The organism is Blastococcus tunisiensis, assembly GCF_900112815.1.
Lineage (GTDB): Bacteria > Actinomycetota > Actinomycetes > Mycobacteriales > Geodermatophilaceae > Blastococcus_B > Blastococcus_B tunisiensis.
Window position 1 is genome coordinate 1 of record NZ_FOND01000004.1, and the last position, 55774, is coordinate 55774.

Annotated in this window: 53 protein-coding genes and 1 riboswitch (1 of these 54 cut by a window edge); of the genes, 21 read left to right on the forward strand and 32 right to left on the reverse strand. The window is 74.6% G+C overall.

What is annotated here, in order from left to right:
* Positions 1-311, forward strand: a 311-nt coding sequence (locus BM142_RS06215) for an IS30 family transposase (protein WP_139228785.1), incomplete at its 5' end; no start/stop codon positions are given.
* A 52-nt stretch (positions 312-363) separates the two neighbouring features.
* Here the strand turns inward: BM142_RS06215 and BM142_RS06220 are convergent.
* Genes BM142_RS06220 through BM142_RS06235 form a run of 4 tightly spaced genes read right to left on the reverse strand, consistent with a single transcriptional unit; the run spans position 364 to position 5620 of the window.
* Entirely contained in the window at positions 364-987 is a 624-nt protein-coding gene (locus BM142_RS06220; protein WP_092195923.1) for an isochorismatase family protein, read from the reverse strand.
* Between the two features lie 10 nt (positions 988-997).
* Positions 998-2869 carry a hydantoinase B/oxoprolinase family protein gene (locus BM142_RS06225; protein WP_092195924.1) on the reverse strand — a complete coding sequence of 624 codons (1872 nt, stop codon included), beginning with the start codon at positions 2867-2869 and terminating at the stop codon, positions 998-1000.
* 4 nt (positions 2870-2873) lie between these two features.
* Positions 2874-4934 (reverse strand): hydantoinase/oxoprolinase family protein, encoded by a 2061-nt coding sequence (locus BM142_RS06230; protein WP_092195925.1) that lies wholly within the window; start codon positions 4932-4934, stop codon positions 2874-2876.
* On the reverse strand, positions 4931-5620 hold the full coding sequence (locus BM142_RS06235; RefSeq protein WP_092195926.1) for a GntR family transcriptional regulator: 690 nt from the start codon (positions 5618-5620) through the stop codon (positions 4931-4933). The genes BM142_RS06230 and BM142_RS06235 overlap by 4 nt, the downstream gene beginning before the upstream one ends.
* Before the next feature lie 105 nt (positions 5621-5725).
* Between BM142_RS06235 and BM142_RS06240 the strand changes: the two genes are divergently transcribed.
* On the forward strand, positions 5726-6622 hold the full coding sequence (locus tag BM142_RS06240) for an isocitrate lyase/PEP mutase family protein (RefSeq protein WP_092195927.1): 897 nt from the start codon (positions 5726-5728) through the stop codon (positions 6620-6622).
* A gap of 44 nt (positions 6623-6666) precedes the next feature.
* Entirely contained in the window at positions 6667-8085 is a 1419-nt protein-coding gene (locus BM142_RS06245; protein ID WP_217640606.1) for an APC family permease, read from the forward strand.
* Here the strand turns inward: BM142_RS06245 and BM142_RS06250 are convergent.
* Positions 8036-8584, reverse strand: coding sequence for a DUF4234 domain-containing protein (locus tag BM142_RS06250; RefSeq protein WP_092195928.1), 549 nt, complete (start codon positions 8582-8584; stop codon positions 8036-8038). The genes BM142_RS06245 and BM142_RS06250 overlap by 50 nt on opposite strands.
* Before the next feature lie 78 nt (positions 8585-8662).
* Entirely contained in the window at positions 8663-9451 is a 789-nt protein-coding gene (locus BM142_RS06255) for an enoyl-CoA hydratase/isomerase family protein (RefSeq protein WP_092195929.1), read from the reverse strand.
* A 101-nt stretch (positions 9452-9552) separates the two neighbouring features.
* Between BM142_RS06255 and BM142_RS06260 the strand changes: the two genes are divergently transcribed.
* Positions 9553-9822: a nickel-binding protein gene (locus tag BM142_RS06260; RefSeq protein WP_092195930.1), complete on the forward strand. Its 270-nt coding sequence runs from the start codon at positions 9553-9555 to the stop codon at positions 9820-9822.
* A 7-nt stretch (positions 9823-9829) separates the two neighbouring features.
* On the opposite strand, the gene BM142_RS06265 is transcribed toward BM142_RS06260, so the two are convergent.
* On the reverse strand, positions 9830-12709 hold the full coding sequence (locus tag BM142_RS06265) for an ATP-binding protein (RefSeq protein WP_175527131.1): 2880 nt from the start codon (positions 12707-12709) through the stop codon (positions 9830-9832).
* A gap of 170 nt (positions 12710-12879) precedes the next feature.
* Here BM142_RS06265 and BM142_RS06270 point away from each other — a divergent pair, with 170 nt between their 5' ends.
* A complete protein-coding gene (locus BM142_RS06270; RefSeq protein WP_254790599.1) occupies positions 12880-14244 on the forward strand; it encodes an FAD-binding oxidoreductase in 1365 nt (454 codons plus the stop codon).
* A gap of 26 nt (positions 14245-14270) precedes the next feature.
* Positions 14271-14633 carry a cupin domain-containing protein gene (locus BM142_RS06275; RefSeq protein WP_092195933.1) on the forward strand — a complete coding sequence of 121 codons (363 nt, stop codon included), beginning with the start codon at positions 14271-14273 and terminating at the stop codon, positions 14631-14633.
* Positions 14634-14637: 4 nt separating this feature from the next.
* On the opposite strand, the gene BM142_RS06280 is transcribed toward BM142_RS06275, so the two are convergent.
* Positions 14638-15258, reverse strand: coding sequence for a DUF1707 domain-containing protein (locus BM142_RS06280; protein WP_092195934.1), 621 nt, complete (start codon positions 15256-15258; stop codon positions 14638-14640).
* A 51-nt stretch (positions 15259-15309) separates the two neighbouring features.
* Positions 15310-16539: a 3'-5' exonuclease gene (locus BM142_RS06285; protein WP_092195935.1), complete on the reverse strand. Its 1230-nt coding sequence runs from the start codon at positions 16537-16539 to the stop codon at positions 15310-15312.
* A gap of 294 nt (positions 16540-16833) precedes the next feature.
* Here BM142_RS06285 and BM142_RS06290 point away from each other — a divergent pair, with 294 nt between their 5' ends.
* The gene (locus BM142_RS06290; RefSeq protein WP_092195936.1) at positions 16834-22737 is read left to right on the forward strand and encodes a DUF4011 domain-containing protein; all 5904 of its coding nucleotides are present in this window, start codon (positions 16834-16836) and stop codon (positions 22735-22737) included.
* Positions 22738-22749: 12 nt separating this feature from the next.
* Here BM142_RS06290 and BM142_RS06295 read toward each other — a convergent pair whose 3' ends face one another.
* On the reverse strand, positions 22750-23157 hold the full coding sequence (locus tag BM142_RS06295) for a type II toxin-antitoxin system VapC family toxin (protein WP_092195937.1): 408 nt from the start codon (positions 23155-23157) through the stop codon (positions 22750-22752).
* Positions 23154-23390, reverse strand: a complete 237-nt coding sequence (locus BM142_RS06300) for a FitA-like ribbon-helix-helix domain-containing protein (RefSeq protein WP_092195938.1) — start codon at positions 23388-23390, stop codon at positions 23154-23156. Before BM142_RS06300 ends, BM142_RS06295 begins: the two co-directional genes overlap by 4 nt.
* 147 nt (positions 23391-23537) lie before the next feature.
* Between BM142_RS06300 and BM142_RS06305 the strand changes: the two genes are divergently transcribed.
* The gene (locus BM142_RS06305) at positions 23538-24716 is read left to right on the forward strand and encodes an RtcB family protein (RefSeq protein ID WP_092195939.1); all 1179 of its coding nucleotides are present in this window, start codon (positions 23538-23540) and stop codon (positions 24714-24716) included.
* 34 nt (positions 24717-24750) lie between these two features.
* Here BM142_RS06305 and BM142_RS06310 read toward each other — a convergent pair whose 3' ends face one another.
* The 3 genes from BM142_RS06310 to BM142_RS24110 form a co-directional block, all read right to left on the reverse strand.
* Positions 24751-25833, reverse strand: coding sequence for a DUF3048 domain-containing protein (locus BM142_RS06310; protein ID WP_092195940.1), 1083 nt, complete (start codon positions 25831-25833; stop codon positions 24751-24753).
* Between the two features lie 118 nt (positions 25834-25951).
* Complete coding sequence (locus BM142_RS06315) at positions 25952-28156, reverse strand: SpoIIE family protein phosphatase (protein WP_092195941.1); 2205 nt, start codon at positions 28154-28156, stop codon at positions 25952-25954.
* A gap of 25 nt (positions 28157-28181) precedes the next feature.
* Positions 28182-28559 carry an STAS domain-containing protein gene (locus BM142_RS24110; RefSeq protein ID WP_175527132.1) on the reverse strand — a complete coding sequence of 126 codons (378 nt, stop codon included), beginning with the start codon at positions 28557-28559 and terminating at the stop codon, positions 28182-28184.
* Between the two features lie 54 nt (positions 28560-28613).
* On the opposite strand from BM142_RS24110, the gene BM142_RS06320 reads away from it, so the two are divergent.
* The gene (locus tag BM142_RS06320) at positions 28614-29039 is read left to right on the forward strand and encodes an ATP-binding protein (RefSeq protein ID WP_175527133.1); all 426 of its coding nucleotides are present in this window, start codon (positions 28614-28616) and stop codon (positions 29037-29039) included.
* A 1-nt stretch (position 29040) separates the two neighbouring features.
* Here BM142_RS06320 and BM142_RS06325 read toward each other — a convergent pair whose 3' ends face one another.
* Positions 29041-29580: a flavodoxin family protein gene (locus BM142_RS06325; RefSeq protein ID WP_092195943.1), complete on the reverse strand. Its 540-nt coding sequence runs from the start codon at positions 29578-29580 to the stop codon at positions 29041-29043.
* Between the two features lie 103 nt (positions 29581-29683).
* Between BM142_RS06325 and ilvA the strand changes: the two genes are divergently transcribed.
* From ilvA to BM142_RS06340, 3 genes are all read left to right on the forward strand, one after another.
* On the forward strand, positions 29684-30946 hold the full coding sequence (ilvA, locus tag BM142_RS06330) for a threonine ammonia-lyase IlvA (RefSeq protein ID WP_254790600.1): 1263 nt from the start codon (positions 29684-29686) through the stop codon (positions 30944-30946).
* A gap of 123 nt (positions 30947-31069) precedes the next feature.
* Positions 31070-32347 (forward strand): GmrSD restriction endonuclease domain-containing protein, encoded by a 1278-nt coding sequence (locus tag BM142_RS06335; RefSeq protein ID WP_254790602.1) that lies wholly within the window; start codon positions 31070-31072, stop codon positions 32345-32347.
* A gap of 74 nt (positions 32348-32421) precedes the next feature.
* Positions 32422-32805, forward strand: coding sequence for a VOC family protein (locus BM142_RS06340; protein ID WP_092196180.1), 384 nt, complete (start codon positions 32422-32424; stop codon positions 32803-32805).
* Positions 32806-32838: 33 nt separating this feature from the next.
* Here BM142_RS06340 and BM142_RS06345 read toward each other — a convergent pair whose 3' ends face one another.
* Positions 32839-33546 carry a maleylpyruvate isomerase family mycothiol-dependent enzyme gene (locus BM142_RS06345; protein ID WP_217640607.1) on the reverse strand — a complete coding sequence of 236 codons (708 nt, stop codon included), beginning with the start codon at positions 33544-33546 and terminating at the stop codon, positions 32839-32841.
* 11 nt (positions 33547-33557) lie between these two features.
* The gene (locus tag BM142_RS06350) at positions 33558-34307 is read right to left on the reverse strand and encodes an SDR family oxidoreductase (protein ID WP_092195945.1); all 750 of its coding nucleotides are present in this window, start codon (positions 34305-34307) and stop codon (positions 33558-33560) included.
* Between the two features lie 138 nt (positions 34308-34445).
* Here BM142_RS06350 and BM142_RS06355 point away from each other — a divergent pair, with 138 nt between their 5' ends.
* Complete coding sequence (locus BM142_RS06355; RefSeq protein WP_092195946.1) at positions 34446-35291, forward strand: helix-turn-helix transcriptional regulator; 846 nt, start codon at positions 34446-34448, stop codon at positions 35289-35291.
* Here the strand turns inward: BM142_RS06355 and BM142_RS06360 are convergent.
* From BM142_RS06360 to BM142_RS06375, 5 genes are all read right to left on the reverse strand, one after another.
* Entirely contained in the window at positions 35275-36231 is a 957-nt protein-coding gene (locus tag BM142_RS06360) for a D-2-hydroxyacid dehydrogenase family protein (protein ID WP_092195947.1), read from the reverse strand. The genes BM142_RS06355 and BM142_RS06360 overlap by 17 nt on opposite strands.
* Positions 36232-36333: 102 nt before the next feature.
* Entirely contained in the window at positions 36334-36498 is a 165-nt protein-coding gene (locus tag BM142_RS24405) for a hypothetical protein (RefSeq protein ID WP_175527134.1), read from the reverse strand.
* 96 nt (positions 36499-36594) lie between these two features.
* On the reverse strand, positions 36595-37224 hold the full coding sequence (locus BM142_RS06365) for a hypothetical protein (protein ID WP_092195948.1): 630 nt from the start codon (positions 37222-37224) through the stop codon (positions 36595-36597).
* Positions 37225-37270: 46 nt separating this feature from the next.
* Positions 37271-37918 carry a response regulator gene (locus tag BM142_RS06370; protein ID WP_092195949.1) on the reverse strand — a complete coding sequence of 216 codons (648 nt, stop codon included), beginning with the start codon at positions 37916-37918 and terminating at the stop codon, positions 37271-37273.
* Between the two features lie 73 nt (positions 37919-37991).
* On the reverse strand, positions 37992-39278 hold the full coding sequence (locus tag BM142_RS06375) for a sensor domain-containing protein (protein ID WP_175527135.1): 1287 nt from the start codon (positions 39276-39278) through the stop codon (positions 37992-37994).
* A 162-nt stretch (positions 39279-39440) separates the two neighbouring features.
* Between BM142_RS06375 and BM142_RS06380 the strand changes: the two genes are divergently transcribed.
* From BM142_RS06380 to BM142_RS06390, 3 genes are read left to right on the forward strand one after another with little or no spacing between them, the layout of a single operon-like run.
* Entirely contained in the window at positions 39441-40370 is a 930-nt protein-coding gene (locus tag BM142_RS06380) for an ABC transporter ATP-binding protein (RefSeq protein WP_092195951.1), read from the forward strand.
* Complete coding sequence (locus tag BM142_RS06385; RefSeq protein ID WP_092195952.1) at positions 40367-41146, forward strand: hypothetical protein; 780 nt, start codon at positions 40367-40369, stop codon at positions 41144-41146. The genes BM142_RS06380 and BM142_RS06385 overlap by 4 nt, the downstream gene beginning before the upstream one ends.
* A 31-nt stretch (positions 41147-41177) precedes the next feature.
* On the forward strand, positions 41178-41474 hold the full coding sequence (locus BM142_RS06390; RefSeq protein WP_092195953.1) for a hypothetical protein: 297 nt from the start codon (positions 41178-41180) through the stop codon (positions 41472-41474).
* Positions 41475-41529: 55 nt separating this feature from the next.
* Here BM142_RS06390 and BM142_RS24410 read toward each other — a convergent pair whose 3' ends face one another.
* The 5 genes from BM142_RS24410 to BM142_RS06410 all read right to left on the reverse strand — a co-directional run bounded on the left by BM142_RS24410 (position 41530) and on the right by BM142_RS06410 (position 45637).
* The gene (locus BM142_RS24410; protein ID WP_175527136.1) at positions 41530-41688 is read right to left on the reverse strand and encodes a hypothetical protein; all 159 of its coding nucleotides are present in this window, start codon (positions 41686-41688) and stop codon (positions 41530-41532) included.
* 93 nt (positions 41689-41781) lie between these two features.
* Complete coding sequence (locus BM142_RS06395) at positions 41782-42414, reverse strand: response regulator transcription factor (protein WP_217640608.1); 633 nt, start codon at positions 42412-42414, stop codon at positions 41782-41784.
* Positions 42411-44435 carry a sensor histidine kinase gene (locus tag BM142_RS25500; RefSeq protein ID WP_139228789.1) on the reverse strand — a complete coding sequence of 675 codons (2025 nt, stop codon included), beginning with the start codon at positions 44433-44435 and terminating at the stop codon, positions 42411-42413. Before BM142_RS25500 ends, BM142_RS06395 begins: the two co-directional genes overlap by 4 nt.
* 35 nt (positions 44436-44470) lie before the next feature.
* Positions 44471-45196, reverse strand: a complete 726-nt coding sequence (locus tag BM142_RS06405) for a hypothetical protein (RefSeq protein ID WP_092195955.1) — start codon at positions 45194-45196, stop codon at positions 44471-44473.
* 114 nt (positions 45197-45310) lie between these two features.
* Positions 45311-45637 (reverse strand): PH domain-containing protein, encoded by a 327-nt coding sequence (locus tag BM142_RS06410; RefSeq protein ID WP_092196183.1) that lies wholly within the window; start codon positions 45635-45637, stop codon positions 45311-45313.
* 342 nt (positions 45638-45979) lie between these two features.
* Positions 45980-46135: riboswitch (cyclic di-AMP (ydaO/yuaA leader) on the forward strand.
* Between the two features lie 15 nt (positions 46136-46150).
* Here BM142_RS06410 and BM142_RS06415 point away from each other — a divergent pair.
* On the forward strand, positions 46151-46672 hold the full coding sequence (locus BM142_RS06415; protein ID WP_092195956.1) for a C40 family peptidase: 522 nt from the start codon (positions 46151-46153) through the stop codon (positions 46670-46672).
* 58 nt (positions 46673-46730) lie between these two features.
* Here BM142_RS06415 and BM142_RS06420 read toward each other — a convergent pair whose 3' ends face one another.
* From BM142_RS06420 to BM142_RS06430, 3 genes are all read right to left on the reverse strand, one after another.
* The gene (locus BM142_RS06420) at positions 46731-47219 is read right to left on the reverse strand and encodes a hemerythrin domain-containing protein (protein WP_092195957.1); all 489 of its coding nucleotides are present in this window, start codon (positions 47217-47219) and stop codon (positions 46731-46733) included.
* A complete protein-coding gene (locus tag BM142_RS06425) occupies positions 47216-48154 on the reverse strand; it encodes a Rieske (2Fe-2S) protein (RefSeq protein WP_092195958.1) in 939 nt (312 codons plus the stop codon). The genes BM142_RS06420 and BM142_RS06425 overlap by 4 nt, the downstream gene beginning before the upstream one ends.
* A gap of 73 nt (positions 48155-48227) precedes the next feature.
* Entirely contained in the window at positions 48228-49433 is a 1206-nt protein-coding gene (locus BM142_RS06430) for an HNH endonuclease signature motif containing protein (RefSeq protein WP_092195959.1), read from the reverse strand.
* Between the two features lie 138 nt (positions 49434-49571).
* Between BM142_RS06430 and BM142_RS06435 the strand changes: the two genes are divergently transcribed.
* Positions 49572-50468 (forward strand): SMP-30/gluconolactonase/LRE family protein, encoded by an 897-nt coding sequence (locus tag BM142_RS06435; protein ID WP_092195960.1) that lies wholly within the window; start codon positions 49572-49574, stop codon positions 50466-50468.
* Positions 50469-50507: 39 nt separating this feature from the next.
* Here BM142_RS06435 and BM142_RS24835 read toward each other — a convergent pair whose 3' ends face one another.
* Positions 50508-51758 (reverse strand): plasmid pRiA4b ORF-3 family protein, encoded by a 1251-nt coding sequence (locus BM142_RS24835; protein WP_217640609.1) that lies wholly within the window; start codon positions 51756-51758, stop codon positions 50508-50510.
* Positions 51759-52135: 377 nt separating this feature from the next.
* Between BM142_RS24835 and BM142_RS06445 the strand changes: the two genes are divergently transcribed.
* Positions 52136-52345: a hypothetical protein gene (locus BM142_RS06445; RefSeq protein ID WP_092195961.1), complete on the forward strand. Its 210-nt coding sequence runs from the start codon at positions 52136-52138 to the stop codon at positions 52343-52345.
* An 8-nt stretch (positions 52346-52353) separates the two neighbouring features.
* Here BM142_RS06445 and BM142_RS06450 read toward each other — a convergent pair whose 3' ends face one another.
* Positions 52354-54009, reverse strand: a complete 1656-nt coding sequence (locus tag BM142_RS06450) for an NAD(P)/FAD-dependent oxidoreductase (RefSeq protein ID WP_092195962.1) — start codon at positions 54007-54009, stop codon at positions 52354-52356.
* A 101-nt stretch (positions 54010-54110) separates the two neighbouring features.
* Here BM142_RS06450 and BM142_RS06455 point away from each other — a divergent pair, with 101 nt between their 5' ends.
* The gene (locus tag BM142_RS06455) at positions 54111-54635 is read left to right on the forward strand and encodes an HAD domain-containing protein (protein ID WP_092195963.1); all 525 of its coding nucleotides are present in this window, start codon (positions 54111-54113) and stop codon (positions 54633-54635) included.
* Positions 54636-54713: 78 nt separating this feature from the next.
* Positions 54714-55774, forward strand: the 5' portion of a protein-coding gene (locus BM142_RS06460) for a transglycosylase domain-containing protein (protein ID WP_092195964.1). The gene runs 109 nt beyond the window's last position; the window shows 1061 of its 1170 coding nt (coding positions 1-1061); its start codon is at positions 54714-54716; its stop codon lies off the right edge, out of view.

Here is a 55774-nt window from a genome sequence, read left to right on the forward strand (position 1 = left end):
CGCTGACCTGGGACCAGGGCATCGAGCTGGCACAGCACACCGAGATCACGATCGCCGCCGACCTGCCGATCTACTTCTGCGACCCGCACTCCCCCTGGCAGCGCGGCACGAATGAGAACACCAACGGCCTGCTCCGCCAGTACTTCCCCAAGGGCACCGACCTCTCCGTCCACGACATCGACCACCTCGCCGACATCGCCGACCGACTCAACGGCCGACCCCGCAAGACCCTCGGCTTCAAGACCCCGGCCGAGACCCTCGCCCGGCTACTCTCCCAAGATCAAATGACCGGTGTTGCGTCGACCAGTTGAATCCGCCACGCCGGAACTGCCGACCGGCGCACACTCTCCCGCAGGAGTCGGCTCAGAGATGGGCCAGCGCCTCCTCGAGGCCGACCACGTCCGCGTACTTCGCGTCGAGGTCGGCGAGGTTGCCCTCGTGCACCGCCGGCGTCCGGTCGGCACAGGCCTCGCGCACCACCTGCGGGCGGAACCCGGAGTTCAGCGCGTCCATCGCGGTGGCCCGGACGCACCCGGAGGTGGAGACCCCGGCGAGCACGACCGTGTCCACCCCGGCCGCGTGCAGCGTCGGGGCCAGCGAGGTGCCGAAGAAGGCGGAGGCGTACTGCTTGACCACCACCGGCTCCCCCGGGCCCGGCTGCAGGACGAGCTCGCCCCAGCCGCCCGGGGCGCCCTCGGCGAAGGCCGCGAGCGCGGGCACCTTGCGGACGAACAGGCCGCCGTCGGCGAGGTCCGGGGCGTACCGGACGACGGTCCACACCACCGGGTGCCCGGCGGCGCGGGCGGCCGCGACCAGGGCCTCGGTGGCCTCGACCGCCCGTCCCGGCGCGGGCAGCCCGAACGGCCCGTCCGGGTCGGTGTAGGCCCGCACCAGGTCGATGACGACGACGGCGGGGCGCGACCCCCAGCCCACCCGACCCGAGAACGACGGGCCGTGCGGGCCGGGGACCGGCTCCGGGACGCTCACCGGGGCCTCCTCACACCCACACGGGCCGCTTCGGCGCCGGCAGGCCGGTCTCCTCCTCGCAGCGGGCGAGGAGTTCCTCGATCGGCGGCCCCATGTCGAAGACCGGCAGCTCGGCGGGCCGGTCGGCGCGCATCTGGTCGCGCAGGGTCTCGGTCGCCTCCGCATCCACCGTGCCGTCCTCGGCCACGCAGACGCCGTACCGCTCCGCGCCCTTGGTCGTCACCAGACCGCGGCGGACCTCCAGGGCGACCAGTTCCGGGTCGCGCTCCAGCGGGTCGCCCCACCCGCCGCCGCCCCAGGTGACGAAGTGCAGCACGTCGCCGGGCCGGACCGGGACGTCGTGGCACTTGCTGGGCAGCACCGACCGGGTGCCGTCCGCGCGCTCGATCCACTTGGTGCCCCGCGCGCCGGGGTGCCCGCCGTTGACCCCCCACGGGTAGGTCAGCCAGCGGTCGTCGTGGATCGCGATCGTGCCCGGCTCCTCGAAGATGTAGGCGACGTCGACGCCGTTGCCGCCCCGGTGCAGGCCGGGGCCGCCGGTGTCGGCGATCGTCTCCCACTTCTCGATCCGCAGCGGGTAGTAGGACTCCAGGTACTCGCACGGGATGTTGGTGAAGCTCGGCCACAGCGAGTGCCCGTCCGGGCCGTCACCCATCGGCCGGCCGGGGATGCCGCCGAAGCCGATCGAGTACAGCTGGAACCACTCCCCCTTCCGCTCCCCGCTGGAGTAGTGGCCGGAGTACATGAAGTGCGGCGAGGAGGAGAAGCCGGCCGCGTTGAGCAGCGCCGGGTTGGTCTGCCCGAGCAGCCCGCCGAAGAGGTCGAACACCCGGCCGATGCCGTGGTTGCGGCCGTTGAGCGACGCCGGGTGCTCGGGTTTCCAGTAGGACCCGTCGGGGATCGTGACGTCGACCAGCGGGTAGAAGCCGTCGTTCCAGAGGATCTGCGGATCGGCCACGGTGATCATGTAGATCCCGAAGAACATCCGGGTCAGGTTCTCGTTGATGTAGTAGTTGATCGGCCCGGCCGCCTGCGGCGAGGAGCCGGTGAAGTCCAGGTGCACCTTGTCGCCGGTGCGGGTCAGCGACAGCTTGAGCTCGTAGGGCCCGTTGCCGACGCCGTCGTCGCAGATGTAGTCGGTGAAGCTGAGCGTGCGGCCCTCCTCGAACACCATGGACAGCAGCACTTTCATGGCGTCGTAGTTGCGCTGCAGCAGCGCGTCCAGCGCCGACAGGTACGTGCCAGTGCCGAACCGGTCGCACATCTCGGCGACCCGGCGGGCGGCGGTGCGGCAGGCGGCCACCAGCCCGTTGAGGTCGGCGCGGTTCCAGTCGGGCTTGCGGACCTGGTTGAGGATGATCCGCAGCGCATCCTCGTTGAGCTCGCCCTTCTTGTAGAGCGTGAAGGGCGGGATGACCACGCCCTCCTCGTAGATGGTGAGCGCGTCGGTCGGCATCGACGACGGCGTCTTGCCCCCGACGTCGGACATGTGGCCGAACATCGCCGACCACCCGACGACCCGGCCCTCGTGGAAGATCGGGACGACGACCAGCCAGTCGTTGGCGTGGCTGATCGCGGCGCCGCAGGCGTAGGGGTCCGACGTGAGCAGGACGTCGCCCTCCTCGATCGTGCCGTCGAAGCCGTCGAGGAAGTCGGGGATGGACAGGCCGAACTGGCCGACGACCATCTTCCCGTCGGGGTCGGCGATCAGCGGGAACTCGTCGTGCTGCTCGCGGATGCCCGGCGACAGCGCCGTCCGGAACAGCACCTCGTCCATCTCGTAGCGGGCGTTGCGCAGCCCGTTCTCGATCAGGTCGAGGGTCACCGGGTCGACCTCGCCCTTCTCGATGGTGCCGGTCGCCGTCTCGATGATCCGTGCCATGGGGTCACGCCTCCGGGGTGATCAGCAGGGAGCCCGCGGCGTGCACGGTGGCGGCGTGCCCGGGCAGGACGAGGGTGGTGGAGTCCATCTCGGTGACGATCGCGGGGCCGCGGACGACGTCGCCGGCGCGCAGCTTCGCGCGGTCGTAGACGCCGGCCGGCACGTACTCCCCGCCGACGTAGATGCGGTGGTCCTGCACCAGCGCGCCGGCCGGGTCGCCGTCGCCCTCCGGCAGGGTCACCGGGGCGACGTCGGGCTTCGGCCCGGTGACGGTGGCGCGGGCGTTGACGATCTCGTGGTCGACGGTGAGCAGGAAGCTGAACAGCCGGTCGTGCTCGGCGTCGAACCGTTTTCCCAGGGTCGCCAGCACCGAGTCCGGCGCGTCGAGCCAGGACGGGTCGACGTCGACCGGGATCTCGAAGCCCTGGCCGTGGTAGCGGACGTCGACCTGGTAGCCGACCGTCTGGTCGGCGGCGGCCAGCCCCTGCTCCGCCAGCCGGCGGCCGGCGTCGGCGGCCAGGTCGCGCAGGATCGCGGCCAGGTCCTCGCCGGTCAGCTCGCCGAACCGGCGCAGCACCGTGCGGGCGGACTCGTCCCGGCGGCTGGTGGTCGCGTCGCCGAGCGCGCAGAGCAGCCCCGGGCCGGGCGGCACGATCACCGGCCAGGCGCCGGTGAGCTTCCCCAGCGCGTTGGCGTGCAGGGGGCCGGCGCCGCCGAACGCGACGAGCGCGAAGTCGCGGGGGTCGAAGCCCTGCTGCACCGAGACCAGGCGGAGCCCGCCGAGCATGTTCTCGTTGACGATGTCGACGATCCCGGCGGCCGCGGCCTCCGGGGAGTCCAGCCCCATCGCCTCGGCCACCTTGCCGACGGCGGCCCGCGCGGCCTCGACGTCGAGGGTGATCTCGCCGCCGGCCAGCGTCGTGGGCAGGTGGCCCAGCACGACGTTGGCGTCGGTGACGGTGGGCTCGGTGCCGCCCTTGCCGTAGGCGGCCGGGCCGGGGTCGGCGCCGGCCGACTGCGGGCCGACGCGCAGCGCCCGCGTCAGCTCCGGGACGTGCGCGATGGACCCACCCCCGGCGCCGACCGTGCGGACGTCGACGCTGGAGGACCGGACGACGAGGTCGCCGACCTTGGTCTCCCGGCCGATCTTCGGGGTGAGGCCCTGCACGAGCCCGACGTCGGTGGAGGTGCCGCCCATGTCGAAGGTGATCAGGTCGCGGTAGCCGGCCTGCTCGGCCACCCAGACCGCGCCGGTGACGCCGCCGGCGGGGCCGGAGAGCAGCAGGGTGACCGGGGAGTCGATGGCGTTCCCGGCCGAGGAGAGCCCGCCGTCGCTGCGCAGGATGGCCAGCTCACCGGCGACGCCGCCGTCGGCCAGGTTGCCGGCGAGGCTCTGGACGTAGCGCTTCACCTGCGGCTGGACGTAGCCGTTGGCGACCGTGGTCAGGGTGCGCTCGTACTCGCGCAGCTCCGGCAGCACGTCCGAGGACAGCGAGATGGGGACGCCGGGCAGCACCTCGGCGGCGATCTCGGCGATCCGCCGCTCGTGCGCGGGATCGGCGAAGGAGTTGATCAGCGAGACCGCGAGGGCCTCGATGCCGTTGCCGCGCAGCTTCTCCAGCTGGGCGCGCACGTCGGCCTCGTCGAGCTCGCGGACGACGGCGCCGTCGCTGGCGATCCGCTCGTCCACCTCGACGGTGTTCTCCAGGGCCGCCAGCGGCTCGGGCTTGGGCCAGATGATCCAGCCGGCCAGCCCACCGGGGACGAACGAGCGGGCGATCTGCAGGACCTGCCGGAACCCCTTGGTGGTGACCAGGCCGACCGTGGCGCCCTTGCCCTCGAGGATCGCGTTGGTCGCCACCGTCGTCCCGTGCAGGACCTGGGCGACCTCGGCGAGCTCGATACCGGCCTCGGCGCACACCTTGCCGATCCCGTTCAGCACGCCGACGGCCTGGTCGGCGGGGGTGGAGGCGGTCTTCGCGCGCCAGGTGCTGCCGCTGCCCTCCTCCACCAGCAGGACGTCGGTGAACGTGCCTCCGACGTCGACTCCGAGCCGGTAACTCATGAGGCCTCCTCATCGCTGGGGTCCTGCGTGGTCACTGCTGTGGCGGCCCGGACCATCACGGCCCGGGCGTTGCAGATGTGCGCGGTCATCACCGCGCGGGCCCACCCGGAGTCGCCGGCGCGGAGGGCGGCGACGATCTCCAGGTGGTGGGCGAGGCTGCGGCGCAGCGACTCCGCGTCGTAGGTGTGGAAGTTGCGCCGCACGATCGGCGGGTGGATCGCCGCGGCGAGCGCGGCGGCGAGGGTCGGGTGCCCGGCGAGGGTCACCAGCCGGTCGTGGAAGGCCCGGTTGAGCGGGACGAGGGCGTCGAGGTCCTGCCCCGGCCCGGGACTGCCGACCTCGACCATGCGGTGCGCGAGCTCCTCGAGCTCGGCCAGGTCGACGTCGGTGGCGTTCGGGACGGCGAAGGCGGTGAGCTGCGGCTCCAGCGAGACGCGCAGGTCGAAGACGCCCTCCAGCTCGGCCACGGTCCAGGTGGCGACGCGGGCCCCGCGGTTCGGGACGAGCTCGACCAGCCCCTCGGCGGCGAGCCGGCTGAGCGCCTCGCGCACCGGCGTGCGGCTGACGCCGAGGCGCTCGGCGAGCTCCACCTCGCCGAGCCGGGTCCCGGGGAGGAGGGCGCCGCCGAGGATGAGCTCGCGCAACTCGCCCAGTGCCCGCTCGGCGGACGTCAGCGGTCGTGTCACGGGTCACACCCCCTCGAAGATTGTGTGCAAACCTAGGGGCGTTGGGTTCCGGGAAGCAACGGTTGGTCGTAAATTCCGTGTGACTGCATACAAGAGGGGGCCCACGTGGCGGAGCTGCTGAGCAATGGACGGACGTCGAGGGCTCGCCTGCGCGAGCTCGTGGAGGGCCCCGAGCCGCTGCTCGCGCCCGGCGCCTACGACGCGCTGAGCGCCCGGCTGATCGAGCAGGCGGGGTTCGACGCGGTCTACATGACCGGCTTCGGGACGACGGCCTCGCTGATCGGCCGGCCCGACGTCGGCCTGCTCAGCGGCACCGAGATGGTCGACAACGCCCGGCGGATCGTGGCCGCCGTCGACGTCCCGGTCATCGCCGACGCCGACACCGGGTACGGCAACGCGATCAACGTCGTCCGCACCGTGCAGCTCTACGAGCAGGCCGGGGTCGCCGGGATCCAGCTCGAGGACCAGGTGATGCCCAAGAAGTGCGGGCACATGAGCGGCAAGCTGCTGATCGGCGCCGACGAGATGGTGGGCAAGATCCGGGCCGCCGTCGAGGCGCGCCGGGACCCCGACCTGCTCGTCATCGCCCGCACCGACGCCGTCGCAGTCACCGGCACCGACGACGCCATCGCCCGGGCGCGGGCGTTCGCCGACGCCGGGGCGGACGTGCTGTTCGTCGAGGCGCCGACGTCGGACGCCGACATCGAGCGGGTGGCGACCGAGCTGCGCGACGTCGCCCCGCTGGTCTTCAACTGGGCCGAGGGCGGCAAGACCCCGCCGATGTCGCTGGAGCGGATCACCGAGCTCGGCTTCTCGCTGGTGATCTACCCGATCGGCACGCTGCTGGCGGCCACCGCCGGCATCCGCTCGCTGCTGGCCACGCTGCGGCGCGACGGGGTGCCGACGGCGGCGCTGGACGCGGTGCCGACGTTCGGCGAGTTCACCGATCTCATCGGGCTCCCCGAGGTGCAGGATCTGGAGCGGCGCTTCTCCGGCTCCTGACCCGGAAGTCCTGCGCGCCGACCGACGAGCCGGAGGGCGGGCCCATGGCGTTCCGGCGGGCGCGCACCGGCACGTCCCGGCCCGTGCTGCTGCTCGCCTTCGCCTTCTCGGTGATGGCCGACCCGGTCTCCTCGGTGGCCTACGCCATCGAGGCCGCGCTCCGGGCACTGGACGGCGACCTCACCCTGCTGCTGCCGACCATGGGGCTGGTGGTCGCCATCATCGCGCTGGTCATCACGAACTACTCCCAGCTCGTCGGCCGCTTCCCCGAGGGCGGCGGCGCGGCGGCGGCCAGCGGGACGGCGTTCGGCGAGGCCTGGGCATTCGTCCCCATCGGCGCCCTGGTCGTCGACTTCGTGCTGACGATCGCCATCAGCGTGTCGGCAGCCGCGTCGGCCGCGATCGCCTTCGTGCCGGACCTGGCGCCGTGGCGGGCCGGGATCGCCCTGCTCCTCCTGCTCGTCGTCGCCGGGCTCACCTGGTTCGGCCACCTGGGGCGCGCGGTGTTCGCCGTCATGACGCTGCTCTTCGTCGGGCTCGGCGCCGCGATCGTCACCGGGGGCCTGCGGGCCGCGCCGGTCGCGGAGCTCCCCGGGACGGGCGGCACGGGATCGATGGCCTTCGTCGCGGTCCTGCTCGCCTTCCCGGTGGCGATGGCGCTGGCCACCGGCGTGGAGGCCCCGTCCTCCGCGATCGCCGAGCTCGAGGAGCTCGACGACGACGGCCGGCGCCGGTTCGGCCGGATCACCCTCTGGCTGACCCTCGGCATCGTCGGCTGCCTGACCCTCGGCCTGACGGCGGTGGCGGTGCGCCTGGGCATCGGCGTCCCGGACGCGGGGTCGACGCAGATCGCCGACATCGCGCGCGCCAGCGTCGGGACCGGCGGCTACGGCCTCTTCCAGCTGTTCACCGCCCTGCTGCTGCTCGCGGCGACCAGCTCGTCGCTCCAGGCCGGGCCGGGCCTGCTCAAGGCGCTCGCCCGGCATCCGGAGCCCGACGGGACCCAGGCCGGGATCCTGACCTCGTGGCTGTGGCCGACGAACGCCCGTCACGTGCCCTTCCGCGCGGTCCTCGTCTTCGTCGTGCTGGCCGGGGTCGTGGTCCTGGCCACCGGGGGACGCGACCAGGTGCTCGTCCTCTTCTACGCGGTCGCGGTGTTCCTCAGCTTCCTGATGGGGCTCGCGGCCATGACGAAGTTCTCCCGCGACGAGGGACGCACCCTCTCCACGGTGATCAACGGGGTCGGCGCGGGGATCGTCGCCTTCACCCTCGCGGTCAACCTCCTCCGGGGGCTGCCGCTGGTGTCCCTGGTGGCGGCCGGCTCGATCGCACTGACCCTGTACGCCAGCTGGGTGCGCGCCGGCCGCCCGCGCGGGGTGGCCCACGCGGCCGTCCTCCGTCGGGGCCGGGACGTCAGACCAGCGTCGTACGGGTCTGCCCGAGGCTCTGCCAGTACTCGTTGAGCGCGTTGTTGGTCCGGACGAACCAGATGAACGGGCCGACCAGGATGAAGATCCCGGGGAAGAACCACAGGGCCGTCAGCGCCGTCACCGGCTTCTCCTGGCCGCGGCGCTCGTAGAGCTGGCCGACCTCGTTGCTGAGCAGGAAGGGCGAGACGAGCCCGAAGATGATCGCGATGACCAGCGCCAGGACCCCGCCGAGGCCCTCGCCGCTGTGCCGCTTCATCTCCTCGTGGGTCTGGAAGTAGTAGACGAAGCCCCAGATCCCGAAGGTCACGAGGAACAGCAGGATGATCATCCCCGTCGGGCGGATCTGCCCGACCGGCCCCTGCGGCTGCCCGTACTGCGCGTACCCGGGGACGGAGGGCATCGGCTCGGTGTAGCCGCCGTACCCCGGCGGCGGGAAGCCGGGCGGTGGCGCGTACCCGTACGGCGCGCCCTCCCCGGGCGGCCCGGCACCCGGCGACGGCGGTGGGGGCGGCGGACCCTGCGGCGTGGACATGACGGCTCCTCCCGGTCGGGTACGACAGCCGGTCATCGTCCTCCGCTGCACGCCGCAGGTAACCCCTTCGTGCGCGGTTCAGCGCCCGGACCAGTTCGGCGGCCGCTTCTCCAGGTAGGCGGCGATCCCCTCCCTGCGGTCCTCGCTGAGGTAGGGATTCGGGCCGACGTCGAGCCGCAGCGCCTGCCACAGCGGGAGCTCGAGGCCCTTGACGGCGGTCTCCTTCATCCGGCGGACGCTGATCGGCGCGTTGGCGGCGATCCGGTCGGCCAGCCGCAGCGCCGCCGGGAGGACGTCGTCGGTGAGCCGGTTGACCAGCCCCCATCGCTCGGCGTCCTCGCTGGTGACGTACTCACCGGTCAGCAGCATCTCCATCGCGATGCCGACGGGGATCCGCTTGGGCAGGACGACGGAGCCGAAGTTCGCCCCCATCCCGATCGTCGCCTCCGGCAGGCCGAGCCGGATGCCCGGCGCCGCCACGCGGAGGTCGCAGGCCAGTGCGAGCTCGAACCCGCCGGCGACCGCCGCGCCCTGCAGCGCCGCGATGGTCGGCACCGGCGTCTCGGTGACCACCTCGAACAGCGAGCGGGTGGGCCGGCTCATCGGCGGGCGGAAGCGCTCGCCGCGCCGGTCGCGCTCGCGGATCTCCTTGAGGTCGAAGCCGGCGCAGAAGGCGGGGCCGGTGCCGGTGAGCACGACGGCCCGCACGTCCGGTGCCTCCGCGCAGGCCAGCAGCTCCTCGATCAGGTCGGTCTGCAGCGCCGTGGACAGCGCGTTGCGGCGCTCGGGCCGGTCGAGGGTGAGCACGCGGACGTGGCCGCGGGTCTCGACGACCAGTCCGGACTCGTGGCGGTGGGTCTCGTTCATGCGCTGCAACCTCTCCTCGCCGGCACCCGGTCGGCAAGCCGACCCCTTCCGCGGCGGGCTGCCGCGAGTACGGTCGGTGCCCCGTCGAAGGGCCGCCCGCGATGCCTGTCTTCATGATCGAACGCCGCTACGCCGACGAACTGGAGCTGACCGCCGACGACGCCGACGGGGTCAACCGGATCAACGCCGACGAGGGCGTGCAGTGGCTGTACTCGTTCCTGTCCGCGGACAAGCGCAAGACGTACTGCCTCTACGAGGCACCCTCGGCGGAGGCGATCCGCCGTGCCGCCGCGCGGGCCGGGCTGCCCGCCGACGTCGTCGTCGAGATGACCGGCACGGTGCGGCCGGACGGCTCCCTGACCCCGCTCTGAGCGGCGGCTACTCCAGCAGGCCGTGGGCTGCGGCGAACATCGCGGCCTGGGTCCGGTTCCCGGACCCCGTCTTGGCCAGGATGCTGCGCACGTGGTTGGCGGCGGTGTTCTCGCTGATGACCAGCCGGTCGGCGATCTCCCGGTTGAGCAGGCCCTCGCCGAGCAGCTGCAGCACCTCCGTCTCGCGGGAGGTCAGCCCGCCCGGGCTCCGGGGCGCCGGCACGGGCGGCGCCGTCCCGCCCAGGAGGCGGAGCACGCGCCGGAGCCCGAGCGGTTCGGCCAGCCGGCGGGCCCGTCCGGTCAGGTCGTCCAGCACCGCGGCCCCGGCACCGCTCCGGCGGGCGTGCACCGCCTGTGCCGCGAGGGTGTGCGCCTGGTGCAGGGCCGACCCCATCCGGGTGTCCATCGCCAGCGCGGCGGCCAGCTCCTCCTCCGCCGGCCCGCCCAGCAGCGAGTCGAGCGCCCCCAGGTACCGGTCCGCGCTGCCGAACACGGCGACGAACTGGCCGGCGACCAGGTTGGTGCCGGCGTACTCGGCCATCCTCGGCCGCAGCGCCCGGGCGGCCGCGTCGTCCTCGAGGAACAGCGCCGCCTCGACGGCGTAGATCAGGACGCACGGCCACTGCGCCGAGTCCTCGTACCGCGCCAGCCGCCCGTCGAGCAGCCACGCCAGCAGCCGTGCGGCCGGTCCGGGGAGCTCCAGCTCGGTGTAGAGGGCGAGCAGGCCCGGCGCCCAGTGCTCCTCCGGCCGCTCGTCGCCGGTGATCAGTCCCCGGACCTGGCCGACCGTCCCGCTCTCCCGGCGGATCATGTAGCTCTGCACCGCGCAGGGTCCCTCGGTGTCGTCGCTGCCGAACGACGTCCCGAGGTCCTGCAGCTCGCCGCAGGTGCGGTGCGCGGCGGCGAAGTCCCCGGCGCTGAACTGCCGCGCGTAGCTCATGCAGCCGGCCATGTACTCGAAGAAGGTCTGCCCCGTGGCCCGCGCCATCCGCACCAGGTCGTCGTGGGCCTGCGCGAGGGCGTCCGGCTCGCCCTGCAGGTAGGAGATGACCCCGCGGTAGTAGGCGGCGGGGCCCAGGTGCGCCAGCGTCCCGGTCCGGTCGGCCAGCCGGGCGAGCTCCCCCGCCCGGGCGAACTTGTCGGGGGCGTCCTCCGGGCGCAGGCCGTTCCACAGGCCGGCCTGCAGGGCGTGCGCGAGCAGGTCGTCGTCCCCGTGCTGCCGCGCCAGGTCGACCGCCCGGCGGCCGAGCACGTCGGCCTCGACGGTGGCACCGGTGAAGGCCAGGGCCCGGCCCAGGCTGGCCAGCCCGCGCACGTAGTGCGGGTCGGCCGGGTCCGGCGCGATGCCCGCCAGCGCGTCCTCGAGCAGCTCCACCGCCCGGTGGCCGGGGAGGCCGGGCCGCCAGGACGCGTCCTCGTAGGCCACGGCGGCGGCCAGCCGCCGGCCGGGCTCGGCCGAACCGGTCGCCACCCGCTCGGCCAGCACCCGGGCGCGGGCGAAGTCGCCGGCCAGGAGATGGCTGCCCGCGGCGGAGAGCACCAGGTCACCGCGCCCGGCGTCGTCCTCGCTCAGCGCGGCGGCCTGCTCGAACCAGCCCGCCGCGTCCTCGTGGGCGAGGCCCCGCGCCGCGGACCGGGCGGCCTCGGTCAGGTAGCGCACCGCCTCGGCGGCGTGCCCGAGCGCCTGCGCCTGCGCGTAGTGGAAGGCCAGCCGCTGGGTGCGGCGCTCGGACGCCGGGATCGTCGACTCGACCGCCCGCGCGACCCCGGCGTGCTGCTGCAGGCGGCGGGAGGCCGGCAGCAGGTCGAGGACGGCCTGCCGGCACAGGGCGTGCGGGAAGCGCAGCACGTCGTCCGACGGCGGCACCGGCTCGAGCAGCCCGAAGGCGACCGCCTCGTCCAGCCCGGCCAGCGTCGTCTCCCGGCTCCACTCCGACGCCGCCAGGACCGTGGCCACGTCGACGTCCTCCCCCACGACGGCGGCCAGCTCGACGGTCTGCCGCGCGGGCAGCGGCAGGCGCTCCAGCCGGCCCAGGATCGTGTCGCGGACCGAGGCCGGCGCCTGCCGCACGGTGAGGTCCCGGCCGCCGTGCGCGGCGTGGTCCCGCCAGAGCTCGCGCAGGAAGAAGGGGTTGCCCCCGGTCTGGTCGCGCAGCACGGTGGCCGCGCCGCGGGCGGCGTACGGGGAGAGGTGCCCCTCCTGGACCAGGTACTGGGCGATGTCCTCCGCGGCCAGGCCGGCCAGGTCCAGCCGGCGGACGCCGTCGAGCCGGTAGAGCTGCGCGATCGTGCGGACCAGCCCCGCCGAGCGGTCCGGGGCGGTGGTGCGGTGGGTGCCCAGCAGCAGGAGGGGGCAGTCGGCGGTGCGCTCCACGAGGTGCGCGAGCAGCTGCAGCGCGGACGGGCCGGCCCAGTGCAGGTCCTCCAGCGCCAGGACGAGCGGCCGGCCGGCCGCGACGTCGCAGACGGCGTCGACCGCGGCGTCGTACAGCGCCCGCCGGTACTCGTGCGAGGGACCGTCGCCGTCCTCCGGTGAGCCCCGGCCGGCGAGCGTGGCCAGCCGGTCGTCGAGCCCGGCCTCGGGGCGGGCGCCGAGCAGTGCCCCGAGCGGCTCACCGAACGGCTGGTAGGGCGGCCCGAACTCCGCGGCGCAGGTGCCGACCAGCACGGCGGCCCCGTGCCGGTGCAGCGTGGTGGCGACCTCGGCGAGCAACCGGGACTTGCCGGCCCCCGGTTCGCCGCCGACGAACACGACCTGCCGGCTGCCGGCGAGGACGGCGGCCCAGACCTCCTCGAACGCGGCCAGCTCCGACCACCGGCCGACGAACGCCGGACGCGCCGGCGAGGCCCAGCGCGCCGGCAGCGGTGGTGGCGCCCAGCCGGACACCGGTCCGACGCTAGACCCCGCCGGTGCCGGCCGTCGATGACCAGATCTGGTCATGCGGCCCCGCGGGGCGAAGTCCCGCACTTCTGGTCATGTGCCGGCCCCCGCGACGTCCCTAGCGTCGGGCGGGTCCCGCCGGAGCGGCGGAGCGGACCGGAGGAGCAGCCATGGTCATGTCAGCGCTCGACACCCTCGCCGATCGGGTCAGCGGACCGCTGATCCGCCCCGGGGACGAGGCCTACGAGGACGCCCGGCACGTCTACAACGCGATGATCGACGCGCATCCGGCGGTGGTGGTGCGGTGCACCGACACCGCCGACGTGGTCGCCACCGTGCGCTACGCCGCCGACACCGGCAGCCCGCTGGCCGTCCGCGGCGGCGGGCACAGCGTGCCCGGGTTCGGGACGGCGGACGACGCGGTCGTGGCGGACCTGTCGGACCTGCAGGCGGTGGACGTCGACGACGCCTCCCGCACCGCGACCGCCGGGGGCGGCACCACGTGGGGCCGGTTCAACGACGTGACCGCCGCGCACGGGCTGGCGACGACCGGCGGCATCATCTCCACCACCGGCGTCGGCGGCCTGACCCTCGGCGGCGGCATCGGCTACCTCTGCCGCGGCTACGGGCTCTCCTGCGACAACCTGCTGTCGGCCGAGGTGGTGACCGCCGACGGGTCGGTCGTGACCGCCGGCGAGTCCGAGCACCCCGACCTGTTCTGGGCGCTGCGCGGCGGCGGCGGGAACTTCGGCGCCGTCACCCGGTTCACCTACCGGCTGCACCCGGTGACCACGGTCGTCGGCGGGCCGATGTTCTTCGAGCTGTCCGACGGCCCGGCGATCCTGGCGCACTTCCGGGAGTTCATCCGGACGGCGCCGCGCGAGTACGGCGGCTTCCCGGCCTTCCAGATCGCGCCGCCGCTGCCCTTCGTGCCGGAGAACCGGGTCGGGGAGCCGTTCGTGGCGGTGGTGTCCTGCTGGACCGGGGACCCGGCCGAGGGCGCGCGGATCCTCGACGGCTTCCGCGACGTGGCCCGCCCGGTGGCCGAGCACACCGGCGAGATGCCCTACGCGGCGCTCAACAGCGCCTTCGACGGCCTGGTGCCGCCGGGGCTGCAGCACTACTGGAAGGCCGCCTTCGTGCGCGAGCTGACCGACGCGGCGATCGCCGCGCACATGGAGCACGGGCCGAAGGTGCCGACCGTGAACTCGACGGTGCACCTGTACCCGATCAACGGCGCCGTCCACGACGTGGCCGCGGACGGCACGGCGTTCGGGCACCGCGACGCGTCGTTCGCGCCGGTGATCGCCGGGATGTGGCCCGACCCGGCCGACAACGAGCGCAACACGGCGTGGGTCCGCGACTACTACGCGGCGATCGCCCCGCACTCCGAGGCCGGCGGCTACGTCAACTTCGCCTCGGCCGACGACCAGTCGCGGGCCGGCGCCAACTACGGCACGAACCACGCCCGGCTGCGGGAGGTGAAGCGCCGCTACGACCCCACGAACCTGTTCCACCTGAACCAGAACATCGTGCCCTGACCGGGCACGGGGACGAGGAGAACATCATGCGCGTCATCGACCGCACGGACCTGCCCATGGCGATCCAGGACGGGGAGCTCGAGTTCCGGGCCGGCCCGGCCGGGGAGAACACCGTCGCCTGGGTGCGGCTGCCCGCCGGGACGGACCTCCGGCCGGGCCTCGCCGGACTGCCGGGGGACCTCTGCCCGTGCCCGCACTGGGGGTACATGATCTCCGGCCGGCTGCTCATGCACACCAAGGACGGCGACTCCACCTACGAGGCGGGCCAGGCGTTCTACTGGGCGCCCGGGCACGCCCCGGAGGCGCTGGAGGACTGCGAGTACCTCGACGTCTCCCCGACCGCCGAGTTGGACGCGGTCGTCCGCCACCTGCAGGGTGGCTCGGCCTAGACCGTCAGCGGGCGCCGACGCTGCGCCAGTAGCCGTTCAGCGCGCGGTTGGTCAGCACGAACCAGACGAGCGGGCCGACCAGCAGGAAGATCCCCGGGAAGAACCAGAGCCCGGTGCGCGCGCTGACCGGCTTCCGGCCCCCGCGGCGCTCGTAGAGCCGGCCCACCTCGTGGCTGAGCACGAACGGGGAGGCCATCCAGAAGACCACCGCCAGCAGCAGCGCGAGGACGCCGCCGATCCCGTCACCGCCGTGCCGCTTCAGCTCGTCGTGGGTCTGGAAGAAGTAGACGTAGCCCCAGATCCCGAAGGTGACGACGAACAGCAGCACCTGCAGGGCGGTGGGGCGCACCTGCCCGGCCGGGCCCCAGCCGTATCCGGGTGCCGGCACGCCCGGAAGGGGGCGGTAGGCGGGGGGCGGAGCGGGCGGGGGGACGACGGGGCGCGGACCGGGCAGGTCGCCGAACAGCTGGTCGAGGTCGCCGTAGGTCACCGCAGCGAAGGCCTGCGCCAGGCGCCGGTCGTACTCGGCGTCGTCGAGCCGTCCCTCGGCCCAGGCCGCACCGATGCGTGCCGCGGCGGCCTGCCGCTCGGCGTCGGAGACCCGGAGCCCGCGTGCGCTGGTCATGCCGAATCCTCCCACGGCGCCGGGCCTCGCGGAACGGCTCCGGCCGCTCGCTCAGCGCAGCCGGGCGGCCATCAGGTCCTGCGGGGACGTCGGGCGCAGGTCGTCGAAGAAGTCGGCCTGGCCGAGCCCGCTCGCGGCGGTCTTGAGCTGCCGCAGTTCGGCGGTGGTGAGGATGGAGTTCGCCAGCGCGCCGGCCCGCAGGTGGCCGAGGATGCGGCGGTGCAGGGCGGCCACCTGGTCGCTGCCGATGCCGGCGGAGGCGGCCAGCCGCTCCAGCAGCAGCCCCTCCCCACCGAGGATCCGGTCGTCGGTCAGGGCCGTGAGGAGTGCGTCGACGTAGCGCTGGGCGTCGGCGGTGGGGGCGTCGACGACCGCCCGGGGCAGGCCGTCGAGCATCGAGGCGGTCCAGCTCCGCGCGCCGGGCCGCAGCTCGCCGAACCGGGCCGCGGGTGCCGCGGTGACCTCCAGCTCGGGCAACGGACGCAGGCCGGTGAGGAAGCGCGGCGGCTCCGGGAGCGCGGCGAGCAGGCGGGGCAGCACCGCCGCCACGGTGCGCGCCTCGGTGAGGGCGCTGCGCGCGTCCGGGACCGGGACGCCGAGGACGCGGGCGAGGGTGTCCAGCCGCTGGTCCGGGGCGCGCACGGTGCGCCGGGCCAGCCAGCGCGTGCAGAGCGCGGGGTTGAGCGGCAGGACCACGCCGAGCCGGCCGAACTCGGCGGTGAGGAAGCGCTCCACGACGGCGGCGTTGTGCGCGACGACGACGGCGCCGTCCAGCCGGTCCAGCAGTTCGCCCGCGACGTCGCCGAAGGTCGGGGCCCGCAGCACCTCGCTGGGCGAGATGCCGTGGACGAGCGCCGGGCCGACGTCGCGGCCGGGGGCCAGGAGGGTGGCGTACTCGTCCCCGACGCCCGACCCGTCGACCCGCACGACGGCGATCTCCACGATGCGGTCGTCCGCGTCCGGCGCCAGCCCGGTGGTCTCGATCGAGACCACCACGAACGGCGCGTCGACCGGGAAGCCGGGGCCGTCGCCGCCGTACTGGAACGCCGGACCGCGCAGACCGGGCTCGGCGAACGGGATCGGCCCCTCCGGGCCCGCGCCGTCCACGGGCCGGCGCGGGGTGGGGATCGCGGGCGTGGCACCGCCGCCCCGGGCCGCGGTCGCCCGGCGCCGCGCCGCCCGCCGGCCGGAGGCCCGCACGGCGAGCAGCAGCCCGCCCAGCAGCGCCAGGCCGGTGAGCACCGACGCGCCGACCAGCACCTCGACCGGAACCCCGAACATGCGTCCTCCCCGTCCACCTGCGCAGACCACTCCCCGGGCCGGGTCCGACCTGCACCCGGCCGACGACCCCGCACGGTCGCCATCGGCAGCATCGGCCCTGGTCGGCACCGGGAGGGCACGGCGCGGCCTCGACGCGCCGCAGCCGTCACAGCCGTCGCGGGCGCCCCTCCCGGCGCCGCCTCCGGGCGGTGCCCGGATGTGATCCCGCGCAACGAACACCCCCACCCGTCACACCCGCCCCTCCCGTCGGGGAGCATGGCGTGACCGATCGGTCCGCTCCGGTAGACAGGTGGCATGGAGAGCACTGCCGACATCCAGGTGGGCGACGTCGTCGCCCCGCGGGCGGCGGTCTCCATCGAGATCACGTCCACCCCCGTCCTCAGCTACGCCCTCGCCCACAACCGGGTGCCGGTGGTGTCCCGGCTGGCCGTCACCAACCTCGGCGGACCGGTGCGGGCGGCGACGGTGCGGCTCGGCGTCCGCGACGCCGAGGGCCCGATCGCGCACACAGTCGAGCTGCTGGCCGACCTGGACGAGGGCCGGACGACGGTGCTCACCGACCTCGGCCTGGTCATGGACCCGGCCGCGATGCTGCACGTCGAGGAGCAGCGGCCCGGGGTCGTCGACGTCGAGGTGCTGGCCGACGGCCCGGACGGCGAGCGGACCGTCCTGGGCGAGAGCAGCCGCGTCGTGCAGGTCCTGGCCGCCCAGCAGTGGCTGGCCACGCCGGTGCCGCTGGCCCTGGAGATGCTCGCCGCCCACGTCATGCCGAACCACCCGGCGGTGACCGCGGTGGTGGCCGAGGCGGGCGACGTGCTGCAGGAGCGGACCGGCCGCGGCTCGATCCAGGGCTACGCGGACGGCCCGGAGCGGGTCGACGAGATCGTCTCGGCGATCGCCGCCGTCCTGCAGCGCCGGGGCATCCGCTACAGCGAGCCGCCGGTCAGCTGGTCCGACCTCGGCCAGCAGGTCCGCTCGCCGGGCGACGTCCTCACCTGGCGGGTGGGCACCCCGCTCGACCTCGTCGTCCTCATGGCCGCGGCGCTCGAGCAGGCGGGGATCCGGCCGCTGCTGTGGCTGGCGGACGGGCATGCGTTCCTCGGCTACTGGCGCGAGGAGCGGTCGGCCGAATCAGCCGCGACCACGGATGCCGCTCCCCTGGTCAACCTGGTCGACCTCGGGCTGATCGGCCTGGTCGAGACGATCCTGCTCACCAGCACCGGCGAGCTCGCCGCCGACCTGCACACCCCGGCCTACGCCGACTGGCTGGCCGGCGAGCTGGACCGGGTCCTCGGCGTCACCGACGTCCACCGGGCGCGCAAGGACGGCATCGTCCCGCTGCCGGCCCGGGCCCGGGACTCCGACGGCGTCCTGCAGGTCGTGGAGTACCGGCCGGCACTGCACAGCGCCCCCGCGAGGCCCGCGCCGCCGCCCCCGGCCGCCTCCTCGAAGCCGGAGCCGCCGCCGCGGGTGCAGCAGTGGAAGAACGCGCTGCTCGACCTCAGCCTGCGCAACCGGCTGATCAACTACACCGAGCGTTCCGGCCTGGCCCTCACGATCCCGGGGTCGGCGCTGGGCACGCTGGAGAACTTCGTCCACGACGGGACGCCGGTCACGCTCCTGCCCGGTGACCAGCTGGCCGCCGTCCAGACCGAGCGCGGGGTGGGCTCGGCGAAGGAGCTGCCCGCCGAGCAGCTGACCGAGCTGCTGGTCGAGCGCCGCGAGGTGCACGCCGACGTCAGCGCCGGCAGCTACCTGCCCCGGTTGCGCAACCTGGCCTACAAGGCCAAGACGGTGCTCGAGGAGACCGGCGCCAACAACCTGTACCTGGCGCTGGGCTCGCTGGTGTGGGAGCTGGACGGGCGGCCGCTGCGCTCCCCGCTGGTGCTCATCCCCGTGGTGCTGGCGCCGCTGGGCCGCACCGGCTCCTACCGGCTCTCGCTGGACGAGTCGGGGTCCAGCACGCCGAACTACTGCCTGCTGGAGAAGCTGCGCCAGCTGCACGGGCTGACCGTGCCGACGCTGACCGAGGCGGTCGACGGCACGCTGGACCTCGACCGTGCCTTCGAGGCGGTGCGCACCGCGCTGGTCGGGCACGGGCTGCCCTTCCGGGTCGAGCCGACGGCGGACCTGGCGATCCTGCAGTTCGCGAAGTTCCGACTGTGGAAGGACCTGGACGAGCACTGGGCCGACCTCACCGACAACCCACTGGTGCACCACCTTGTCCACGAGCCGACCGAGGCGTTCGAGGACCCGGCCCGCGCCACCGGCTCCTTCGTCGACCTCGACGAGCTGGCCGCCGAGCTGCCCGCACCGGCCGACGCCTCGCAGCTGCGGGCCATCGCCGAGGCCGCGGCCGGGCGCACCTTCGTGCTCGAGGGCCCGCCCGGCACCGGCAAGTCGCAGACCATCACGAACCTGCTCACCCGGGCGGTCGCCGAGGGCAAGCGGGTGCTCTTCGTCGCCGAGAAGCGCGCCGCCCTGGACGTCGTCGCACGGCGGCTGGACTCGGTCGGCATGGGCATGTTCGCCCTCGACCTGCACGACAAGGGGTCGCGCGCCTCGATGGTGCGCGCCCAGATCCGGCTCGCGCTCGAGCACGCGGTGTCCGTCGACGAGCAGGGCCTGGCCGCCGACGGCGAGTCGCTGCGATCGGCCCGCCGGACGCTGGCCCGCTACGCCGACCGGCTGCACGACCCGAACGCCGTCGGCCTGTCGCTGTACTCGGCCCGGACGTCGGAGCTCGCCGCCGGCGACGAGGTTCAGCCGCTGCCGGTGCCGCTGCCGTTCGCGGCCAACGCGCCCGCCGACGTGCTGCGCTCGGTGCGCGTGGAGCTGGCGCTGCTGCCCGACATCGCCGACCTGACCCGCCCGTCGCCGCGGCACCCGTGGGCGTTCGTCGACTCCCCCGACATCGACCTGCCCGCCACCCAGGCCGCCGCCGCGGCGGTGGACGCCGCGGTGCGCGAGGTGCAGGCCGTCCCGGAGCTGGCCGGCGTGCTCCGCCGCACCGCGACCGCCGACGAGCTGGACGCGCTGTGCCACGTCCTCAGCGGGCCGGGGATCGGCCTCGACGTCCTCGACGAGACCTTCGGCGCCTTCTGGACGGCGGCCACGTCGGCGGTGCTGGGCGAGATCGCGGCGTTCACCGCCTTCCGCCACCCGGGCCTGGACGTCTGCACGCCCGGAGTGCTGGAGCTGCCGCTGGCCGAGATCTACGTGGCCGCGCAGACCGCGGCCGCGTCGTCGTGGTGGGGCCGTCGGCGCCGGCTGATCGCCGTCCGCGACTCCCTCGAGCCCTACCTTCGCCCCGGGGCGAAGGTGAAGCCCAAGGACGTCCCGAGCGTCGTGGAGAACCTGTGGCGGGTGCAGACCGCGGTGCAGGCGATCGCCACCCGCGCGGACTCCATCTCGGGCCTGTCGGTGCCCGAGGGCTGGAACCCGTTCCTCGACGGCGACCTGCTCGACCGGCAGGTCCAGTGGCTGCGCCGGGCCGGCGCGGCCGTCGACGGCGCCACCCCCTTCCACGTGCAGCTGCGCAAGCTGATCGTCGCGGGGCTGCCGGCCGGACCGGCGGCCGCCGAGGCGGTGGGCCGGCTGCGCGACGCCGTCTCCGCGCTGGTGGCCGCGTGCCGGACGACGCCGGACCAGCTGGCCGCCTGGGCCGGGGACGACGGTTTCGTGCTGCGCTGGTCGATGACCCGCCCCGAACGAGGGGGCGACGGCTCGGTCCTGATGTCGCTGCGCCGCTGGGTCTCCTTCCTGGACACGCTCGAGCCGCTGCGCTTCGCCGGGCTGTTCGACGCCCGCGCGCTGCTGGTCAGCGGCGCCGTTCGGGCCGACGACGCGGTGCGGGCGTTCGACCGCGGCCTGGCGACGGCGTCGGTCTCCGAGCGGCTGGACGCCACCGGCCTGGACCTCTTCGACGCGGGCGCGCACGAGAAGGCGATCCGCCGGTTCACCCGCGCGTCCCGGTCGGTCCGCGAGCACCTGACGACGGCGCTCCCGGCGCGGGTGCTGGGCGCCCGGCCGTTCGACGTGGCGTCCGGCTCGGGGCAGGTGGGTGCGCTGCAGCGCGAGCTGGCCAAGCAGCGCCGCGGGCTCGGGGTGCGCCAGCTGCTGGCCACCTACGGCGAGCTGATCACCCAGGTCATGCCGTGCGTGCTGGTGTCCCCGGACTCGGTGGCCCGCTTCTTCCCCGCCGTCTCGGGGCTGTTCGACCTGGTCGTGTTCGACGAGGCGTCGCAGATCCGGGTTGCCGACGCCGTCGGCGCGCTCGGCCGCGCCCGGGCCGCCGTCGTCGTCGGTGACTCCAGGCAGATGCCGCCGACGTCGTTCGCCGAGCCCTCCTCGGTGTCCGACGACGCCGGCGACCTCGCCGAGACGTCGGTGGAGGACGAGGAGTCGATCCTGTCGGAGTGCGTGCAGGCGCGGGTGCCGCGGCAGTGGCTGTCGTGGCACTACCGCAGCCAGGACGAGTCGCTGATCGCCTTCTCCAACACCCAGTACTACGGCAACCGGCTGTCCTCGTTCCCGGCGCCCACGCACGGCCGGCCCTCGCCGGAGCCCGACGGCCGCGGCGTCTCGCTGGTGCGGGTGCAGGGCACGTTCCACCGGTCCGGTGCCGGGCGGCTGCTGCGCACCAACCCGATCGAGGCGAAGGCGATCGTCGCCGAGATCCGCCGCCGGTTCGACGCCGTGCCCAAGTGGGACGGCGTGGACGCGGTGCCCTCGATCGGCGTGGTCACGTTCAACGCCCAGCAGCGGGCCTACATCGAGGCGCTGCTGCGCGACGCCGACGACGAGCGGCTGGCCGCGGCCCTGGACCGCAGCGACGGCGAGGGGCTGTTCGTCAAGAACCTGGAGAACGTGCAGGGCGACGAGCGCGACGTCGTCTTCTTCTCCACCGGGTTCTCCCCCAACGCCGCCGGCGACCTGCCGCTGAACTTCGGGCCGCTGAACCGGGTGGGCGGCGAGCGGCGGCTGAACGTCGCGGTCACCCGTGCCCGGCGGCAGGTCGTCGTCTTCTCCTCCTTCGACCCGGAGCAGCTGCGGGCCGAGGAGACGTCGTCGGTCGGCATCAAGCACCTGCGCGCGTACCTCGACATGGCCGCTCAGGGCACCGACGTGCTGCCGCGCGACGCCCGCTCCTCCGCCGTGATCGACCGGCACCGCGAGGAGATCGCCGAGGCGCTGCGCGCGCGGGGGCTCGTGGTGCGCACCGACGTCGGGCTCTCCGACTTCAAGGTCGACCTCGCGGTCTCGCGCTCGGCGGACCCGGACTCGCCGCTGATGGCGGTGCTGCTCGACGGCCCGGCGTGGGCCGCGCGCGGCACGGTCGGTGACCGGGACGGCCTGCCGGGCGAGGTGCTGGGCGACATGCTGCGCTGGCCGCTGGTCGAGCGGGTCTGGCTGCCGACGTGGCTGGCCTCCCGTGCCGCCGTCGTCGACCGGCTGGTCGAGGCGGTCGACGCCCTGCCCGCGGCCGCGCTCGCCGAGCCGATCCCGCTGCCGACCGCGGCGCAGGAGTCGTTCAAGGGGGTGGCCGCGCTGCGCTCGTCGGTCACCGCGTCGGTGGCGGTGCCCGCGACCCCGGCGAAGGCGGCGGTCCCGAAGGCCCCCGCTGCCGCGCCGGCCGGGCCGACCGCCCTGGACGGTGAGACGCCGTTCGTGCCGTGGCTGCCCAAGCCGGCCGGTGAGAAGTCGGTGCTCGACGAGCTGCCGGCGTCGAAGGCGGCACGGGTGGTGCGCCGGGTGATCACGGCGGGGGTGAAGGCCGAGGGACCGATCCACGTCGACCGGCTGGCCAAGCTGACGGTGAACGCGTTCGGGCTGAACCGGGCGTCGGAGGGCCGGAAGAACACCCTGCTGTCGCTGCTGCCGCCGTCCGCGGTGGTCGAGGGCTACCTGTGGCCGGAGGGCGTCTCCCCCGACACCTTCGCCGGGTTCCGCCGGCAGGCCTCGAGCACCGACCGGCCGATCGACCACGTCGCGCCCGAGGAGATCGGCAACGCGATGGTCGCCCTGTGCCGGGCGAGCGCCGGGATGCGGGCCGACGAGCTGCTCACCCAGGCGGCGGCGGTCTTCGGCTACAAGCGGCGCACGCCGGCCATCACGCCGGCGCTCGAAGCGGCGCTCAAGCTGGCGCTGCACCGCGGCCGCCTCGTCGAGCAGCCGTCCGGCCTGCTCACCGTCTGACCCGGCGCCACCTCAGCTCGGGCCGGTCGGCGGCACCAGGAAGGTGCAGGTCGGTCCGGGGGCGCGGGCGAGACGCCGGTCGAGGGTGAGCAGCGGCGCGTCGACCAGCTCGGCGAGGGCCACGTACGCGGCGTCGTAGGCCGTGAGGTTCGGGTGCAGTTCCCAGACGCGCGCGGCGAGCACCTCGAAGCCGAACGTCGTCACGCGGAACCGTGCGAGCTCGTCGTGGGCCAGGGTCGCCACGTCGCGCCCCAGGGAACCGGCCAGCGTCGCGCGGCGCAGCACGTTCGACACCTCGATCAGCAGGTGCGGGGGCGCCACCAGCGACCCTTCCCGCAGGTGGTCCCGCGCCCACTCACCGTCGAGCCCGCCGTCGACGAGTCCGGCCACCACTGCGGACGAGTCGACGACGACGGTCATCGACGGTCGGCGTCCCTGGCCCGGAGGATCTCCTCCGCCGGGAGGCGGCTGCCGGTCGCGAGCACCCGATGCCGGGCGCGATCCCAGAAGTCGGCAGGGTCCGGTTGCTCGGCGAGCTTCACGAGCTCGGCGCGCACGTACTCCTGCAGCGACATGCCGGCGCGGGCGGCGCGGGCGGCCAGCTCTCCCCGCGTCTCGTCCGGGACGTCGCGGATGGTCATGGACACGGACACGCATGCACTCTAGCAGCGATGCATGTGCTTCGTCGCGCATGAGTGAGAGCTGCACGCACCGGAAATGGGCTGCGCACGCCGACGTACCCCTGTTGACTGCACCGGCTGCGCAGCACCCCTGACCAGACGGAGCGAATCGAAAGGACGATGGAGAAGATCAACGGACGCCTGCTGAACTGGGCGTCGATCCTGGAGGACACCACCCGGGGGCAGGCCGAGCGCACGGCATCCATGCCGTTCATCCACCCGCACCTGGCCCTGATGCCCGACGCCCACCTGGGCATGGGCGCCACCGTCGGCTCGGTGATCCCGACCGACGGCGCGATCATCCCGGCCGCCGTGGGAGTCGACATCGGCTGCGGGATGATCGCCGTCCGCACCCAGTTCACCGCTGACGACGTCGCGGGACGCGACCTGGCCGTGCTGCACGGGCAGATCTCGCGGTCGATCCCGCTGTCGGCGGGCGGCCGGAACGCCAGGATCCGCGCGTCCGCGGAGCCGCGGATCGCCGAGCTGCGCGAGATGCCCGGCGCGGGCCAGGCCGACGGCGCGGTCCACCACTGGCCGCAGCAGCTGGGTTCGCTCGGGTCCGGCAACCACTTCATCGAACTGTCGCTCGACGAGGCCGACCGGGTCTGGCTGTTCCTGCACTCCGGCTCGCGGGGCGTCGGCAACAAGCTGGCGCAGAAGCACATCAAGGTCGCGCAGGAGCAGTGCCGGCGCCGGCACATCCAGCTGCCCGACCGCGACCTGGCCTACCTGGTCGAGGGCGAGCCGGAGTTCGACGCCTACATCGAGGCCCTGCGCTGGGCGCAGCGGTTCGCCTACCTCAACCGCGAGGAGATGATGGACCGCTGCGTCGACCAGCTGGCGCGGTTCTTGAGTGGGCATGGCCTCGGCACCGAGGTGGAGCGGCACGAGACGGTCAACTGCCACCACAACTACACCGAGCGGGAGACCCACTACGGGCGCGAGGTGTGGCTGTCGCGGAAGGGCGCGATCTCGGCTCGCAAGGGTGAGCCGGGCCTGATCCCTGGGTCGATGGGAGCGGCGTCCTACGTCGTCGCCGGCAAGGGGAACGTGCCCTCGCTGATGTCCTCGCCACACGGCGCGGGCCGGAACTTCTCCCGGTCGGCCGCGCGGAAGCGGTTCACCCGGCAGGACCTCGACGCGCGCATGGCCGGCATCGCCTGGGGACGGTCGGACGCGTTCCTCGACGAGCACCCCGACGCGTACAAGCCGATCGACCAGGTGATGGCCGACGCCGCCGACCTGGTCGAGGTGCGGCACACGCTGCGCCAGATCGTCAACGTCAAGGGCGACTGATCGGCGGCCCGGCGTTCCCACGGGAACGCCGGGCTCAGCCGACGGTGACCGAGCCGGTGCGGGTGGGGACGAGTTCCACCCAGGTGTTGCCCGGGGCCAGCTGGACCGTCAGCCCTGCGGCGTCGGTGAGCACCACCGGGGCGTCGAGGGAGGCCTTCGACCAGGTGGCCGCGACCGTGGCCCCGCCGGTGGCGATCAGCGCCTCCCCCGAGCCGACCATCTGCGTCTCGGGCACCGGGTTACCGGCCGGGTCGCTGAAGCCGGTGTTCACCACCGCGACGCGCAGGACGACGACGTTCGCGGCGCGCAGCGGGCTGCCGTCGGCCTCGGTCGCCGGGGTGCCACCCTCGGCGCGGTGCCAGGCGGCGGCCGGCGCGTGCCACGTCCAGGTCGGCCGGCCGACCCCGGACAGCTTGAGGTTCAGCACGGTGGTCGGGACGCCGGTGGCCGGCGCGGTGGGCTGCTGGCCGGGGGGTGCGATCGAGAACTGCGGGGCGGGCGCAACCTGGTGCCCGGCGTCGGCCTGGGCCAGGAAGGCCGTGGTGTCGGCGTAGACGTTGTGCGGCGCGGAGCGGGTGCTGAGCCGGTAGAAGCCCGCGTCCCCCGCGTCGTGGCTGATGACCTGCAGCCCGGCGTCGGCGACGGCGTCGACGAAGGGCCGCTGCCCACCGGAGAAGGCGAAGAGCCCGCGCAGCGGGGCGGCGATGGCCGGGTCCATCGGGCGGACCGAGCGGATCGGCCCGATCTCGGTCGGCATCGTCGAGTGGTAGACGGCGACGAAGCGGGTGATCCCGCCCTCGACCACCTCCTCCCAGACGACGTCGGCGGAGTTCAGCCCGGTCTGCGGCCGGGAGTCCGTCGAGTTCTCGATCTTGACGGCCAGCGCCGGGTGGTCGGCCACCGCACCGCTCTCGATACCCGTCAGCGGCCAGTAGACCGGCGGCGGTGGCGGCGGGGGCGGCGGCGGGGTGGGGGTCGGGGTGCTCGCGGTGGGGGTGACCGGGTCCGTCCCGCAGGCGACGGAGGCGCCGAGCACCAGCGCCACGAACAGCGCGGTCCCGAGCCGGCGCCGCCGAGCGGGTCGCGCACGCGTCGTCCGGACGGGGAACGAGTCCATGGGGCACCTGCCTCCGCGAGCGGGACGGACGCCGGCCGGCGACCCGTCGTCACGCTACGGCGAAACAGCACTACGCCGTGTCACCTCGGATCGCTCGGTGCGGCGCCGCGGCCGCCGGTCAGGTGCGGGCGATGCCCAGCAGGGTGACGTCGTCCGTCCTCGGCGGGTCCAGCGCGGCCAGGAGCGCGTCCAGCAGCGCCTCCGGCTCGGCGGCGGCCGATCCGGCGGCCTCCCGGAGCGCCGCCAGCCCGCTCTCCAGGCCTCCCCGGCCGCGCTCCACCAGACCGTCGCTGAAGAGGAGCAGCCGGTCCTCCCCCGACAGCCGGATCCGCGTCTCCCGGTACCCCGCCGAGTCGAGCAGGCCGAGCGCCGGCCCCCGCCCGTCGGACAGGAACTGCGCACCGGCCGAGGTCACGTGCAGCACGGGCAGGTGGCCGGCGTTCGCGATGACGACGTCCCCGGTCGCCGGGTCGAGCTCGACGACGACCGCGGTGGCCATCTCGCCGGGCAGCAGCGCGGCGATCACCTCGTTCAGCCCGTCCAGCGCCGCACCCGGTCCCGGGGCCCGCAGCAGGTGCGCCCGCAGCGCGTGCCGCAGCTGGGCGGTGACCGCGGCCGCGGCGAGCCCGTGGCCGGCGACGTCACCGAGCACGATCGACACGGTGCCGCCGGGCAGCGGAACCAGGTCGTACCAGTCGCCGCCGACCACGTCCTCGGCGCTGGGCAGGTAGCGCGCGGCCAGCGCGAACCCGGGGACCGCAGGCAGCTCCCCCAGCAGCAGGGTGCGCTGCAGCGCGCCGGCCAGCCGGTTGTCCTCGGCGGCCCGGCTCAGCGCGGCGTCGGCCAGGTCGCCGGCCAGCGTGCGCGCCGCGGCGACCTCGTGTGGCCGCCAGGGCTGGGCGGTCTCCCGGACGGTCTCGCTCCAGGCGTCGAACGAGCGGCGCGGGCTCAGCCGCGGCCCGGCGGCGGTCTGGGCGGTCTTCGACGTGTACGGGTTGCCGCCCCAGGTGACCTCGCGGACGGTCTCCGGGCGGAACCAGGCGAGGAAGTCCTCGCGTCCGCCGGGCACCTCCACGGCGAGCACGCCGCTCGCGGTGCCGGCCAGGTCGGCGGCGTCGGGCAGCACCCCGCTCACCGCGTCGGTCACCGGGCGGCCGGCCGCGAGCAGCGCACGCACCAGCGGCTCGACCCGGTCGGCGGGCGGCGTCGCGCCCAGGAGCCGGAGCTGCCCGTCGAGCCGGACCGCGGCCCCGCCGGCCGGCAGCAGGTCCAGCGCGGTCACCTCGCCGTCGGCCAGCGCGGCGGCCAGCCCGCGCGGCGTCCGGCCGACCACGGCCGCGAGCTGCGCCTGGCGGGAGGCCACCTCGACGATCCCGGACTGCTCCCCCGCGGCGACCGTGGTCGGCAGCAGCAGCGACGCGGTGCGGCCGAGGAACTCCGCGGCGACCCGGTCGGCGTAGGACGGGCGGTGCGGACCGGCGTAGTGATGGCAGGCGATGAGCCCCCAGAGCCGGCCGCCGTCGATCAGCGACACCGACATCGAGGCGACCACGCCCATGTTGGCCAGGTACTCCAGGTGCACCGGGGAGACGCTGCGGAGCATGGCGCCGGAGAGGTCCAGCGGCCGGCCGGTGGAGGGCGTGAGCGGCGGGTCGAGGGGCACCGGCCGGTACCCGGCGTCGGGGATGATCCGCATCCAGTTCGTGGCGTAGAGCGCGCGGGCCTGGGCCGGGATGTCGCTGGCCGGGTAGCGCAGGCCGAGGAAGGGCTCGAGGTCCTCGCGGCGGTCCTCGGCGATCACCTCGCCGTTCCACTCGGCGTCGAAGCGGTAGACCATCACCCGGTCGAAGCCGGTGACGGTGCGGACGTCGCGGGCCAGGACGTCGGTGAGCTCGTCGAGGGTCGCCGTCGCCGAGAGCCGCTGCAGCACAGCCGGCAGCCGGCGGTGCCAGGCGGCGCCCACCTGCTCGGCGCCGAACACCGGCTCCCACTCGGTGAGCAGCAGCCCGTCGGCGCGGTGCACGACGACGTCCATCTCGGCGCCGGACACCTGCACGCGCAGAGGGTTCAGCTCGGCGAGGTCACCGGCCAGCCCGCCGCGCAGCGCGGCCAGGTCGGCCGCGCCGAGCACCTGGTCGAGGCCGGCGACCGACCGGCCGAAGAGCTCCTGGGCGTTGGCGGAGGCGACGACGACGGCCAGGTCGGGCTCGGTGACGGCGAGCAGCACGCCGTGCGGCTGGACGGCGCCGGGGACGGCGATCGGCTCGTCGGCACAGCGGAGCAGCGCCTCCTCGGGCAGCGCGCCGGGGACGGCGGAGCTCACCGGTGCGAGGTGACGGGGCGCGGCGTCACGGGGTGGCGTCGCGCTCGGCCAGGCCGATCGAGGCCTCGGACTCGACGATGGGCACCGCCGCGCCGAGCTCCAGCAGGTCGATGGTGAGCCGGACCGGGCCGTTGCGATGCGGGGCCAGCACGTGCAGCTCCACCCCCGCGGCCGAGGCCTTGCGGGCGGACCGGACGAGTTCCCGGGCCCCCGAGGAATCCATGAACACGGTGTGCGTGAGGTCGAGGACGAAGCCCCGCGGTACCGCGGCCAGCTGGGCGTCGACGGCGTTGCCCAGCTGCGGCGCCGTCGCCAGGTCGAGCTCTCCCCGTACCGTGAGGGCCGGACGCCCGGCGACGGTCGTCCGCTCCACGTCGAACAGCACGAACGGCTCCCTCGTCATCGGCATCCGGCTGCGTCGAGGGTAATCGCAACGATCTCGGGAGGTGCACTGCCGGTGGACGTCGCCTTCAGCGTCCGCCTGCCGGTGGACGCGCAGAGCGTTCCGCTGGTGCGCGGGCTGGTCCGGCAGGCACTGCAGTACCTGGGGGTGGTGGCCTCGGGCATCGACGAGGTGCTGCTCGCCCTGTCCGAGGCGTGCGCCAACGTGATCCAGCACGCCGGCGAGCACGAGGAGTACCAGGTCGACGTCACCATCGACGACCACGTCTGCCGGATCAGCGTGCTGGACCACGGCGCGGGTTTCGACGTCGAGGCGGTCCGCTCCGCCCCCTCGTCGCCGCTGGACGGCGGCGGCGGACTCGTGCTGATGAAGCAGCTGGTGGACCGGCTGGACTTCCGGCACGGCGAGGACGGCCGGCACGGCGTCCACCTGGAGAAGCGGCTGGTCACCTCCCCCCGGCTGCGGCTGCTGCCGACCTGAGCTACCCGCTGGCGTTGGCCGGCCGGGCGGCCACCAGCTCGCCGAGCGCCGTGCCCCACTGACGGGCGCGGTCCTCCTCGCCCTCGACGAGCGGACCCTTGGCGTCGGTGACGAAGAAGTGCTCGGCCGGGGCGGCCAGGGTCGCGCCCAGCCCGCGGAGCAGCTTCTCCTCGGTCTTCGACGCGTGGTCGAGCCTGGTGATGAGCTTCGGGTGGTCCATGCGGGTGTCGAAGGCGGCGGCGTTGACGTGCGGCGGGAGCTGCGCCCGGTCCAGCCACTCGTGCAGCCCCAATCCGGTGTCGGGGATCTCGGCGCCGTACTGCGTGACCGCCCCTTCGCGGGTGGACTCCTTCGGCATGCCGAACGCGTGGGTGGGTCCGCCGACGACGAGCAGCCGGACGTCGCCCGGCACCTGGTGGGGCGCGTCCCGCGCCGAGGCGACGTCGACCTGCAGGCGCGCGGCCAGCCCTTCGGCGATGGCCAGGGCGATCTTCTTGGCGTCGCCGAACACCGACTCGTAGACGACCAGGGCTCGGGCCATGGCTCGCTCCTTCCCTCCGCGGCTGGAGCAGCGACGGTAGAGCGGGGCGCGGGTCCGTGGGGCCTCCCGCGTCGCGGTCCGGCCCGTCGTCGAGGATGACCCGGTGACCGGTGCAGCAGTGGACTCCTTCGACGGCGCGGTCCGGGAGGCCGGACGACGGCTGGCGGGGGTGGCCGAGCGGACCCCGCTGCAGCGCAACGCCCGTCTCTCCGGGCTCACCGGCGCCGACGTGTGGCTCAAGCGCGAGGACCTGCAGGTCGGCCGCTCCTACAAGATCCGCGGCGCGTACAACACGATCAGCCGGCTCTCCCCCGACGCCCGGGCCGCCGGCGTCGTCTGCGCCAGCGCCGGCAACCACGGGCAGGGTGTCGCCTACGCGTGCCGGGCCCTGCAGGTGCGCGGCCGGGTGTTCGTGCCGGGGACGACGCCGCGGCAGAAGCGCGAGCGGATCACCTCCCTCGGTGGCGACATGGTCGAGCTCGTGGTCACCGGCGACTCCTACGACGAGGCGTCGGCCGCGGCGGACGCCTCGGCCCGGATGACCGGCGCGACGCTGGTGCCCGCGTTCGACGCGCTCTCCACGGTGACCGGACAGGCGACGGTGGCCGTGGAGATCCTGGAGCAGCTGGGCGCGACGCCCGACGTCGTCGTCCTCCCGGTCGGCGGTGGCGGGCTGCTGGCCGGCTGCGCGACGTGGCTGCGGGCCGCCTCCCCCGGCACCCGGTTGGTCGGCGTGGAGCCGGCCGGTGCGGCGGGCATGGCCGCCGCCCTGGCCGCCGGGGAGCCGGTCGAGCTGGCCGAGATCGACACGTTCGTCGACGGCGCCGCCGTCCGCCGGGCGGGCACCGTCACCTTCCCCCTGGTGCGCGACTCCGGGGCCGAGCTGCTGGCCGTGGCCGAGGGGCAGATCTGCACCGAGATGCTCGACCTGTACCAGACCGACGGGATCATCGCCGAGCCGGCGGGGGCGCTGGCGTCGGCGGCGCTCAGCGGCGGGACGGTGGCGGTGCGGCCCGGCCAGACCGTCGTCTGCCTGCTGTCGGGCGGCAACAACGACGTCAGCCGGTACGCCGAGGTGGTCGAGCGGTCGCTGGTGCACCGCGGCCTCAAGCACTACTTCCTGGTCGAGTTCCCGCAGGAGCCCGGAGCGCTGCGCCGCTTCCTCGACGAGGTGGTCGGCCCTGACGACGACATCGTGCTCTTCGAGTACATGAAGCGGGACAACCGCGAGACCGGCGCCGCGCTGACCGGCATCGAACTGGGATCGGCCGACGGGCTTTCCGGACTCCTGGAGCGGATCGAGGCCAGCCCGCTGCGCATCCAGCACGTCGCCCCCGGCACGACGGCCTACCGCTTCCTCGTCTGAACCCCGCCCTGGGGTGGCGGGGTTGCCTGGGGCACCTGGGAGAGCCTCCCGTGTCGGAGAGCGGCGAGTCCCCCGCACGGCCCTAACTTCCGGGATCTGGATGTTCCGGTTCTGGAGGTACCCGTGGCCGATCGCCCCACCGTCCGTCGGCAGTCGATGGTCGCAGGCGGCGTCGCCGCTGTCGTCCTGCTCATCGTCCTCGTGGCGGTCATCGACAGTGGGTTGTCCGGCGGCCTGATCATGCTCGGGCTGGCGGCCGTGTTCCTGGGCGCCGGCGCGGCGGTGGCCGGGCACGCCCGGTGGGCCTACATCTCCAGCCGGCGGATCGCCGGGGCGGTGGCCGCAGCCGGGGTGGTCGCCCTCCTCGTCGGTGGTGTCACGACTCCGGCGACGCAGGAGACCGCCGCCGGCTCCACCGCACCGACCACCAGCGCCGCGCCAACCCCGACGGAGAGTCCGGAGGAGATTGCCGAGCGCGCCGAGGAGGCGCTCGCCGAGTCCGAGACGGACGAACGAGCCCTCGCGGTCGGGTCACCGACCGGCCTGCTCAGCGACGACGCCGCCCGCACCGCGATCGAGACCGCCGAGCGGACGACGGCGCTCGCCGCGCTCGCCGCCGTCGAGGTGAAGGGCCGCGCCCCGCGGACCGGCTACGACCGGGACGACTTCGGCTCCGGCTGGGTCGACGTCGACCGCAACGGCTGCGACACCCGCAACGACGTCCTGGCCCGCGACCTCGCCGAGGAGACGTTCAAGCCAGGCACGCGGGACTGCGTCGTCCTCACCGGGAAGCTGGCTGACCCCTACTCCGGTCGTGCGATCGGGTTCCAGCGCGGACAGGGCACCAGTGACGACGTGCAGATCGACCACGTGGTGGCGCTCTCGGACGCCTGGCAGAAGGGCGCGCAGGCGCTCGACCGATCGCGGCGAACGGCCTTCGCCAACGATCCGCTGAACCTGCTCGCCGTCGACGGTCCGCTGAACATGCAGAAGGGGGACGGCGACGCCGCCACCTGGCTGCCACCGAACACGGCCTACCGCTGCGCGTACGTGGCGCGCCAGGTCGCGGTCAAGGTGACCTACCAGCTGTGGATGACCCAGGCGGAGAAGAACGCCATCGCCACGGTGCTCAGCACCTGCCCGGAGGAACCGCTGCCCGGTGGCGTCGTCGCGCAGCTCCCGGAGCGCGCGCGGCCGGCGCCCGTCGCGCCGCCGCCTCCCGCGCCGGTCCCGGCCCCCGCCGCTGCTCCGGCCCCCGCGCCCGCCCCTGCTCCTGCGCCCGCCCCGCACTACAAGAACTGCACCGCGGCTCGGGACGCCGGCGCCGCCCCCGTCCGGGCGGGTCAGCCCGGCTACGGGACACACCTCGACCGCGACGGCGACGGGATCGGCTGCGAGTAGGCCCCGAGCCCGGGCTGCCTGTCGAGGACGTCGCCTTCCGGTTCGTGTCGGTGCCCGCGCGTAATTTCGCGAGCATGAGCACTGGAGTTGCGATCACCCTCGGGGCGGTCAATGTCGAGGCCGACGTCCCTCGGACGCTGGCGGCCTTCTGGGCGGAGCTGCTCGGCGGAGCGGTGGAGGGCGATTCCGACGAGTTCGTCTTCCTCCCCGCACGTGAACCCGGCGGCTTCGCCATGTTCTTCCAGCGGCGCACGGGCCCACGTCCGGATCGGCAGACACAGCACCTCGACCTCACCGTGCCGTGGGGAACACGCGAGGCGGAGGTCCGTCGGGCCGTCGGCCTGGGGGCCACGCCCCGGTGGGAGGTGCTCGACGAGGTGCCCTGGGTGCAGTGGTCCACGCTGACCGACCCGGAAGGCAACCTCTTCTGCATCGCGGAGCACCCACCGACGTCCTGACGTACGGCCACGGCAGCACGCTCCGCGCAGCTGCTACAACCAGGCGGGCGGCGGGGGGACGTCACCGGTGAGCCCGGAGGCGTCGGACCGGGTCAGCCATGCGGCGACCGCCGTCACGGGGCCGTCGATCCGCGTGCCGCCGCTCCCCCACGTCCGGTCCGCGTCGGTGGCGACGACGGTGACGTCGACCGCCTGGTCGCGGGCGGCGAACAGGCCGAGCACCTCGTCGACGAGGGCGACGCAGAGGTCGGCCGGGAGGTCGGCGAACGCCAGCCCGGCGTCGAGGTCGGCGCCGTGCACCCACACCTCCTTGGCGCGCATCCACGGGATCGCCGACGCCGGCACCGCGACGCCCTGGCCGTTGCGCACCTGCGCCGTCCAGGCGTCCGCGGGCAGGCCCTCGATCGCCCGGGCGAGGCGGTCGCTGGCGGCCACGTGCTCGGCGCGCACCTCGGCCCCCGGCCGGGCGGCGGTGGCCTCGATGTCGGCGTCGCGGACCGCCCGCGACGGGTACATCGGGGTCTCCACGCCGGTGCGCGCCCAGGTGAGCAGGTTGACCAGCGCGTCGGCGTTGCGGGCCAGGTGCGCGACGACGTGCGCGCGCGACCAGCCGGGCAGCGCCGAGTCGCCGGCCAGGTCGGCGTCGGTCAGCCGGTCGACGATCCCGGCCACGGCCAGCTCGCCGTCGGCCCACCAGCGCCGCGTCGTGTCGAAGGGAGGGAACGTCCGCTCGTCGGTCACGGACGCCGAACCTAGGGGACGCGGGTGGCCAGCTGGGCGAGGACGTCGTCGTAGCGGCCGTCGATCTCGGCGAAGCGCAGGAACCGCACGCGGTCGACCAGCACCTCCTCCACGTCGGGCTCGGACTGCAGGATGTCGAAGGACTCCGCCACGTAGTCCGCCAGCGGCATCGCGTGCGTCGCGTCGCTCATGGGCATCAGGTCGGTCTCGACCGCCGGCGGCACGAGCTCGATGACCTGCACGGGGGTGCCGGCCAGCTGCACCCGCAGGCTCTCGGTCCACGAGTGGATGGCGGCCTTCGTCGCGCTGTAGGTGGGGGTGAGCGGCAGCGGCACGAAGCCCAGGCCGGAGGAGACGTTGAGAACGGTGGCCGGGTCCTGGCGCAGCAGCAGCGGCAGGAACGCGTTCAGCACCCGGATGGGGCCGAGCAGGTTGGTCGTGACGACGGCCTCGGCCGCCGCGAGGTGCCCGGGGTCGCGCAGGTCCTCCGGCAGCATGATCCCGGCCATGTTGACCAGCACGTCCAGCTCGGGGTGGTCGGCGCCGACCGACGCGGCGGCAGCGGCAATGGAGGCCGGGTCGTCGACGTCCAGCTCGAGGGCCGTCACGCCCGGGTGCTCGGCGACGATCGCGTCGAGCCGCTCGCGCCGTCGTCCGGCGACGATCACGGTGTTGCCCGCCTCGGCGAAGCGCAGGGCCAGCCCCAGGCCGATGCCGGAGGTGCCGCCGGTGAACAGCATCGTGTTGCCCGTCGTCTTCATGGGTGCTCCCGGAGGGTCGTGTGCGGGGTCGGTTGCCGGCTCCACCGTGCGTCCGCCCGCGGCGAGGCGGGAGAGGACCAGGTGTCCAGGGATCGGCGGTCCCTGGATCGTCGCAGGTCGGGCGCGCAGGATGAGCGCGTGGACCGGACGCAGCTCGCCGACTTCCTCCGCCGCCGCCGGGAGGGGCTGCGGCCGACCGACGTCGGGCTGCCCGTGGGACCGCGGCGCCGGGCGCCCGGCCTGCGCCGCGAGGAGGTCGCCGCGCTCACCGGCATGTCGACCGACTACTACGCCCGGCTGGAGCAGCGGCGCGGGCCGCAGCCGTCGGAGCAGATGGTGGCCGCGCTGGCCCGCGGGCTGCGGCTGACCCTCGACGAGCGCGACCACCTGTTCCGGCTGGCCGGGCACCACGCTCCCGTCCGGGTCCGCCGCGCCGAACACGTCAGCCCGGCGCTGCTGCGGGTGTTCGACCGGCTGCAGGACACCCCGGCGCTGATCCTGTCCGACCTGGCCGACACGCTCGTGCAGAACCGGCTGGCCCGCGCACTGTTCGGCGACGAGACCCGCCACACCGGTCCGGCCCGCAGCGCCGTCTACCGCTGGTTCACCGATCCGGACGCGCGCCGCTGCTACCCCGAGCGGGACCACGCCCACCAGAGCCGGCTGCAGGTGGCCGCCCTGCGCGCGGCGGTCACGGCCGGCGGTGCGGACCCGCGGGCGCAGGAGATCGTCCGCCGGCTGCTGGCCGGGAGCGCCGAGTTCCGCGAGATGTGGAGCCAGCACGAGGTCGGGAAGCGCTTCGACGACCACAAGACGCTGGTGCACCCGGAACTGGGCGAGATCGCCGTGGACTGCCAGGCGCTGTTCACCGAGAACCAGGCGCAGGTGCTGCTGGTGCTCACCGCCGCACCGGGCACCGAGGACGCCGAGAAGCTGCGGCTGCTGTCGGTGATCGGCGAGCAGCAGTTCAGCCCGGCCGGATGACCCGCAGCGGGCGGCCGGAGAGCCACGCGGCGACGTCTTCGACGGCCTCGCGGTAGTAGATCTCGTAGCTGCCCCGGGTGACGTAGCCCAGGTGCGGGGTGAGGACGGCGCGGCGCAGCTCCCGCAGGGGATGGTCGCGCGGCAGCGGTTCGGTGTCGTAGACGTCGATGCCGGCGCCGGCGATCCGGCCCTCGCGCAGGACGTCGATCAGCGCCGCCTCCTCGACGATCGGCCCGCGGCTGGTGTTCACGAAGACGGCGGTCGGCTTCATCCGGGCGAGGTCGGCGGCGGTGATCAGGCCGCGGGTCCGCTTCGACCACACCAGGTGGACGGTCACGACGTCCGCCGTCGCGAACAGCTCCTCCTTGCCCACCCGCCGGGCGCCGCACTCGGCGGCGCGCTCGTCGGTGAGGTTCTGGCTCCAGGCGACGACGTCCATGCCGAACGCGGCGCCGATGCGGGCGACCTGGGAGCCGAGCCGGCCGAGCCCGACGACGCCCAGGGTGCCGCCGGCGAGGTCGCCGCCGAGGGTCTGCTGCCAGCCGCCGGCGCGGATCGACGCGTCCTCCTGGGGGACGTGCCGGAGCGTGGCGAGGATCAGCGCCCACGTCAGCTCGGCGGTGGCCGTGGTCTGCGAGCCGGTGCCGCAGACGGTGATGCCCAGCTCGGTGGCGGCGGTGACGTCGATCGACTTGTTCCGCATGCCGGTGGTGACCAGCAGCCGCAGGTCCGGGAGCCGCTCGAGCACCTCGCGCGGGAACCGGGTGCGCTCCCGCATGGCGAGCACGACGTCGAACGGCCGCAGCCGGGCGACCAGCGCGTCGGGGTCGGCGACGGCGTCGTGGAACTCCACGACCTCGGCCGGCTCGGGCAGCTGCGACCAGTCGCAGAAGCTCGCGGCCACGGACTGGTAGTCGTCGAGGACGGCGATGCGGTGCACGGTGCCGGTGTACTACAGCGCCGGCGCCCGCGGGTCGTGGCCCGGGACCACCGACGGCCCGCACCCCGGTGGGGTGCGGGCCGTCGCCGGTGTCCGGGAGTGTCAGCCGCGGCGGGTGCGGCCCGTCCCGCCCGTGCCGGTGCCGCCGCCCTTGTTCCTGAAGCTGGAGATGGCGCTCTTGATCTTCCGCTGGTTCTCCGGCTTGCGCGCCTCGTCCATGACCTTCTTGGCCGCGCCGCCCTTCGTGAGCTTGCTCAGCAGTCCCATGTTCGCCTCCTCGTGTCGTCCGTCGTGGGAGGGGTGTGCCCGGAGCCCGCGCGCGGCAACCCCGTGCGGGCGGATCCGGCCCGGAGACGACCCGGCTCAGGCCCGTCGCGCGCCGTCCTCCTCGGCGTCGGCGTCGCTGCCCGTGTCGCGGGCCAGCAGGTAGGTGGCGACCCCGAGGATCACGCCGGCGATCCCGGAGAGGACGACGATCACCGGGGTGCTGACGTCGCCGAGGACGGCGGTGAGCAGGTCGCGCGAGCGCGACGTCGGGTCGGCGAGGACGACGCCGACGAACACCGCGACCAGCAGCCCCGCGCCGGCGGCCGCGACGTGCGCCAGCCGGCCGGTGAACCCCATCCGGTCACCGACGCTCCGGGCGGCCTTCACGATCCGCCCGGCGCGCAGGATCCGCAGCGCGCCGACGGTGCGGACCAGCCGCAGGATCTGCACCGGCCCGAGAGCCAGGACGGCGGCCACGATCACCGCGACGGTGAGCGCGATCAGCCCGAGGTGGCCGCGGATCCAGGCCCGCTTGTGCTCCGCGACGACCAGCAGGATGACGGTCTCGCCGACGAGCACCGCGCCGCTGGCGATGTCGACGACGTGCCCCGCCGTCCCGAGCGTGCCCTCGGCGACGGTGAGGAACATGGCCGGGATCGACGCGAGCGCCGCCACCAGCACGGGCAGCGCCAGCCGCTCCTGCCACCGCTCCTCCCGTGTCTTCACCGCCCGCCACGCTAGCGTCCCGCGGCCGCGGCGCCCGGCCCGGTGATCAGACCGTCATGAAGCCGCTCTCGTAGGCGGCGATGACGGCCTGGGTGCGGTCCCGCGCGCGGAGCTTGAGCAGGACGCTGCTGACGTGGGTCTTCACCGTCTCCCGGCTGAGGTACAGCTCGTCGGCGATCTCGGCGTTGGAGAGGCCGCCGGCGACCAGCCGCAGCACGTCGGCCTCGCGTCCGGTCAGCTCCGGCAGCGCGGCGGCGCCCTTCGCCCGGGACGGCGCGTGCGAGGCGATCAGCCGGCGGGTCAGGTCGGGCAGCACCAGGGAGGTGCCGCGCGCGACGACCCGGATCGCGTCGACCAGCTCGTCGGGGTCGGACCGCTTCAGCGCGAAGCCGCTGGCGCCGGCCTGCAGCGACCGGAAGAGGTAGTCGTCGTCCTCGAAGGTGGTGAGCACCAGCACCCGCGGGCGCTGCGGATCGCGGGCGACCAGCTCCGCGGTCGCGGCGATGCCGTCCATGTCGGGCATCCGGACGTCCATGAGGACGACGTCGGGATCGGTCCGGGCCGCGACCTCGAGCGCCTCGCGGCCGGTGCCGGCGTCGCCCACCACCGTGAGGTCCGGCTCGGACTCCAGGATCACCCGCAGCCCGGAGCGGACCAGCACGTCGTCGTCGACGAGGAGCAGCCGAAGGGTCACGGGCGCTCCTCGCTGGCGCTCGTCGTCCCCGTGCCGCGGGGTGCTGTGTCACTGCGTGACCTCGCACGCTCGGTCACGAGGCGCCCGCCAGCGGCAGGGTGACGCACAGGTCGAAGCCGCCGGACGGCGTGGGTTCCGCGGCGAGCGTGCCGCCCGCGGCGGCCGTCCGCTCGCGCAGCCCGGCCAGCCCCCGACCGCCGCCGGGGCCGGGGCGGCTCTCCAGCTGCGAGGCCCGCTCGTTGCACACGCGGACGACCAGGGTGTCCCCGCTGCGCGCCACCTGGGCGACGGTGAGCGGGGTCCCCGCGTGCCGCAGCACGTTCGTCGTGCCCTCCTGGACCACCCGGTACGCGAGTTCCTGCACGCCTTCGGGCACGTCGTCGACGTCGCCGTCCACGACGAGGGCGACCGGCAGGCCGCCGTCCCGCAGGCCGGCCAGCAGGCCCTCGAGGTCGGCGAGCGAGGGCGCCGAGAACGGGGCGGGGTCATGGCCGCCGTCCTCGGCGCGGAGGACCGTGAGAACCCGGTCGAGTTCGGCGAGCGCGGCGCGGGTGTTGGTCTCGATGTGCCCGAGCGCCTGGCGGGCGAAGTCGGGCTGCAGCGGCCGGTCATCCGTGGGGGTGAGCGTGCGCCGGGCGGCCGTGGCCTGCAGCAGGCTGGCGGTGAGCGCGTGCCCGATGGTGTCGTGCAGGTCGCGGGCCAGCCGGTTGCGGTCGGCCAGCCGGCGGCCGGTCTGCTGCAGCGCGGCGATCTGCTGCTCGGCGCCGACACCGAGCAGCCGCGGCGCGACAGCAGCGGCCAGCCGGACCAGCAGATCGAGGACGACGAGGGTCCCGACGACGGCGGCCGCCATGAGCGCCAGCAGGGGCAGCGCGTTGAACAGGTTCCAGTCGATCCCCTCGCTGAGCGCGAAGACGGCCAGGGTGCCGAAGAAGAAGGTGGCGAGCGTGGCCGCGCCGATCAGCACCCGCGCACCGAGCCAGCCGACCGCGCGCCAGGTGCTGGCGGACTGCACCAGCCGACGCGCCTTGAGCACGACCCCGGGCTGGCGCCGGACGCGCTCGCCGACCGGGATGTCGACCCCCAGCAGGATGCCGGCCAGCCCACGCTCCACGCCGGCGAACCCGCGGATGGCCGCGAGGACGAGCAGGATCAGCAGCAGACCGACGCCGTAGATGACGGCGAAGACCGAGCCGAAGAGCGCGAAGTACAGGGCCAGGCACAGAGCCCCGACCGGCAGGTTGGCCAGTGCGTACAGGAGCCGTCCGGGCCACCCGGGGCCGGCGGCCCGTGCGACCAGCCCGCGCAGGCCGGCGGCGATCTCGGCCGCCGAGGCGGGGAACGTCGTCGTCGATGACACGGGTCGATCCTGACCGACCGCCGCGCGGGGCGATTCCCCCACGAGCGCGCCTCTCCCCTCCCCCGCGCGGGGGACCGAGGTCGGCCCTGCGGGGTGATCCGCGGGGACCCGCTCCCCCGACAGGCTCTGTGCCATGACTCCATCCCTCCCCCGGCGGCTCGCATGATCTCCGTACGCGGGCTGACCAAGCAGTACGGCGCGGTGCGCGCCGTCGACGACCTGACCTTCGACGTCGCCCCGGGCAAGGTGACCGGCTTCCTCGGGCCGAACGGCGCGGGCAAGTCCACCACGATGCGCATGGTCCTCGGCCTCGACCGGCCGACGGCGGGATCCGCGCTGGTCGGCGGGCGTCCGTTCGGCGCGCTGGCCGAGCCGCTGCGTGCGGCCGGTGCGCTCCTCGACGCCGGCGCGGTGCATCCGGGGCGCAGCGGCCGCGACCACCTGCGGGTCGCCGCCCGCACGCACGGCATCCCGCAGCGCCGGGTGGACGAGGTGATCGACCAGGTCGGGCTCGGACCCGCCGCCCGGCGCCGCGTCAAGGGGTACTCCCTCGGCATGCGCCAGCGGCTCGGCATCGCGACCGCGCTGATCGGCGACCCCGCCGTCCTGCTGTTCGACGAGCCGATGAACGGGCTGGACCTCGACGGCGTCCGGTGGGTCCGCCGGCTCGTGCGCGGGCTGGCCGACGAGGGGCGCACGGTGCTGCTGTCGAGCCACCTGATGAGCGAGATGGAGCAGACCGCCGACCACCTGGTGATCATCGGCCGCGGCCGGCTGATCGCCGACGCCTCCATGCAGGAGGTGATCCGCGGCGGCGCCGGGCGCCGGCAGGTGCGGGTGCGGACGCCGTCGGTCGACGACCTGGCCGGGGCGCTGCTCCGCGCGGGGCTGCGGGTGCACCCCGCGGGCGACGGGGAGCTGGTCGTCGACGGGGGCACGGCCGAGACGGTCGGCGACGTCGCGCTGTCGGTGGGTGCCGCGGTGCACCGGCTGGTGGAGGACCAGTCCTCGCTCGAGGAGGTCTACCTCGACCTCACCGGCGACAGCGTCCAGTACCGCGTGTCCGACGCCGCTGAGCTGGTGACGCGATGACCACCACCGACGTCCGGGCCGCAGAGCCCGGGACGCTGACCGTCTACGGCCGCGCTGCTGCCGCTGAATGGCTGCGGCTGCGGACCGTGCGGTCGACGTGGTGGTGCCTGCTGGCCGCCACGGTGACCATCGTCGGCATCGGCGTGGTCATGGCGTTCGACGCGGAGAACGTGACGGCGACCGGAGAGCTGCCGCCGGCGACGGCGGCCGGGGAGTTCGGCGTCCTGCTCGGCCAGTTCGCGCTGCTGGTGCTGGTGCTGCTCGCGGTCACCCAGGAGTACGCCAGCGGTGCCATCGGCCCGACGCTGCAGTGGACGCCGCGCCGCGGGGTGCTGATGGCCGCGCGGGTCGCCGTGCCGGTCCTCGCGGCCACGGTGGCCGGAGTGCTGCTCGCCTTCGTCGCCGACATCGCCGCCTGGCTGATCGCGGATCTGCCGCTGGCGGGGGCCGATGTGGCCGACAGCCTCGGCCGGATCGCCGCGGTGCTCGTCGCCGGCGGGGTGCTCGCCGTGGGCGTCGGCCTGTTCCTGCGCAGCACCGCGGGCGCGCTGGCGACGGTCTTCCTGCTGCAGCTGGTGCTGCCGTTCCTGCTGCCCGCGTTCGGCGTCGAGTGGATGGCCGACCTCGGCGAGCTGCTGCCGGGCTCGGGGGCGATCTGGACGCTGCTCGGGGAGCCGGAGATGTCGGCGGCCCAGGCGACGTCGCTGCTGGTCGGCTGGTCGGCGGCGGGGCTGGGGCTCGGCGGCTGGGCCCTGCTGCGCCGGGACGCCGGGTAGCACCGGGGCCGTCCCGGGTAGGGGCGGCCCCATGACGGTGCGCAGCGCGGCGGTGGCGGCCGGGGGCCAGTGGCGGGATCCGGACGACGGCATCCGCTACCCCTCCGGCGAGGTGCACGCGTGGGAGCGCGGCCGCAACGAGACCGTGTGCGGGCTGTCGCTGAGCCGGTCGCGGCTGGCCCGCTTCCCGCACGTCAGCTGGGCCGACGTCCAGCCCGCGTCGGGCCGGCACGCGGAGGAGGTGGCCGAGGTGTGCCGCCGCTGCGCGGCCGGCACGGGCGCCCGCCGGGACGACCGCGGCTGGACCCGCACGAACCCCCGGCCCTGAACACGGCGGCGCCCCCTCCCACGGTCGTGGGAGGGGGCGCCGTCGCGCGTTCAGGTCAGCGGTGGGTGCTGCGGCCCTTGCCGCTGCCACCCTGCTTGTTCTGGAAGTCCGAGATGAATTTCTTGATCTTCGCCTGGTTGTGCGGCTTCTTGGCTTCCTGGATCACCTTCGCGGCGACCCCGGACACCATGAGCTTCCGGATCAGTCCGGCCATGTTCGCCTCCTCCTTGATGGACCGACCTGCTCTCTGCCCCGGGGAGGGCCCCGCCAACCGCGCCGGACGACGGTCTCAGCCGATCGTGCACCGCTAGCCGCCGAGGCCGGCGTCCCGGGCACGGGCGACGGCCGCGGCGCGGTCGGTGACGCCGAGCTTGGTGAAGATGCTGGAGACGTGGTTGCGGACGGTCTTCTCGGACAGGAACAGCCGGCGCGCGATCTCGCCGTTGCCGCGGCCCTCCGCGACGAACGACAGCACCTCACGCTCCCGCTCGGACAGCTGCGGGAAGGGCCCGACGGCCGCTGACCGGGTGGCGAAGAAGGCCATCACCCGTTCGGCGACACCGGCCCCGTAGACGACCTGGCCGTCGGCGACCGCGCGCACCGCCCGCTCGATCTCCTCCTGCCCGGCACCCTTGAGGAGGTAGCCCCAGGCGCCGGCGCGGATCGCCGCCAGCACGGTCTCGTCGGCCTCGATCATGGTGAGCACCAGCACCCGCGTCGCGGGGGCGACCTCCTGCAGCCGCCTGGTCACCTCGACCCCGGTGAGCCCCGGCATCTGCAGGTCCAGCAGGGCGACGTCCGGGCGGTTGTCGACGACGGCGTCGACGGCCGCGGGCCCGTCCGCGGCCTCGGCGACGACGTCGAGCCCGCTGTCCTGCAGCAGCAGGCGCAGCCCGGTCCGGAAGGCGGGGTGGTCGTCGGCGATGACGATCCTGATCACCGGTCTCCTCCCAGCGGCAGGACGGCGGACACCCGGGTGCCGCCGCCGGGTTCCGCCGAGATCCGGCAGGTCCCGCCGAGCTCCGCGGCCCGGTCGCGCATCGACTGCAGGCCCATGCCGGCCGGCGAGTCGGCCGCGCAGCCCAGGCCGTCGTCGACGACCTCGATGCCGACGGCGTCCCGGCGGCCGTCCAACCGCACGGCGATGTGCTGGGCGCACGCGTGCCGGATGGCGTTCGTCATGGCCTCCTGGGTGATCCGGAAGGCCGCGACCTCCACGGCGGCGGGCAGGTCCGACAGCTGTCCGCCGCCGCTGATCCGGATCCGCGGGGCACCGTCGCGCTCGGGCAGCAGTCCGGGGCCGGTCGCCTGCAGCGCGCCGAGGAGGCCGAGGTCGTCGAGCGCCGGTGGCCGCAGGCCGTGCACGATGCGGCGCACGTCGGCGACGGCGTCCTGGAGCTGGTCGCGGGCCGTCGCCACCAGCGGCACGGCCCGGGCCGGCTCGTGCCCGAGCGCCCGGTTGGCCACGTCGAGGGCCATGACCGCCGAGGCGAGTTGCGGGCCGAGGCCGTCGTGCAGGTCCCGGCGGATCCGCCGGCGCTCCTCCTCCCGGGCGGTGACCAGCCGGTCGCGGGAGCGCTCCAGGTCGGTGGCCAGCCGCAGCGCGAAACCGACGGCGGCCAGCTGGGCGGCGAGGTCGGCGAGCAGCGACTCGTCGACCGGGTCGAGCCGGTCGGTCCCCGGGCGGTGGGCGACGTGCAGGGTGCCCACGACGTCGTCGTGCCAGTGCAGCGGGACGGCGTGGACGGCGAGGGCCCGCTCCCCCACCGACTCGACGACGGGCGGCGCGTCCGGCCGGTCGACCTGGACGGTGACGGCGGGCAGCTTGAGGTCGACGGCGATCGTCGCGACGGCGCGGGCCAGCGCCGCCCGGGGTGCGGCCGCGTCGCGGAGCACCTCGGTGACCCGCCCGAGGACCCGGTAGGGGTCACCCCGGGAGCCGTGCAGCAGCCGGTCGACGGCGCGCTGGATCCGGACGTAGAGGGGGTGGAAGACGGCGGCGACGGCCACCGCGCCGGCGAAACCGACCAGGGAGTCGGGGCTGCCGGTGAGCCCGCCCAGCCAGCCGACGACGGCGACGTAGACCAGCGCCGAGGAGGCCAGCAGCGCCGTCCCCACCAGGGTGCGGTTCAGCACGACGTCGATGCCGAACAGCCGGTCCCGGACGACGGCGACGCCGATGGCCACCGGCACGGCGAGGGTGATGACCACGTTGACCGGCGCCGGGGCGAGGAACGCGGCCGCGACCGCCAGCGCCAGCGCGTAGCCGACCCAGGCGATCTGCCGGCGGACCTGCGGATCGGCGCGCCGGAACCGCAGCGCCAGGCTGACCAGCCCGAGCAGGGCCAGGGCCGGGACGGCCGGGTCGAGCACCGTCTGGACGACGTCGAGGAACCCGCCGGGGAGCGGGATCGCGACGGGATTCGCCGGCTGCTCGCCCTCGGGCTGGATGTCGGTGAAGGCGGTGAGCAGCGACATCGTGGCGATCAGCGCGAGCGCGGCCATCGCGACCGGGCGCCAGCGGTGGGACGGCAGCCGGCCGTCCGGGAAGACCAGCGGCAGCAGGGTGGCGAAGGAGACGAACGCCGGGACCCAGGTCCAGAGGGTGAGCCAGGCGGCGATCCGGAACAGCGGGCCGGGGTCGTCGCTGCCGGCGAATCCGTGCACCGCGATCCCGAGCGAGCCGGCGAACACGCAGGCGAAGCAGCCGATGACGGTCATCAGCTGCAGGACCCGGTGGCCGGGGACCCGGCCGAGCAGGGCGGCGCCGACGATCGCCATGGCCGGTCCGACGAGCGGCTCGGGGCTGCCGAAGAGGTCCTCCCGCTCGGCCGCCGGGGTGGCGAGGTGCGCGGCCAGCCCGACGGCCGCGTACCCGACGGCGGCCGCGGCGGAGAGCCGGGCCACCACGGTGGCCCGGCTCCCCGGGACTGCACGCTCCTCGACCACCGGTCCGTCCACCTCGCCGCGGACGCTAACCGAACGGAGGCCGCTGGTCAGGGGGTTGCCGCGTCCGCCCGACCGGTCCACCACTGCCGGTCCGTCCGCTGGGCCACGACGACGGCCAGGCCGGCGGAGGCGGCGAGGAAGAGCCAGTGCGGGTCGACCGGGCCGGTGGGGAACGGGCCGAAGTCGAGCACCAGGAACAGCAGCAGCGCGACGGGGATCCAGACCGGCACCACCCGGGTGCGGAGGTAGCCGATCGAGGTGAGCAGCACCGAGCCGGCCAGGCCGAGCAGGAAGGGAACCAGGATCAGCAGGGCGGGAGTGCTGTTCTGCGCGGACTCGATCAGCGCCACCATGGCCTCGCGGTCGGGCTGGTCGACGGCCGCGCGGTCGATGACCGACACCGCGTGGATGCCGAAGAAGCCCAGCCCGCCGACGAAGGCGAGGACCATGGCGGTGCTGCCCAGCCGCGGCATGCGCGGGCGCACGAGCTGCGCCATGGCGACGAGGCCGAGCAGCAGGAACGGGACGGCGACGGTGCCGGCGACGAGCCCGGTGGTCGCGAGCACCGGGCGCTCCGCCCAGGCGTCGAGGCTGCCCGCGACGGAGCCGCTCTGGCCCACGACGCGCCCGATGAGCGCCTCGGCGAGGTTGAGCACCGCGCCGACGACCAGGCACACCACGGCGGCGCGCCGGCCGATCGGGGCGGGTCGGGCCTGCGGTACGTCTGCCGTCCGGGTGTCCGACGGAGCCGGGGACAGGGGCTCAGCGGTCATGGGTCCACCTCCAACGCCGGCCGGGTCCCTCCCGGCGGGCGAGCACCACCGTCGGGCGGGAGACGTCCCGTCGTCGTGAGGCCGGTGTCCCGATCCGACCGGGCGCGGGAGCCGTCAGCCGGTGGAGCGGTGGAGCAGCTGCCGCACCCGCTCGGGGTCGTCCGGGGTGAACGTCGGCCGCACCCGGCCGCCGAGGTCGAGGACGACGGCGGTGTCCTTGCGCAGCCGGGTGGCATCCAGGGGGAGCCAGTAGCGCGGGTGCGCGGAACCCCAGAGGCGGCCCTTGCCGGTGAGCCAGGTGAGCGGACGGACGTCGACGCCCCGGATGGCGCTGTACGGGATCCGCTTGCTGGTGGCGAACGGGAAGTAGTAGCGCCGCAGGGTCAGTGCCTCGGCGTCGAGGCACACCCGCCCGTCGTCGTACAGCGCGTTCCCGGCCATCGCCACCACCGGAGCACGCCCGGGCAGGTCCGTCAACGCCGGACGTCGGATCGCGCCCTCCCACGGGACACGCGCGAGCGGCCGGCGACGCTGCGTCCGCGCCGCGCCGCCGAGAGGAAGTAAGCGGTCGATTCCGTTCCGTAGTGCGGTCCTGGGCCGGTCCGGAACCGGTGTCGGCGTCGGGCGTGGTGGGGCCGCGAGTCGCGCCGGCGGCGTCCACCGGCGGGGTCCGGGTGGCGGGCCGCACGACCCACGATCCGCCCTTTTGTGACGGTCGGATGACGGACCTAGCGTCGGCGCGGTCCGGCCGAGGCCCCGTCGCCACCGCACCTGGTGGCACCCGACCGGACACCGCCGAACCGGCACCGGAGTCCCCGGTGCCGGACCGGGGACCCACCGCAGTTCCGGGGTGAAGCGTGGCCGGCCCCGCCGGTCCCGCCGGGCGATCTCCCCGCCCGAACCCGTCAGCTAACTCGGTAGGCGGTCGATGGAGAACAGGAGAACGCGTCGTCCATGACGACTACTCGCACGTCCACGGTCACCCGTCGTTCCCTCCGCGGGGCGGCGCTCGCCCTCGTCACCGGTGCGGGCATCGCGCTGAGCCCGCTGCCCGCCTCCGCCGCCGCCGGAGGTCCCGCCGCGGCACCGGTGGCCCTCGCGGCCGCCCCGGTCGCCGCACCGACGCACGCCGCGCAGGTCGCGGTGAACACGGCCCTGGCGCAGCAGGGCAAGCCCTACGTCTGGGGCGGCACCGGCCCCGGCGGCTACGACTGCTCCGGACTCACCTACTCGGCGTACCAGGCCGCCGGCGTCCAGCTGCCCCGCACCTCGCGGGCGCAGTCGACGGCCGGGGTGTACGTGGACCGGGCGCACCTGCAGCCCGGTGACCTGATCTTCTTCTTCCAGCCGGTGGGCCACGTCGGGATGTACGTCGGGAACGGGCAGATGGTGCACTCCTCCACCTACGGCAACCCGGTGGCCGTCGTCCCGGTCGACTCGGTGTGGGGGTACAACACGGCGCGACGCGTCGTCTGATCCCAGGCCGTGGACGGTGCCCCGGTGGTCCGCACCGGGGCACCGTCGCGGCAGAGGGTCAGGCCCTGGTCAGCCGCAGCGTGGCGCGCTTGAGCCGGATCAGGAGCCGCATGCCACCGGAGCGGGCCAGCTCGCGCTGCCGGTCCTGCAGCTGCCGGCCCAGCTCCTCCAGCCGGGCGTCGCCGAGGGCGTGCGACTGGGGGAACATCCGCTGCTCCTCCTCCATCGTGTGGTGCCGCACCGTCGCCTCGAGCATGCGCACCTCCGCGACGAACTGCGGGTGGTCGACCGGCGTGCGCAGAACGGTGGCGACCTGGTCATCGATCTGCCGGTGCTCGGCGTGCGCGAGGGAGAGCAGCGGCGAGACGTCGGGGACGGCGGGATAGAAGATCTCGTCCTCGATCTGGGCGTGGATCTCGATCTGCCGGAGGAACTCCTCGCGCAGCTCCTCCCGCCGGTCGGCCTGCGCGTCGGTGGTCCCGGCGAGGTCGCGGAGCAGTCCCCGGAGGACGTCGTGGTGGGCGGTCAGCACGTCGTCGGCCTTCATCGGGACGCCTCCTCGACGGTCGTCACGGCGGTGGGTGTGCGCCAGCGCGCCCGGCGGCGCACCTCGACCCGACCGTCCCGGGTGCGGGTCTCGTAGCAGGGCAGCGGTGCCGTGGCGGGGCCCTGCGCCGGTTCACCGCTGTCGAGGGAGAACCGCGAGCCGTGCCACGGGCAGACCAGCTCGCCCTGGTGCAGCCAGCCCTCGCCGAGCGGGGCGCCCTGGTGCGGGCAGATGCCACCGACCGCCTGCACCCCGGCGTCGCCGGCGACGAGCACGAGCGGCACGCCGTCGGCGTCGACGGCCACCGGCCGGCCCTCGACGAGGTCGGACTCGTCGAGGACCGGGGTGAAGCGGCGGGGCTCGTTCCTCCGGTCGGCGTGGTCGGTGCCGAGCCGGTAGCGGTAGCTGAGGACGCCACCGAGGTAGGCGCTGGTCAGGGTGATCGCGTAGCCGGCGGCGGCGCTGGCCCGGGCACGGGCCGCGTGGCCGCGCGCGCGGTCGGCGAGCGACCAGGTGTAGAGGGCCAGCGCGGTGCTGTTCAGAGCGCCGTGCACCAGGCCGACCCGTCGGCCCTCGTCGTGGGCGTGCTGCCAGTCGGTCAGGCCCGTCGCTGCCGACGCCACGGCTCCGCCGACGCCGAGCTTCACCACGGTGCGGGCGGCCCGCCCGGTGCCCGGTCCGCCGCGGCCCGTGGCGTCGAGACCGTCGAGCAGCAGTGCGGCGCTCCAGGCGCCGACCGGCAGCGTGACCAGCGCGGGGTGCAGCGGGTGGCCGAACCAGACCCCGTGCAGCACGTCCTGCAGCTGCCGGGCCCGGCGGCCGGCGAGCAGGAAGGTCAGGGAGAGCCCGTGCTCGACCTGGTAGCCGGGCGCGTCGAGCACCTGCCACCGTTCGATGGCGTGGACGGCCCGCTCGAGCACGGCGCGCACGGTCACTGGTCAGCACCTCGTCGACCCATGTCGGGCCCGTGCCCAGCGAAGGCAGGTCGAAACGACGGCCCGGACGTGCTCAGACCAGCAGTGACGTGCCGATCACGATCTCGCTGCCGTCAGGTCGGAAGGTCCGCCATCGGCCGCCCGGATCCCGCTGGACCCGGAACCCGTGGTGCACCTTCGTGTGGTGCCGCTCGCACAGCAGCGCTGCGTTGTCCAGCGAGGTCTCCCCGCCGAAGGCCCAGTGGATGAGGTGGTGGACGTCGCACCAGTGCTTCGGGGCGCCGCAGCCGGCGAACACGCACGTGTCGTCGCGGATCTCGACGGCCTTGCGCAGGTGTGGCGGCCATGACCGCGTGGTGCGGCCGACGTTCAGCGGCTTGCCGTGCTCGTCGAGGCGGAACACCGTGACGGCGCCGTCGCAGGCCAGCATCCGGGCCGTCTCCGCGGACACGCGGCTGCCGAACCCGGTGGTGGCTGCCGCAGGGCCGGTCGCGGGGGCGGCCAGGTCGGCCGCACCGACGGTGACGGCGACGCTCGGCTTGACCCTGCGCAGGATCGGCAACCCACCCGAGGCCAGCTGGTTGTCGGCGAGCTGCACCAGCGCATCGGCGGACTGCTGGGCACGGGTCCGCAGGTCACCCTTCGGCCGGTCGGCCTGGATGACCGACTCCAGGGCTGCCTTCAGCTTCTCCCCACCGATGGTGTCGAGCTGACCACGCAGGACCACCGTGCCGTCGCTCATCGTGGACACGGTGAACGACCGCTCGTCGGTGGGGTCGGGTTCGGGACCGTCGGGGTCCAGCCGCGACAGGTAGTGGTGCACCACACGGGACAGCCGCTGCACGTCGTGCTGGGCGGCGACGGCGGCCAGCATGCGGTCGACCTCGGCGAGGTCGATGCCCTGCTCGAGGGCGGCGGCCCGTCGGCCGGGCGTGACGACCGGTGCGACGACGGCCACCTGGTCGGCACTGACCGCACCGGCGGCGAAGGCCGCCTCGAGGGCGGGCAGGTGCTCCAGCGCCCGGCCGATGCGAACGGTCTGCCCGGCGACCTTCGAGGCGAGCCGGCCGTGCCCGCGCAGCCACGACGCCATCGTCTTCTTGCCGTCGTCCTCCGGCGCCTGCTGGAGCTCCGCAGCCCGCACCCGACGAGCCAGCTGGGCATCGATGCGGTTCCGCGCCTCCAGCAGTTCGGCAACCCCCTCGAGCTGCCGACGCGGCGGAAGGGCGCGCACGTCCTCGGCGGCCAGTGCATCGAGCGCCGACTGCAGCTCGCCCATGACCACCTCCAACCACTCGAACGTGTGTACGGATTCTAGCGTTGTCCTACGACGGGAACGGCACGAATGCACAGGTCAGAAGCCTGTCCACAGGTGTTCGTCTCGTCGTGACGACCGACAGGCCGTAGCGTCCACCCCATGGCTGAGCGACAGTTCCGGACAGTGCTCGAGGGCGGCTCCTACTTCGAGGGCCCGCGGTGGCACGACGGCGCCTGGTGGGCGTCGGACTTCTACCGGCACACGGTCAGCCGGGTCGAGCCGGGCGGCGGCGAGACCGTCGTCCTGGAGGTGGAGAACCAGCCCTCGGGGCTGGGCTGGCTGCCCGACGGGTCGCTGCTGGTCGTCTCCATGAAGGACCGCCGGCTGCTCCGGCTGGCCGACGGCGGGACCACGACGCACGCCGACCTGTCCGACGTCTGCGGCGGGCACCTCAACGACATGGTGGTCGACGCGTCCGGCCGGGCCTTCGTCGGCGACTTCGGCTTCGACCTGATGGGCGGCGGCGCACCGAGCACCACCTCGCTGAAGCGGGTCGACCCCGACGGCACGGTGACCGTGGTGGCCGAGGACCTGCACTTCCCGAACGGCTCGGTGATCACCCCGGACGGCACGCTGGTCGTCGGCGAGACGTGGGGCAACCGGTTCACCGCGTTCGACATCGCGCCGGACGGCTCGCTCACCGGCCGCCGGGTGTGGGCGGAGCTGGGGCCGCTGCCCCAGGGCGGTTCCGTCGAGGAGCTCATCGGCCAGGTCGTCGTCGCACCCGACGGCTGCACCCTGGACGCCGAGGGGCACATCTGGGTCGCCGACGGGCTCAACGCACGCGTCCTCCGGGTGGCCGAGGGCGGCGTGGTCGTGGACGAGATCGCCGCCCCCGAGGGCATGGGCGTGTTCGCCTGCGCCCTCGGCGGGGACGACGGCCGCGAGCTGCTGCTGTGCTGCGCGCCGGACTTCTACGAGCACACGCGGGCGCCGGTCCGGGAAGCCGTCCTCGTCGGCACGCAGGTCGCCGTCCCGCACGCCGGGCTGCCCTGACCCCTGGCGCCATGGCCGGCTCCGGGCCGACGAGGCTGCTCAGCGGCGCGAACGGGACCGGGCGCGCATGCGGCGAGTCGCCGCATCCGGATCGAATGCCTCCGGGTCGAAGGGGCGCCCGAGCCAGGCGTGCAGGTCGGCGTGCTCGGGATGCCGCGGATCCCCGAGTATCTGCACGAGCCGGTGGTAGCCGTCCGGCCCGCCGCTGTCCTCGGGCGGGCAGGCGCGCGCGCCGGCCAGGCAGGTCGGCGCCTCCGCGGTCCGGCGGCCCTCCACACGGACGTCGTGCTCCCATCCGTCGCCGAGGTCGTAGTCGTAGCCGAACACCGTGCCCTCCGGGACGGCGGCCATGCTCACCGTCCGCGGGTCGCCCAGCTCCTCCATGTCCTCGATCTCGCCGTAGGTCCGGCCGTGCAGCTCGAACAGCGACAGGTGCGTGCCCCGCCAGCCCATGGCGGCCTGGAGCAGCCGGTCCAGGTCGCGCAGCGTGCTCCGTTCGGGGACCGTCAACCGACGCCACACGGGCGGGTCGACGTCGCGGAGGGTGACGGTGAGCTCGACCGCCGGCCCCGCTCTGACCGGGGTCGGCGGGTCCTCGTGCTGCAGCGCGGCGCGGGCCAGCGCGACCGCGGACGGCGTCGGCGGCTGCTGCTCGTGGCGGGCATCGAGGAGTCCGAGCAGATCGAAGACGGTCCGGACGGTGTCCCGGACCGCGGAGAAGGCCGTCCAGTGGTCGAGCGGCTCCCCCGTCTCCCCGGACTCCCAGCCGAGCGCATTCATCCCCTCGGCGACGAGGTCCTCCGGGTGCGGACGGCCGGCGGCGACCGCCAGCAGCCAGAGCAGCCCGGCGATGCGGCCGGCGTCTCCGCGGCCCAGGGGCAGCCGACCGGCGATGTGGTGCCACAGACCGACCGGGTCGTCGGCGAGCCGCCGTCCGGTGGCCGTCGGGCGCAGCTCCTTGCGGTGCACGCGGACCAGTCCGAGCCGCCGTGCGGTGTCGCGCAGCTCCGCGACGGGACGGGTGGTGTCCTCCCGGTTGGCCGCGCCGAACCAGCCGGCGTCCCAGCCGAGGGCACGCATCGTCTCGCCGACCAGCGGCGGCGGCAGGTAGCCGGCACCGGTGAGCCGCACGCCGTCCCCGATGCGCGCCAGGAACCACCGGTAGGGCTCGACCACCTCGGGCTCCGGTGCCGGGGGCCCGGTGTCGAGGGCAGCCTCGTCCACCGTCTGCAGCAGATCGCTGCGGGAACCGTGCAGCTCGTCGAGGAGCTCGGCCAGGTCGGCACGCATACCGCCGAGCCTGCCAGGTGCGCGAGACTGCGGGCACCTGACCACGGCGCCGGAAGGAGCCGACGTGGGGCGACGCAAGCCCGGCACGTACCCCTACGACTACACCGTGGGCGACGAGCGCCGGTTCACCGACAGCGGCGTCGGTGGGACGCTGCGGGTCCTGCACGGGCCGGGCCGGGGCATGGGGGTCACGGACGGTGTGGCGTGCCGGGTCGAGGTGTCCGGAGCCGGCGGCGAGCTGCTCGACGACGCGCAGGCCGGAAAGCTCGGCAAGGAGCACCGGTTGCACGGCACCGCTCCCGGGGACCGGATCACGGTGGGCTCTGACGGCCCGCTTCGAGGGAGTCGGTCCGTGCCGATCCAGCGACTGCACCCCGGTGCTGGACGAGCTCAGCCGGACGTTCGACGTCGTCCTGACCGGCGACCTGGAGGACGTCGTCCGGTCCGGGGTGGGGCCGGCCTGGGACGAGGTGGCCGCCATCGACGCGGGAGAGCCGCACGCGGGGCCACCCAGGGACTGTCGATGGGGTGCCGGTGTCCGCCTCCGTGGGGCCCGCCTCGTCGACACCCCGGCCGACGCCGGGTGAGAGACGGCTCAGACCGCGAGCAGCCGGTGCACGAACTGGATCGCGATCGACCCCTCGCCGACCGCGGACGCCACCCGCTTCACCGAGCCCCGCCGCACGTCCCCGGCGGCGAGCACCCCGGGCACGCTCGTCTCCAGGGCGAAGGGCCGTCGGCCCAGCGCCCGCAGCACGTCGTCGCCGAGGTCGGACCCGGTGACGACGAAGCCGCCGTCGTCGCGCTCGACGGCGTCCGGCAGCCAGCCGGTGTGCGGCTGGGCGCCGATCATGAGGAAGAGCGCGTAGGCGCCGACCGTGTCCTGCTCGCCGGTGTCCCGGTCGCGCAGCACGAGGTGGTCGAGCCACCCCTCTCCCCCGCCACCGACGACCTCGGTGCCGGTGCGGACCTCGATGGTCGGCGTCCCCTCGACCTGCCGGACCAGGTAGTGCGACATGGCCGCCTCCAGCGTCGCGGCCCGGACGACGAGGGTGACCCGCTTGGCGTAGGCGGCCAGGTGGATGGCGGCCTGCCCGGCGGAGTTGGCGCCGCCGACGATCACCACCTCCTCGCCGGTGACCATGGACGCCTCGGACGCGGCGGCACCGTAGAAGACGCCGGCGCCGTGCAGCGCCTCCAGCTCCGGCACACCCAGCCGGCGGTAGCTGGCGCCGGTGGCCAGGACGACGGCGCCGGCCACCACCAGCCCGCCGGTGTGCAGGCCGAGGACGATGCCGTCGTCCTCCCGGCGCAGGGTGGTGACCTGCTGCATGAACGCGAACCGGGCCCCGAACACCCAGGCCTGCTGGTAGGCGCGGCGGGCCAGGTCGGCGCCGGTAACGCCGCGCGGGAAGCCGAGGTAGTTGCGGATGGAGGAGCTGGAGGTGGCCTGCCCGCCGATGCTGCCCGAGTCGATGACCACGGTGCGCAGCCCCTCGGAGGCGCCGTACACGGCCGCGGACAGCCCGGCCGGCCCGCAGCCGACGACGACCAGGTCGAACCGCTCCCCCGACGGGTCGATCGTCAGCCCGGAGGAGCGGGCGATGTCCTCGTCGCTGGGGTCCTCCATGACACGGCCGCCGGGCATCACCAGCAGCGGGAACCTGCGCTCGCCGACGTCGGCCAGGATCGCGCGGCCCTCCCGGGACTCGGCGAGGCAGAAGCGGTGCGGCATGGCGCAGCGGCCCAGCACCTCGCGCAGCTCGTAGGCCCGGCCCGACCAGCTCTCGCCGACGACGTCGATGGTGTGCGGGGCACGTCGCCGCGACTCGGCCCAGCCGAGGAGGAAGGTCGACATCGCCTGGTGGAACTGCTCGTCGGGCGGCGGGGCCGGGCGCACGACGTAGTGGTCGATCCGGCCGCGGGGGATCGCCTCGAAGATCGCGTCGCCGGTCACCGGCTCGCCGAGGTGCTCCCAGGAGATGAGCAGGGCGCGCTGCGCGTCCCGGGAGAAGCGCCGCACCTCGCCGAGGAACTCGGTGCCGGGTGCGCCGGCGAGCTCCTCGGCGGCGAGCACGAGGGCGACGTCCGCACCGCCGGTGGTGCTCGCCTCCAGGACGGCCAGGGCCTCGGCCGGGGTGCTCAGCGGGCAGATGCGGTAGTCGGCCGCGTAGCGGCTGCGCAGCTCCCGCTCGACGGAGGCCAGCAGGTCCGGATCGTCGTCGACGGCGAGGATCAGGGGTGCGTTCATGGCGGCTCCGGCAGAACGGACGCGGCGACCCCGTGCGCGGAGATCCTAGGAAGGCGACCCCCCGCCGTGCCAGGTGCTGCTGCGCGCGGTAGGACGGCGGGGTGACTTCTCCCCCGCCGGTCCTGCTGCTGGACGTCGACGGGGTGCTCAACGCCCTGCACCCGGAGCTGCCGGCGAACTGGCGCCGCGGCACCTTCAACGGCTACGTGCTGTCGTGGGACCCGTCGGTCACCGCGCGGCTGCGCGAGTGGCACGAGTCGGGGCGGGTGGAGCTGCAGTGGCTGACCACCTGGACCGAGCGGGCCGACCAGCTGCTGGCCGGGCCCATGGGGCTGCCCCGCGGGCTGCGCACGCACAGCCGGGACGGCGTCGCGTCAACCGGCTACGCCGGCCGGTGGGGCGGGGCGGCCGGGTGGTGGAAGCTGGCCGCCGCGCGGGCGGTCGCCGAGGCCGAGCCGGGACGCCGGATCGTGTGGATCGACGACGACCTCGCCGACCAGGCCGCGGACACCTCTGAGTGGCTGGCCGCCTCCGGCCAGGTGCTGGTGGTGGCGCCGGACGTGTTCACCGGGCTGACCCACGAGGAGCTGGACCGGGTGGCGGCCTGGCTCGACGACGCGGACTGAACCGGCCGATACCGGCAGGGCTCACAGGTTGCCGCCGTACCCTGGCCGCTCGACGCCGACCAAGGGAGCACCGCTGGCATGGCCTCCTCCGAGCCGGGCTCCCGGACGACCCGCTGGCTGCGCCGACGGACGGAGGACCCGCCGACGACGCCACAGCAGCGCTACGACGAGCAGCCGCGGTACGACGAGCAGCGTCCCCGGTTCGACCGTCCCCCGCCGGCGGGGAACGACTGGTACGGCGCCCCGCCCTCGGGCTACTCGGGTGCGCCGCCGGCGCAGGGACCGGCGTACCCGTGGCCCCCGGCGCCCGAGCGCCCGCAGCCGCCGGGCCGCCCGTACCCCCCGGAGCAGCGCCCGTACCCGCCGGCCGAGGGCCCGTACCCGTCCCCGCGGGGGCGCCGCGGCCGACGCGACCGCCGGGACGCCGCCGGCCGCCGTCCCCGCCGGGGGCTGCTGCGCCGGGCCGTCCGCGTGCTCGCCGTGGTCGTCGTCGTCCAGGCGCTGCTGATCCTGTCGCTGCGCTGGGTGGACCCGCCGACGACGGCCTTCATGGCGGCCAACCCGGACGGCGCGATCCAGGACTCGGTGCCGGTGGAGCACGTCTCGCGCAACTTCCTGGCCGCGGTGATCGCGCACGAGGACTCCCAGCTCCCCTACCGCTCCGGCGCGTTCGAGTGGGATGCGCTGTGGAGCCGCGCGTACGCGCACCTCGGCGGCGAGGAGGACCCGTCGGGCTCGACGATCCCGCAGCAAGTGGCCAAGAACCTGTTCCTCAACCAGGAGCTCAGCGCCTGGCGGAAGGGGCTCGAGGCGGCGCTCTCCTCGGAGATGGCCCTGCTGATCGACGACCGGCGGATGCTCGAGCTGTACGTCAACTACGCCCAGTTCGGCCCGACGATCTACGGCGTCTGCGCGGCCGGCTGGTACTACTTCGACTCCCCGCCCGCCGAGCTCACCCAGGCGCAGGCCGTGCAGCTGGTCGGCCTGCTCCCCTCGCCAGGGCACGTGCAGCGCGCCCCCGGCGGCGGGATGGACTTCGAGGTGGACGACGGCCTCGGCTGGCTGTCCCGCTCGCACGTGATCAACGCCCAGAACCGGGTGCCCGCCTGGATCGACCGGCTCGGCTTCCAGCCGGTGGA

What these genes read in the sequence shown, in the direction of transcription:
- BM142_RS24110 (WP_175527132.1), bottom strand. Translation starts at nt 28,559, where the DNA reads ATGACGAGGGAGCCGTTCGTGCTGTTCGACGTGGAGCGGACGACCGTC.
- BM142_RS06380 (WP_092195951.1), top strand. Translation starts at nt 39,441, where the DNA reads ATGATCTCCGTACGCGGGCTGACCAAGCAGTACGGCGCGGTGCGCGCC.
- BM142_RS06280 (WP_092195934.1), bottom strand. Translation starts at nt 15,258, where the DNA reads ATGACCAGCGCACGCGGGCTCCGGGTCTCCGACGCCGAGCGGCAGGCC.
- BM142_RS06415 (WP_092195956.1), top strand. Translation starts at nt 46,151, where the DNA reads ATGACGACTACTCGCACGTCCACGGTCACCCGTCGTTCCCTCCGCGGG.
- BM142_RS06310 (WP_092195940.1), bottom strand. Translation starts at nt 25,833, where the DNA reads ATGGACTCGTTCCCCGTCCGGACGACGCGTGCGCGACCCGCTCGGCGG.
- BM142_RS06255 (WP_092195929.1), bottom strand. Translation starts at nt 9,451, where the DNA reads ATGAACGAGACCCACCGCCACGAGTCCGGACTGGTCGTCGAGACCCGC.
- BM142_RS24835 (WP_217640609.1), bottom strand. Translation starts at nt 51,758, where the DNA reads ATGCGTGCCGACCTGGCCGAGCTCCTCGACGAGCTGCACGGTTCCCGC.
- BM142_RS06275 (WP_092195933.1), top strand. Translation starts at nt 14,271, where the DNA reads ATGCGCGTCATCGACCGCACGGACCTGCCCATGGCGATCCAGGACGGG.
- BM142_RS06340 (WP_092196180.1), top strand. Translation starts at nt 32,422, where the DNA reads ATGAGCACTGGAGTTGCGATCACCCTCGGGGCGGTCAATGTCGAGGCC.
- BM142_RS06230 (WP_092195925.1), bottom strand. Translation starts at nt 4,934, where the DNA reads ATGAGTTACCGGCTCGGAGTCGACGTCGGAGGCACGTTCACCGACGTC.
- BM142_RS06430 (WP_092195959.1), bottom strand. Translation starts at nt 49,433, where the DNA reads ATGGGCGAGCTGCAGTCGGCGCTCGATGCACTGGCCGCCGAGGACGTG.
- BM142_RS06435 (WP_092195960.1), top strand. Translation starts at nt 49,572, where the DNA reads ATGGCTGAGCGACAGTTCCGGACAGTGCTCGAGGGCGGCTCCTACTTC.
- BM142_RS06285 (WP_092195935.1), bottom strand. Translation starts at nt 16,539, where the DNA reads ATGTTCGGGGTTCCGGTCGAGGTGCTGGTCGGCGCGTCGGTGCTCACC.
- BM142_RS06405 (WP_092195955.1), bottom strand. Translation starts at nt 45,196, where the DNA reads ATGACCGCTGAGCCCCTGTCCCCGGCTCCGTCGGACACCCGGACGGCA.
- BM142_RS06385 (WP_092195952.1), top strand. Translation starts at nt 40,367, where the DNA reads ATGACCACCACCGACGTCCGGGCCGCAGAGCCCGGGACGCTGACCGTC.
- BM142_RS06305 (WP_092195939.1), top strand. Translation starts at nt 23,538, where the DNA reads ATGGAGAAGATCAACGGACGCCTGCTGAACTGGGCGTCGATCCTGGAG.
- BM142_RS06420 (WP_092195957.1), bottom strand. Translation starts at nt 47,219, where the DNA reads ATGAAGGCCGACGACGTGCTGACCGCCCACCACGACGTCCTCCGGGGA.
- BM142_RS06270 (WP_254790599.1), top strand. Translation starts at nt 12,880, where the DNA reads ATGTCAGCGCTCGACACCCTCGCCGATCGGGTCAGCGGACCGCTGATC.
- BM142_RS06245 (WP_217640606.1), top strand. Translation starts at nt 6,667, where the DNA reads ATGGCGTTCCGGCGGGCGCGCACCGGCACGTCCCGGCCCGTGCTGCTG.
- BM142_RS06250 (WP_092195928.1), bottom strand. Translation starts at nt 8,584, where the DNA reads ATGTCCACGCCGCAGGGTCCGCCGCCCCCACCGCCGTCGCCGGGTGCC.
- BM142_RS06295 (WP_092195937.1), bottom strand. Translation starts at nt 23,157, where the DNA reads ATGACCGTCGTCGTCGACTCGTCCGCAGTGGTGGCCGGACTCGTCGAC.
- BM142_RS24410 (WP_175527136.1), bottom strand. Translation starts at nt 41,688, where the DNA reads ATGGCCGGACTGATCCGGAAGCTCATGGTGTCCGGGGTCGCCGCGAAG.
- BM142_RS06225 (WP_092195924.1), bottom strand. Translation starts at nt 2,869, where the DNA reads ATGGCACGGATCATCGAGACGGCGACCGGCACCATCGAGAAGGGCGAG.
- BM142_RS06450 (WP_092195962.1), bottom strand. Translation starts at nt 54,009, where the DNA reads ATGAACGCACCCCTGATCCTCGCCGTCGACGACGATCCGGACCTGCTG.
- BM142_RS06260 (WP_092195930.1), top strand. Translation starts at nt 9,553, where the DNA reads ATGCCTGTCTTCATGATCGAACGCCGCTACGCCGACGAACTGGAGCTG.
- BM142_RS06410 (WP_092196183.1), bottom strand. Translation starts at nt 45,637, where the DNA reads ATGGCCGGGAACGCGCTGTACGACGACGGGCGGGTGTGCCTCGACGCC.
- BM142_RS24405 (WP_175527134.1), bottom strand. Translation starts at nt 36,498, where the DNA reads ATGGGACTGCTGAGCAAGCTCACGAAGGGCGGCGCGGCCAAGAAGGTC.
- BM142_RS06290 (WP_092195936.1), top strand. Translation starts at nt 16,834, where the DNA reads ATGGAGAGCACTGCCGACATCCAGGTGGGCGACGTCGTCGCCCCGCGG.
- BM142_RS06390 (WP_092195953.1), top strand. Translation starts at nt 41,178, where the DNA reads ATGACGGTGCGCAGCGCGGCGGTGGCGGCCGGGGGCCAGTGGCGGGAT.
- BM142_RS06325 (WP_092195943.1), bottom strand. Translation starts at nt 29,580, where the DNA reads ATGGCCCGAGCCCTGGTCGTCTACGAGTCGGTGTTCGGCGACGCCAAG.
- BM142_RS06350 (WP_092195945.1), bottom strand. Translation starts at nt 34,307, where the DNA reads ATGAAGACGACGGGCAACACGATGCTGTTCACCGGCGGCACCTCCGGC.